This is a genomic window from Micromonospora sp. CNB394 (assembly GCF_000374985.1).
Classification (GTDB): Bacteria; Actinomycetota; Actinomycetes; order Mycobacteriales; family Micromonosporaceae; genus Micromonospora; species Micromonospora marina.
On the sequence record NZ_KB895825.1, the window covers coordinates 459,455 to 515,650 of the forward strand.

General features: G+C 74.1%; 53 protein-coding genes, 1 tRNA gene, 1 pseudogene and 1 riboswitch (2 of these 56 only partly in view). Of the genes and pseudogenes, 31 read left to right on the plus strand and 24 right to left on the minus strand.

All coding sequences use genetic code 11. The annotated features are described in order from the left end of the window. A protein-coding gene (locus C569_RS0101955; RefSeq protein ID WP_018784143.1) for a DUF305 domain-containing protein crosses the window boundary here: on the plus strand, nt 1-642 show its 3' portion. 81 nt of this gene lie to the left of the window's left edge; the window shows 642 of its 723 coding nt (coding positions 82-723); its start codon lies off the left edge, out of view; its stop codon occupies nt 640-642. 75 nt (nt 643-717) lie between these two features. On the opposite strand, the gene C569_RS0101960 is transcribed toward C569_RS0101955, so the two are convergent. Next, nucleotides 718-2,109 carry a serine/threonine-protein kinase gene (locus C569_RS0101960; RefSeq protein ID WP_231394688.1) on the minus strand — a complete coding sequence of 464 codons (1,392 nt, stop codon included), beginning with the start codon at nt 2,107-2,109 and terminating at the stop codon, nt 718-720. Nucleotides 2,110-2,617: 508 nt separating this feature from the next. Between C569_RS0101960 and C569_RS0101965 the strand changes: the two genes are divergently transcribed. From C569_RS0101965 to C569_RS0101995, 7 genes are all read left to right on the plus strand, one after another. Then, the gene (locus C569_RS0101965) at nt 2,618-3,244 is read left to right on the plus strand and encodes an RNA polymerase sigma factor (RefSeq protein WP_026267592.1); all 627 of its coding nucleotides are present in this window, start codon (nt 2,618-2,620) and stop codon (nt 3,242-3,244) included. 1 nt (nt 3,245) lies between these two features. Further along, entirely contained in the window at nt 3,246-4,037 is a 792-nt protein-coding gene (locus C569_RS29650; RefSeq protein WP_231394689.1) for a hypothetical protein, read from the plus strand. 153 nt (nt 4,038-4,190) lie between these two features. Then, nucleotides 4,191-5,426, plus strand: coding sequence for an ergothioneine biosynthesis glutamate--cysteine ligase EgtA (egtA, locus tag C569_RS0101975; protein ID WP_018784147.1), 1,236 nt, complete (start codon nt 4,191-4,193; stop codon nt 5,424-5,426). Continuing rightward, entirely contained in the window at nt 5,423-6,733 is a 1,311-nt protein-coding gene (gene egtB, locus C569_RS0101980) for an ergothioneine biosynthesis protein EgtB (protein ID WP_018784148.1), read from the plus strand. The genes egtA and egtB overlap by 4 nt, the downstream gene beginning before the upstream one ends. Nucleotides 6,734-6,742: 9 nt before the next feature. Continuing rightward, the gene (egtC, locus tag C569_RS0101985) at nt 6,743-7,525 is read left to right on the plus strand and encodes an ergothioneine biosynthesis protein EgtC (protein WP_018784149.1); all 783 of its coding nucleotides are present in this window, start codon (nt 6,743-6,745) and stop codon (nt 7,523-7,525) included. Beyond that, entirely contained in the window at nt 7,522-8,487 is a 966-nt protein-coding gene (gene egtD, locus C569_RS0101990) for an L-histidine N(alpha)-methyltransferase (protein WP_018784150.1), read from the plus strand. The genes egtC and egtD overlap by 4 nt, the downstream gene beginning before the upstream one ends. A 227-nt stretch (nt 8,488-8,714) precedes the next feature. Beyond that, nucleotides 8,715-9,302, plus strand: coding sequence for a TMEM165/GDT1 family protein (locus tag C569_RS0101995; RefSeq protein ID WP_018784151.1), 588 nt, complete (start codon nt 8,715-8,717; stop codon nt 9,300-9,302). Nucleotides 9,303-9,375: 73 nt separating this feature from the next. On the opposite strand, the gene nhaA is transcribed toward C569_RS0101995, so the two are convergent. Both nhaA and C569_RS0102005 read right to left on the minus strand, forming a co-directional pair. Next, nucleotides 9,376-10,677 carry a Na+/H+ antiporter NhaA gene (gene nhaA, locus C569_RS0102000; RefSeq protein ID WP_018784152.1) on the minus strand — a complete coding sequence of 434 codons (1,302 nt, stop codon included), beginning with the start codon at nt 10,675-10,677 and terminating at the stop codon, nt 9,376-9,378. Nucleotides 10,678-10,837: 160 nt separating this feature from the next. Further along, complete coding sequence (locus C569_RS0102005) at nt 10,838-12,685, minus strand: nucleoside-diphosphate sugar epimerase/dehydratase (protein ID WP_018784153.1); 1,848 nt, start codon at nt 12,683-12,685, stop codon at nt 10,838-10,840. Between the two features lie 185 nt (nt 12,686-12,870). Here C569_RS0102005 and C569_RS0102010 point away from each other — a divergent pair, with 185 nt between their 5' ends. Then, on the plus strand, nt 12,871-14,319 hold the full coding sequence (locus C569_RS0102010) for a polysaccharide biosynthesis tyrosine autokinase (RefSeq protein WP_018784154.1): 1,449 nt from the start codon (nt 12,871-12,873) through the stop codon (nt 14,317-14,319). Here the strand turns inward: C569_RS0102010 and C569_RS0102015 are convergent. After that, complete coding sequence (locus C569_RS0102015) at nt 14,300-14,860, minus strand: protein-tyrosine-phosphatase (RefSeq protein ID WP_026267593.1); 561 nt, start codon at nt 14,858-14,860, stop codon at nt 14,300-14,302. The genes C569_RS0102010 and C569_RS0102015 overlap by 20 nt on opposite strands. 144 nt (nt 14,861-15,004) lie before the next feature. Between C569_RS0102015 and C569_RS0102020 the strand changes: the two genes are divergently transcribed. The 5 genes from C569_RS0102020 to C569_RS0102040 all read left to right on the plus strand — a co-directional run bounded on the left by C569_RS0102020 (nt 15,005) and on the right by C569_RS0102040 (nt 21,859). Then, on the plus strand, nt 15,005-16,246 hold the full coding sequence (locus C569_RS0102020; protein ID WP_018784156.1) for a glycosyltransferase family 4 protein: 1,242 nt from the start codon (nt 15,005-15,007) through the stop codon (nt 16,244-16,246). Nucleotides 16,247-16,346: 100 nt separating this feature from the next. After that, a complete protein-coding gene (locus C569_RS0102025; RefSeq protein ID WP_018784157.1) occupies nt 16,347-18,125 on the plus strand; it encodes a DUF4012 domain-containing protein in 1,779 nt (592 codons plus the stop codon). A 13-nt stretch (nt 18,126-18,138) separates the two neighbouring features. After that, the gene (locus C569_RS0102030) at nt 18,139-18,759 is read left to right on the plus strand and encodes a hypothetical protein (protein WP_026267594.1); all 621 of its coding nucleotides are present in this window, start codon (nt 18,139-18,141) and stop codon (nt 18,757-18,759) included. 453 nt (nt 18,760-19,212) lie between these two features. After that, nucleotides 19,213-20,490 carry a D-alanyl-D-alanine carboxypeptidase family protein gene (locus C569_RS0102035; RefSeq protein ID WP_018784159.1) on the plus strand — a complete coding sequence of 426 codons (1,278 nt, stop codon included), beginning with the start codon at nt 19,213-19,215 and terminating at the stop codon, nt 20,488-20,490. Nucleotides 20,491-20,578: 88 nt separating this feature from the next. After that, on the plus strand, nt 20,579-21,859 hold the full coding sequence (locus tag C569_RS0102040) for a D-alanyl-D-alanine carboxypeptidase family protein (RefSeq protein ID WP_018784160.1): 1,281 nt from the start codon (nt 20,579-20,581) through the stop codon (nt 21,857-21,859). Between the two features lie 15 nt (nt 21,860-21,874). Here the strand turns inward: C569_RS0102040 and C569_RS0102045 are convergent, their stop codons facing one another. Next, nucleotides 21,875-22,900: a LacI family DNA-binding transcriptional regulator gene (locus tag C569_RS0102045; RefSeq protein ID WP_018784161.1), complete on the minus strand. Its 1,026-nt coding sequence runs from the start codon at nt 22,898-22,900 to the stop codon at nt 21,875-21,877. Nucleotides 22,901-23,144: 244 nt separating this feature from the next. On the opposite strand from C569_RS0102045, the gene C569_RS0102050 reads away from it, so the two are divergent. Further along, nucleotides 23,145-23,957 (plus strand): M15 family metallopeptidase, encoded by an 813-nt coding sequence (locus tag C569_RS0102050; RefSeq protein WP_018784162.1) that lies wholly within the window; start codon nt 23,145-23,147, stop codon nt 23,955-23,957. A 40-nt stretch (nt 23,958-23,997) separates the two neighbouring features. Further along, nucleotides 23,998-24,504, plus strand: coding sequence for a DinB family protein (locus C569_RS0102055; RefSeq protein ID WP_018784163.1), 507 nt, complete (start codon nt 23,998-24,000; stop codon nt 24,502-24,504). 28 nt (nt 24,505-24,532) lie between these two features. Here the strand turns inward: C569_RS0102055 and C569_RS0102060 are convergent, their stop codons facing one another. After that, complete coding sequence (locus C569_RS0102060) at nt 24,533-25,306, minus strand: alpha/beta hydrolase family protein (RefSeq protein WP_018784164.1); 774 nt, start codon at nt 25,304-25,306, stop codon at nt 24,533-24,535. Nucleotides 25,307-25,452: 146 nt separating this feature from the next. On the opposite strand from C569_RS0102060, the gene C569_RS0102065 reads away from it, so the two are divergent. Then, nucleotides 25,453-25,845 carry a hypothetical protein gene (locus C569_RS0102065; protein ID WP_018784165.1) on the plus strand — a complete coding sequence of 131 codons (393 nt, stop codon included), beginning with the start codon at nt 25,453-25,455 and terminating at the stop codon, nt 25,843-25,845. Nucleotides 25,846-26,016: 171 nt separating this feature from the next. Here C569_RS0102065 and C569_RS33565 read toward each other — a convergent pair whose 3' ends face one another. Continuing rightward, nucleotides 26,017-26,262, minus strand: a complete 246-nt coding sequence (locus C569_RS33565) for a hypothetical protein (protein WP_018784166.1) — start codon at nt 26,260-26,262, stop codon at nt 26,017-26,019. Between the two features lie 628 nt (nt 26,263-26,890). On the opposite strand from C569_RS33565, the gene C569_RS0102075 reads away from it, so the two are divergent. Next, nucleotides 26,891-26,963, plus strand: a tRNA-Glu gene (locus tag C569_RS0102075). Nucleotides 26,964-26,993: 30 nt separating this feature from the next. Beyond that, nucleotides 26,994-28,193: an RtcB family protein gene (locus C569_RS0102080; RefSeq protein WP_026267596.1), complete on the plus strand. Its 1,200-nt coding sequence runs from the start codon at nt 26,994-26,996 to the stop codon at nt 28,191-28,193. A gap of 32 nt (nt 28,194-28,225) precedes the next feature. On the opposite strand, the gene C569_RS33570 is transcribed toward C569_RS0102080, so the two are convergent. Genes C569_RS33570 through C569_RS0102105 form a run of 5 tightly spaced genes read right to left on the minus strand, consistent with a single transcriptional unit; the run spans nt 28,226 to nt 29,900 of the window. Beyond that, on the minus strand, nt 28,226-28,390 hold the full coding sequence (locus C569_RS33570; RefSeq protein ID WP_018784169.1) for a hypothetical protein: 165 nt from the start codon (nt 28,388-28,390) through the stop codon (nt 28,226-28,228). Continuing rightward, nucleotides 28,387-28,605, minus strand: a complete 219-nt coding sequence (locus C569_RS0102090; protein WP_013476639.1) for a helix-turn-helix transcriptional regulator — start codon at nt 28,603-28,605, stop codon at nt 28,387-28,389. Before C569_RS0102090 ends, C569_RS33570 begins: the two co-directional genes overlap by 4 nt. Beyond that, a complete protein-coding gene (locus C569_RS0102095; protein WP_018784170.1) occupies nt 28,605-29,084 on the minus strand; it encodes a DUF2975 domain-containing protein in 480 nt (159 codons plus the stop codon). Before C569_RS0102095 ends, C569_RS0102090 begins: the two co-directional genes overlap by 1 nt. A gap of 31 nt (nt 29,085-29,115) precedes the next feature. Beyond that, the gene (locus C569_RS32950) at nt 29,116-29,292 is read right to left on the minus strand and encodes a hypothetical protein (RefSeq protein WP_018784171.1); all 177 of its coding nucleotides are present in this window, start codon (nt 29,290-29,292) and stop codon (nt 29,116-29,118) included. Nucleotides 29,293-29,306: 14 nt separating this feature from the next. Continuing rightward, a complete protein-coding gene (locus C569_RS0102105) occupies nt 29,307-29,900 on the minus strand; it encodes an HD domain-containing protein (protein ID WP_026267597.1) in 594 nt (197 codons plus the stop codon). A gap of 147 nt (nt 29,901-30,047) precedes the next feature. Here C569_RS0102105 and C569_RS0102110 point away from each other — a divergent pair, with 147 nt between their 5' ends. The 6 genes and pseudogenes from C569_RS0102110 to C569_RS34935 all read left to right on the plus strand — a co-directional run. Further along, nucleotides 30,048-30,992, plus strand: a complete 945-nt coding sequence (locus tag C569_RS0102110; protein WP_018784173.1) for an LpqB family beta-propeller domain-containing protein — start codon at nt 30,048-30,050, stop codon at nt 30,990-30,992. A 138-nt stretch (nt 30,993-31,130) separates the two neighbouring features. Next, complete coding sequence (locus C569_RS0102115) at nt 31,131-31,907, plus strand: class I SAM-dependent methyltransferase (RefSeq protein WP_018784174.1); 777 nt, start codon at nt 31,131-31,133, stop codon at nt 31,905-31,907. Between the two features lie 55 nt (nt 31,908-31,962). Beyond that, nucleotides 31,963-32,964 (plus strand): hypothetical protein, encoded by a 1,002-nt coding sequence (locus C569_RS0102120; protein ID WP_018784175.1) that lies wholly within the window; start codon nt 31,963-31,965, stop codon nt 32,962-32,964. Beyond that, nucleotides 32,961-33,614, plus strand: coding sequence for a hypothetical protein (locus C569_RS0102125; protein ID WP_018784176.1), 654 nt, complete (start codon nt 32,961-32,963; stop codon nt 33,612-33,614). The genes C569_RS0102120 and C569_RS0102125 overlap by 4 nt, the downstream gene beginning before the upstream one ends. A gap of 15 nt (nt 33,615-33,629) precedes the next feature. Next, nucleotides 33,630-34,532, plus strand: a complete 903-nt coding sequence (locus C569_RS0102130; protein WP_018784177.1) for an inositol monophosphatase family protein — start codon at nt 33,630-33,632, stop codon at nt 34,530-34,532. Between the two features lie 22 nt (nt 34,533-34,554). Then, a pseudogene (locus C569_RS34935) lies at nt 34,555-34,711 on the plus strand (VOC family protein); the annotation flags it as partial. Nucleotides 34,712-34,905: 194 nt separating this feature from the next. Here C569_RS34935 and C569_RS0102140 read toward each other — a convergent pair. Together C569_RS0102140 and C569_RS0102145 are read right to left on the minus strand one after the other, a co-directional pair. Beyond that, entirely contained in the window at nt 34,906-35,229 is a 324-nt protein-coding gene (locus C569_RS0102140; protein ID WP_018784179.1) for a nuclear transport factor 2 family protein, read from the minus strand. A gap of 10 nt (nt 35,230-35,239) precedes the next feature. Next, complete coding sequence (locus C569_RS0102145; protein ID WP_018784180.1) at nt 35,240-36,472, minus strand: SLC13 family permease; 1,233 nt, start codon at nt 36,470-36,472, stop codon at nt 35,240-35,242. Between the two features lie 108 nt (nt 36,473-36,580). On the opposite strand from C569_RS0102145, the gene C569_RS0102150 reads away from it, so the two are divergent. Next, nucleotides 36,581-42,355 (plus strand): TIR domain-containing protein, encoded by a 5,775-nt coding sequence (locus tag C569_RS0102150; protein ID WP_026267600.1) that lies wholly within the window; start codon nt 36,581-36,583, stop codon nt 42,353-42,355. 75 nt (nt 42,356-42,430) lie between these two features. On the opposite strand, the gene C569_RS0102155 is transcribed toward C569_RS0102150, so the two are convergent. The 6 genes from C569_RS0102155 to C569_RS0102180 form a co-directional block, all read right to left on the minus strand. Beyond that, nucleotides 42,431-43,048: a GNAT family N-acetyltransferase gene (locus C569_RS0102155; protein WP_018784182.1), complete on the minus strand. Its 618-nt coding sequence runs from the start codon at nt 43,046-43,048 to the stop codon at nt 42,431-42,433. Nucleotides 43,049-43,067: 19 nt separating this feature from the next. Then, nucleotides 43,068-43,202 (minus strand): hypothetical protein, encoded by a 135-nt coding sequence (locus tag C569_RS34710; RefSeq protein WP_018784183.1) that lies wholly within the window; start codon nt 43,200-43,202, stop codon nt 43,068-43,070. Between the two features lie 71 nt (nt 43,203-43,273). Continuing rightward, nucleotides 43,274-43,765, minus strand: a complete 492-nt coding sequence (smpB, locus tag C569_RS0102165; RefSeq protein WP_018784184.1) for an SsrA-binding protein SmpB — start codon at nt 43,763-43,765, stop codon at nt 43,274-43,276. Continuing rightward, nucleotides 43,738-44,406: a lysoplasmalogenase gene (locus C569_RS0102170; protein ID WP_018784185.1), complete on the minus strand. Its 669-nt coding sequence runs from the start codon at nt 44,404-44,406 to the stop codon at nt 43,738-43,740. Before C569_RS0102170 ends, smpB begins: the two co-directional genes overlap by 28 nt. Beyond that, entirely contained in the window at nt 44,403-45,230 is an 828-nt protein-coding gene (locus C569_RS0102175) for a sterol desaturase family protein (RefSeq protein WP_018784186.1), read from the minus strand. Before C569_RS0102175 ends, C569_RS0102170 begins: the two co-directional genes overlap by 4 nt. Further along, nucleotides 45,227-45,955 (minus strand): FadR/GntR family transcriptional regulator, encoded by a 729-nt coding sequence (locus C569_RS0102180; protein ID WP_026267601.1) that lies wholly within the window; start codon nt 45,953-45,955, stop codon nt 45,227-45,229. The genes C569_RS0102175 and C569_RS0102180 overlap by 4 nt, the downstream gene beginning before the upstream one ends. A 138-nt stretch (nt 45,956-46,093) precedes the next feature. Here C569_RS0102180 and htpG point away from each other — a divergent pair, with 138 nt between their 5' ends. Beyond that, a complete protein-coding gene (gene htpG, locus C569_RS0102185; protein ID WP_018784188.1) occupies nt 46,094-47,986 on the plus strand; it encodes a molecular chaperone HtpG in 1,893 nt (630 codons plus the stop codon). Nucleotides 47,987-48,423: 437 nt separating this feature from the next. Here htpG and C569_RS29665 read toward each other — a convergent pair whose 3' ends face one another. Then, a complete protein-coding gene (locus tag C569_RS29665) occupies nt 48,424-49,383 on the minus strand; it encodes an LLM class flavin-dependent oxidoreductase (RefSeq protein WP_018784189.1) in 960 nt (319 codons plus the stop codon). Nucleotides 49,384-49,553: 170 nt separating this feature from the next. Next, a riboswitch (cyclic di-AMP (ydaO/yuaA leader) is annotated at nt 49,554-49,699 on the plus strand. Here C569_RS29665 and C569_RS0102195 point away from each other — a divergent pair. Next, nucleotides 49,698-50,345: a transglycosylase family protein gene (locus tag C569_RS0102195; RefSeq protein WP_018784190.1), complete on the plus strand. Its 648-nt coding sequence runs from the start codon at nt 49,698-49,700 to the stop codon at nt 50,343-50,345. It overlaps the preceding riboswitch by 2 nt. Before the next feature lie 186 nt (nt 50,346-50,531). Beyond that, nucleotides 50,532-51,017 (plus strand): YbaB/EbfC family nucleoid-associated protein, encoded by a 486-nt coding sequence (locus C569_RS0102200; protein ID WP_018784191.1) that lies wholly within the window; start codon nt 50,532-50,534, stop codon nt 51,015-51,017. Between the two features lie 196 nt (nt 51,018-51,213). On the opposite strand, the gene C569_RS0102210 is transcribed toward C569_RS0102200, so the two are convergent. Together C569_RS0102210 and C569_RS34005 are read right to left on the minus strand one after the other, a co-directional pair. Next, complete coding sequence (locus tag C569_RS0102210; protein ID WP_018784193.1) at nt 51,214-51,876, minus strand: hypothetical protein; 663 nt, start codon at nt 51,874-51,876, stop codon at nt 51,214-51,216. A gap of 135 nt (nt 51,877-52,011) precedes the next feature. Continuing rightward, nucleotides 52,012-52,425, minus strand: a complete 414-nt coding sequence (locus tag C569_RS34005) for a hypothetical protein (protein ID WP_018784194.1) — start codon at nt 52,423-52,425, stop codon at nt 52,012-52,014. A gap of 210 nt (nt 52,426-52,635) precedes the next feature. Between C569_RS34005 and C569_RS0102220 the strand changes: the two genes are divergently transcribed. Beyond that, the gene (locus C569_RS0102220; RefSeq protein WP_018784195.1) at nt 52,636-53,577 is read left to right on the plus strand and encodes a diacylglycerol kinase family protein; all 942 of its coding nucleotides are present in this window, start codon (nt 52,636-52,638) and stop codon (nt 53,575-53,577) included. A gap of 29 nt (nt 53,578-53,606) precedes the next feature. After that, nucleotides 53,607-53,861 (plus strand): hypothetical protein, encoded by a 255-nt coding sequence (locus C569_RS34010; protein WP_051090435.1) that lies wholly within the window; start codon nt 53,607-53,609, stop codon nt 53,859-53,861. A gap of 43 nt (nt 53,862-53,904) precedes the next feature. Here C569_RS34010 and C569_RS0102230 read toward each other — a convergent pair whose 3' ends face one another. Then, nucleotides 53,905-56,196, minus strand: the 3' portion of a protein-coding gene (locus tag C569_RS0102230; protein WP_018784197.1) for a glycosyl hydrolase. Its footprint extends 690 nt past the window's final position; 2,292 of the gene's 2,982 nt are visible here — the last part of the coding sequence; the start codon falls outside the window, past its right edge; the stop codon is at nt 53,905-53,907.

Consider the following 56,196-nt stretch of genomic DNA (forward strand, 5'->3'; position numbering starts at 1 on the left):
GGGCGCGAGGACGCCCGTACCCCGGAGGCGGCTGGAACCGTCGCGGCGGCCGGGCCGAGTACGAGTGCCGCCGAGCCGGCGCCGCCGGTGGTGGTCCCGGGACGACCGGGGGAGCCCGCCGCGACCCGCCCCGCCGAGCAGGTCCGGGGCGCCACCACGCCGCGATGGAACAGCCTCGACGTCTGGTATGTCCGGATGATGATCCCGCACCACGAGCAGGCCCTGGAGATGGCCGCCCTTGCGCCGGAGCGTGCCGCCGACGCGCGGGTCCGCGCCGTGGCCGAGCGGATCCACGCCGCGCAGGGTCCGGAGGTCGGCCTGTTGCGCGCCTGGCTCAGCACTCGCGACCTGCCTGCCGACGTGCCGGGGCACGACCACGCCACGATGCGCGGGATGCAGTCCGCCGAGGCGATGCGACGCCTGGCGGACGCGCGCGGAGCGGCCTTCGACAGGCTGTTCGTGCAGATGATGTCCGACCACCACCGGGGCGCGATCGTCATGTCCACCGACCTGCTGAAGGTCGGCGTCGACCAGCCGATGCAGGAGTTCGCCACCGCGGTGGCGGTCGAACAGGGCGCCGAGATCAACCGCATGCAGGCCCTGCTGCCCACCCCTGAACCGCCACCACCCGGTCGATCATGAGGGTGGCTGCGACAAACCGGGCAGCAGCCACCGTCACCGTCAACGTCATGATCGACGAGGGGTGGAGGTGTGCGGTCAGCGCTGGGTGGCCGGCTCCCCGCCGGTGTCGCCACCGCCGCCGCCGGTTCCGGGGTCGGGGTCGGCGGTGGTCGGATCCGGCGCCGGCGGCGTGGTCGGATCCGTCGTCGGTGGAGTGCTGGGCGGCGTGCTGGTCGGCTCGTCCGTCGGGGCCGGCTCGTCCGGCGGGCTCGGCTGGGCAGCCGACGGGGTCGGGGAGGAACTCGGCGTCACCGAGGGCGTGGCCGACGGCCGGCTGTCCGGACCGGCCGAGCGGAAGGTGTACTCGTCGTCCGCCGACGGCTCGTCGGCGACCGGCTCGGCGGCCTGGTCGCTCGGCACCACCGCGGGCGCCGTCTTGTCGATCTTGGTGGCCGGTTCGGCCGTGTCGCTCGCGGCGGCCACCAGCGCGCCCAGCGCGCCCATCGCCACCAGCACCGCGCCGAGCGCCCCGACGAGCGTGCCGCGCCGGCCCCGGCGCCGCGACGTCGCGACCGCGGCGCCCGGGCGGACCGCCGGCTGGTCGTCCCGGGACCGCGCCGGACCCGCCGCGCCGCGCAGCGCCACCGTCGCGGTCGGCGAGTCGGCACGCACGGCCCGGGCCGCGTCGGCCATCGCCGCCGCGCTGGGGTAGCGGTCGGCCGGGTCCTTGGCCAGCGCCCGGGACACCAGCTCGCGCACCGACGCCGGGATCTCCGCCGGCAGCTCCGGCGGCTCGTCGTCGAGATGGCGTACGGCCACCTGGAGCGGGTTGTCGCCGGTGAACGGCGGGCTGCCGGTGAGGCAGCAGTACGCGACGGCACCGAGCGCGTACACGTCGGTGGCGCCCGAGACGGGCCGGCCGGCGGCCTGCTCCGGCGCCATGTAGAGGGCGGTGCCGGGTACCGCGTTCGTGCTGGTGATGCTCGTGACGTTTGTCGATCGGGCGACCCCGAAGTCGACCAGGACCACGGTGCCGTCGTCCTGCACGAGCAGGTTGCTCGGCTTCACGTCCCGGTGGACGATGCCCCGGCCGTGTGCGGCGTGCAGCGCCTGCGCCACCTGGGCCACGATCGACATGGTCTCGGCTACCTCGAGGCTCCCGGCGTCCTCGATCCGCCGCGAGAGCGGCTCACCGGCGACGAACTCCATCACCAGGTAGTCGGCCCGGCCACCGCCGGGCAGGTCGTCCTCGCCGCAGTCGAAGACCTGGACCACGCCGGGGTGGCGCAGCGAGGCCATGATCCGCGCCTCGGCGCGGAACCGGGCGATGAAGTCGGGGTCGGACACCAGGGCGGGGAGGAGCACCTTCACCGCTACCGGACGACCGAGGACCAGGTCCGTGGCACGCCAGACGTCGCCCATGCCGCCGGTGGCGACACGGTCATCCAGGCGGTACCGACCGCTGAGTACGACGTCTGAGGACAGCACCCCCATACCGTACCCACAGCGGGCGCGAAGTATTTTCCCGCGTATCCGCGTCCGGCCCGGCCGGGCCGTTCGGACGGGTGCCGGCAGCCGGAACGCCGATCGGCTGATCGTGACCGGCCCGGTACGATCGGCCAGAAAGTGACGCGTCCGCGCGCTCCCGGTCCACCGTGGGGGCGTGTTCCGATCTCACCGGAGCGTCGCGCCCGTCCTCGGCGTTACCACGACACGCCGATGCCGGAGCCAGACATTTGTCTCTGTTTTTTTCGTCCTCGACGGCTTGCCGGCCCCTCCCGCCCGTCCCGGTGTCGGCCCGGCTCCCGGCCGCCCCCGGCCGCCGGTACGGTATGTCCCGCCGACGTCTGTTGCCGCGCGGCAAGTGTCAATGGCGCACCGCACCCCCGTGCGCGTGCCTGATCAGCTCACGAGGGGGCCGAGTGCGGATGGCGGTGTGGTCACCGGCTCCCGTCGACGCCCCGCGCCGGGCCGGCACGCGGGTGGGGCGGCGGGCGTGACGGCCGAGCTGAACGAGGCGGTCGCCGGGGCGCAGGCGGGCGACGAGGAGGCGTTCCGGTTCCTCTACCGCAGCCTGCAGCCCGCGCTGCTGCGTTACCTGACCGCCCTCGTCGGCGCCGACGCCGAGGACGTGGCCTCGGAGGCGTGGCTCCAGATCTCCCGCGACCTGCCGTCGTTCACCGGCGGCGAGTTCCGCGCCTGGGCGGTCACGATCGCCCGCAACCGGGCCATGGACCACCTGCGCCGGCAGCGGCGGCGTCCCTCGGTGCCGGTGCCTGTGCAGGCGCTCAACGACCTGGCCGCCGACGTCGACACCGCCGACCGCGCCGGTGAGGCCATCGCCACCGAGAGCGCGCTGGCGTTGATCCGTACGCTGCCGCCGGCCGAGGCCGAGGCGGTGATGCTGCGGGCCGTCATCGGCCTGGACGCGGAGACCGCCGGGCGGGTGCTGGGCCGGCGGGCCGGCGCGGTGCGCACCGCCGCGCACCGGGGCCTGCGCCGGCTCGCCGCGATCCTGGAGCGCCCGGCGGCGCAGGCCGACACCCGGGACGCCGTCGCGCCGCGTCCCCGTACCGATCGCCAGGTGCCGCACGCGCCCGAGGCCGAGCCGGCGGAGGGCTGACGTGAGGGGAGACGACGGCATGCACGCTCGCCGGTCCGGCGGGCCCGCCGACCGGGCGGAGTCCGACCGCCTGCTCGACGCCGCGCCCGTCGGCACGCCGCCGGAGACCGACGCCGACCCGCTGACCCGGCTGCTGTCCGCCGCCGCCGCACCGGCGGCGCCCGGCGAGGTCGCCGGGGAGGAACGGGCGCTCGCCGCCTTCCGGGCGGCCCGCGCGGCGGCCGGGACGGCCCCGGCGGCGGCAGCGGTGGCCGCGCCCCGCCCGCGCCGGCGCCTGCGGATCGCCGCCGCGTTGTCCGGGCTGGCCGCCACGGCAGTCGCCGGGGTGGCGTTCGCCGCCGTGCGCCTGGACCACCGGCCCGAGCCGGTGGGCCCGCCCGCGACGACGGCCGGCCCCACCGGACCGTCCGGCGCCGGACCCGCCGTCACCGGGCCCTCGCGGCCGGCGCCGAGCACCCCGGCCGGCGACGCGTCCGGCGCGGCGTCGCCACCGGCGCCGACGCCGTCCGGGACGTCGAGCGCCGCCGCCCCGCCACCCGCACCCCCAGGTGGCGACGGCCGGATGGCCGGCCACTGCCGCGCCTACCTGGCCAAGCCGGAGCGGCAGCGGGACAAGGCGCTCACCAAGCCGGGCTTCGCCGACCTGGTGGCCGCCGCGGGCGGCCCCGAGCAGGTGGAGGGCTACTGCCGGAACCTGGTGGGCACGCCCGCGGAGGACCCGGGCGACGACTCGGACGACGACTCGGACGACGACGACTCGCCCAACGGCACGAGCCCGCAGACGGACGACTGACCGGCCACGGCGCAATCAGATTCCGGACAAAAATTCATCTCCCCGGGCAAGCGGATCTCGTCTGCTAGACAGAGGATGGTGGGACGGCGTCCCGTGCCGTCCCGGCCGGACGCGTCGCGACGTCGCCGCCCATCGCCGAGGAGGAGCCGTCCCATGGTGATGTCACCGGATCTGGACCGGGCAGTCGTCCTGGGGGACGAGGAGGCGGCCCGGGGCCACCTCGCCCGGATCTGCTTCAAGACCGGCCCGCCCGCGCTCGTCGGCGTCGAACTGGAATGGACCGTGCACGACGCCGCGGACCCGGCCCGGCCGGTCGACCGCGAGCGACTACGCGAGGCGCTGGGGCGGCACAGCCCCGTGACGCTCGACCCCACCAGCCCGGCCGACGAGCTCCGGCGCGGCGGCGCCGTGACCGTGGAGCCCGGCGGGCAGGTGGAGATATCCGCGGCACCGCGATCGTCGGTCGCCGTGCTCATCCTGGCCACCGAGGCCGACGTCGCCGAGCTGCGGGCCCGGCTGGACGCCGCCGGCCTGGTGCTCGGCCGCAGCGGCATCGACCCCTGGCGCCGGCCCCGGCCCGTCGTGGAGACCCCGCGCTACCGGGCCATGCGGTGCGCCTTCGACCGCCGGGGCCCGGCGGGACGCGCCATGATGTATAGCACCGCCGGCCTCCAGGTCTGCCTGGACGCGGGCGAGCCGGACCAGGTGGCGCAGCGGTGGGCCGCCGCGCACGCCGTCGGCCCGCCGCTGCTGGCCGCCTTCGCCACCGCCGACCGGCATGCGGGGCACCGCACCGGATGGGCGTCCGCCCGGATGGCCACCTGGCTGGCCATCGACCCGGCCCGGACCCGTCCGGTCTGGTCGCCCGGACGCGCCGGTGCGGACCCGGTGGCGGCCTGGACCGGGTACGCGCTCGCCGCGCCGCTGCTCTGCGTACGCGGCGACGGCCCGGACTGGACCGCACCGCCCGGTGTCACGTTCGCCGACTGGCTGGCCGGGGCGCTTCCCCGCCCGCCCACCACCGACGACCTGGAATACCACCTCAGCACGCTGTTCCCGCCGGTGCGCCCGCGTGGCTACCTGGAGCTGCGCTACCTGGACACCCAGCCCGGGCCGGAGTGGACCGTGCCGCTGGCGGTGCTGACGGCGCTCTTCGCCGACCCGGCCACCACCCGGGACGCACTGGCGGCGGCAACCCCGGTCGCCGCCCGGTGGCGCGCTGCGGCCCGGTGCGGGCTGGCCGAGCGTCCGCTGGCCACCGCCGCGGCGGCGCTGTTCGACCTTGCCCTGACCGCCCTGCCCCGGCTCGACCTGCCGGCCGGCCTCCACGACGACACCCAGCGAGCGATCCGGCGGCGCCGCGCCGCCGCGGAGAGGGGACACCGGTGACCACCACCACCGAGCGACTACGCGACCGGATCGCCGCCGAACTGGGGCGGACCCGGGCCCGTACCGCGTCGCTGACCGACGCGGTGGACGACGACGACCTGGTCCGGCAGCACTCCACGCTGATGTCGCCGCTGGTCTGGGACCTGGCGCACGTCGGCAACCAGGAGGAGCTGTGGCTGGTCCGCGACGTCGGGGGCCGCGACCCGGTGCGCCACGACATCGACGACCTGTACGACGCGTTCAAACAACCCCGCAAGGACCGGCCGGCGCTGCCGCTGCTGCCGCCGGCCGAGGCCCGCGCCTACGTGCGCACGGTACGGGACAAGGTGTTCGACCTGCTCGACGGCATCCGCTTCACCGAGCGTCCCCTGGTCGCCGACGGGTTCGCGTTCGGCATGATCGTGCAGCACGAACAGCAGCACGACGAGACCATGCTCGCCACCCACCAGTTGCGCGCCGGCGCCCCGGTGCTGGACGCGCCGCCCCCGCCGGAGCCCCGGGCCCGGGTCGGCGGGGAGGTGCGGGTGCCGGCCGGGCCGTTCACCATGGGCACCTCCACCGACCCGTGGGCGCTGGACAACGAGCGCCCGGCCCACACCGTCGACCTGCCCGCGTTCTTCATCGACGCCGCGCCGGTGACGAACGGGCGGTACCGGGAGTTCATCGCCGACGGCGGGTACGACGAGCCGCGCTGGTGGAGCGAGGCCGGCTGGCGGCACCGGGTCGAGGCGGACCTGAGCGCGCCGATGCACTGGCGGCGGGACGGGGACGGCTGGGCGTACCGCAGGTTCGGCCGCTGGTCGCCGGTGCGCGACGACGAGCCGGTGGTGCACGTCTGCTGGTACGAGGCGCAGGCGTACGCGGCCTGGGCCGGCAGGCGGCTGCCGACGGAGGCGGAGTGGGAGAAGGCGGCCCGCTGGGATCCGGCGACCGGCCGGTCCCGGCGTTACCCGTGGGGTGACGAGGACCCGGCCGGCGGGCACGCGAACCTGGGCCAGCGGCACCTGTGGCCGGCACCGGTCGGCGCGTACCCGGCCGGCGCCTCCCCGCTGGGCGTGCACCAGCTCGTCGGTGACGTGTGGGAGTGGACCTCGTCGACGTTCCGGGGCCACCCGGGCTTCACCGCGTTCCCCTACCGGGAGTACTCGGAGGTCTTCTTCGGCGACGACCACCGGGTGCTGCGGGGCGGCTCGTTCGGCACCGACCGGTCCGCCTGCCGGGGTACGTTCCGCAACTGGGACTACCCGATCCGGCGGCAGATCTTCAGCGGGTTCCGCTGCGCCCGTGACGCCGGACCGGGGGAGTGAGCCGGCCCGATGTGCCGTCACCTCGCCTACCTCGGTCCACCCGTGCTCCTGTCCAGCCTGCTGACCGACCCGCCCTACGGGCTGCTGCGCCAGTCGTGGGCGCCGCGTGACATGCGCGGCGGCGGCACGATGAACGCCGACGGTTTCGGCGTCGCCTGGTACGCCGGCGACGGCGACCCGGTGCGTTACCGGCGGGCCCAGCCGATGTGGAGCGACACCACGCTGCCGGAGCTGGCCGCCGTGACGCGGGTGCGGGCGGTCCTGGCCGCGGTCCGCTCCGCCACCGTCGGGATGCCGCTGCACGAGACCGCGGCGGCGCCCTTCGCCGAGGGGCGGTGGCTGTTCAGCCACAACGGCGTGGTCCGGGGCTGGCCGGACACCCTGGTCCCGCTCGCCGCCGGCCTGCCCGTCCGCGACCTGATCACCCTCGACGTGCCCACCGACTCGGCGCTGCTGTGGGCGCTGGTCCGGCACCGGCTGCGGGCCGGCGCGCCACCCGGCGAGGCGGTGGCGGACACGGTCGCGGCGGTCGCCGCCGCCGCTCCCGGCTCGCGGCTGAACCTGCTGCTCACCGACGGTACGACTGTGGTGGCGAGCACGGCCGGGCACGCGCTGTCGGTGCGCCGCGGCCCGGACTCGGTGCTGCTGGCGTCCGAACCGTTCGACGACGACCCGGCCTGGCGGGCCGTGCCGGACGGCCGGCTCGTGGTGGCGACCACGGGCGGGCTCGACGTGCGGGACCCGTCCGCCGCCCGACGATCCGTACCCACCGCAAGAGAGGACACTCGATGAGCGCGGAGCCGCTGGAGATCCACCTGGAGCAGCAGGACCTCGACCGTGGGCTGCGGGAGGACGTGCGGGTCGGGCTGGCCGCGACGCCGAAGTGGCTGCCGCCGAAGTGGTTCTACGACGCCCGGGGCAGCGAGCTGTTCGAGGAGATCACCCGCCTGCCGGAGTATTACCCGACCCGGGCCGAACGGGCGGTGCTGGCCGGGCACGCCGACGACATCGTCTCGACGACCGGCGCGAAGACGCTGATCGAGCTGGGTTCGGGCTCGTCGGAGAAGACCCGGCTGCTGCTCGACGCGTTCACCCGCCACGGCGACCTGGGCACGTTCGTGCCGCTGGACGTCTCGGTGAGCGCGTTGCGGTCGTCGACCGAGCAGATCGCCGCCGCGTACCCGGGTCTGCGGGTGCGGGGGATCGTCGGCGACTTCACCCGGCACCTGGACCGGCTGCCCACCGGCGGCCGGCGTCTGGTGGCGTTCCTCGGCGGCACGATCGGCAACCTGCTACCGGTGGAGCGGGCCGAGTTCCTCACCTCGATGCGCGCGTCGCTGGAGACCGGCGACTGGCTGCTGGTCGGCACCGACCTGGTCAAGGACCCGGGCGTGATCGTGCCCGCGTACGACGACGCGGCGGGCGTGACCGCCGAGTTCAACCGCAACGTCCTGCGGGTGATCAACCGTGAGCTGGGCGCGGACTTCGACGTCGACGCGTTCCGGCACGTGGCGGTCTGGGATCCCGACCGGGAGTGGATCGAGATGCGGTTGCGCGCCGAGCACGCCACCCGGGTGCGGGTTCTGGGCACCGATGTGGCCTTCGCCGCCGGCGAGGAACTGCGGACCGAGGTGTCGGCGAAGTTCCGGCCGGCGGGGATCGCCGCCGAGTTGACCGCTGCCGGGTTCGACAGGCGCGCGTTCTGGACCGACCCGGACGGGCTTTTCGGGGTGAGCCTGGCGCGGGCCGACTGAGGGCCGCCGTGGCCCCACCCGCACCCGGTGACCGGGCCGGCCGGTGATCGGCTAGGCTGGCGACGCGAAGGGGAGTAGCCCCCAATGTCGTGGTCGACACACTGGTGCGTTCCGCATCCGGCCACGCGGCCCCGGTCTCCGGGGCGGGCGAGACCTTCGACTCAGGCTGTCGCAGCCGGGTCGAGGGCGCCCCCGTTCCTCCTCCCGGCTTGATCGGGAAGGTTCACATGGAGGGTTTCCTCGTCGCGCTGGTGGTCAGCTTCGGCGTCATCTTCGTCGCCGAGCTGGGCGACAAGTCCCAGCTCATGGCTCTGACGTTCGCCACGCGGTTCAAACCGGTGCCGGTGCTCATCGGCATCACGATCGCCACCGCCGTCGTCCACCTGGCCTCGGTGGCCATCGGGTACGGCCTGAACGCCGCCCTGCCCACCGAGTGGATCTCGTTGATCGCCGGTCTGGCGTTCCTCGGCTTCGGCGCGTGGACGCTGCGCGGCGACCGGCTGACCGAGGAGGAGAAGCGCAAGGCCGAGCGCGGCGGCCGGTCCGCCGTCATCGCCGTGGGTGTGGCGTTCTTCCTGGCCGAGCTGGGCGACAAGACCATGCTCGCCACGATCACGCTGGCCACCAGGTACGGCTGGTTCGGCACCTGGCTCGGGTCGACGCTCGGCATGGTGGCCGCGGACGCGCTGGCGATCCTGGTGGGCCGGATGCTCGGCCGCCACCTGCCGGAGCGGACCATCCGCTACGGCGCGGCGGTGCTGTTCGCCGTCTGCGGTCTCTGGCTGATCTTCGAGGCGGTCACCGAACTGAACTGACTGTGAGGCTGGCGGGGTCGGCCCGGCAGGCCGCCGCCGTCCCGCGACGGGGCGGCGGCCTGCGTCGTGTCGGTCAGACGGTGTCGCCCTGGTAGACGTCCGGGACGCCGTCGCCGTCGGCGTCCCGGCTCTCCCGCTCGCTGATCCGGCGGTAGACCCGGTTGCGGCGGATCAGCACCACCGAGGCGAGCAGGGCGGAGATCAGCGAGCCGAGCAGCACCGCCACCTTGACGCCGTCCTCCTCCGGGCTGCCGGGGCCGAACGCCAGTTCGCCGATGAGCAGCGACACGGTGAAGCCGATGCCGGCCAGCAGCGCCAGCCCGAGCAGGTCGGCCCAGGTGATCTCCTCGTCCAGTTCGGCGCGGGTGAACCGGGCGAGCAGGTACGACGACCCGAACACGCCGATCACCTTGCCGAGCACCAGTCCGGCGGCCACCGCGAGAACCACCGGGCTGGTCAGCACGCCGCCCACGTCCACGCCGACCAGGGTCACCCCGGCGGCGAAGAAGGCGAAGACCGGCACGGCCAGACCCGCGGAGACGGGCCGCCAGCGGTGCTCCAGCCGCTCGGCCAGGCCGGGCGCGCCGTCGCGGCCGCGCAGCACCGGAACGGTGAAGCCGAGCAGCACGCCCGCCACCGTGGCGTGCACGCCGGAGGCGTGCACCAGCGTCCAGGCGACCACCGCCAGCGGGATCAGCGCCCACCACCAGGTCCGCCGGCGCTGCACGAGAAGCCCGAACGCCGCGATCGGCAGCAGCGCGGCGAGCAGCGGCAGCGGCTGGAAGTCGGCGGTGTAGAAGACCGCGATGATGGTGATCGCGAAGAGGTCGTCGACCACCGCGAGGGTGAGCAGGAAGGCGCGCAGCCCCTGTGGCAGGTGGGAGCTGATGACGGCGAGCACGGCGAGTGCGAAGGCGATGTCGGTGGCGGTGGGGATGGCCCATCCGCGCAGACCCGCGCCGCCGGCGCTGAGCGTCACCGCCAGGTACACCAACGCCGGGACGATCATGCCGCCGAGCGCGGCCACCACCGGCAGCGCGGCCCGCCTGGGGTCGCGCAGGTCACCGGCGACGAACTCGCGCTTGAGCTCCAGGCCGACCACGAAGAAGAAGATCGCCAGCAGCCCGTCGGCGGCCCAGGTGCGCAGGTCGAGGTCCAGGTGCAGTCCGGCGCCGCCGGGCCACGGCACCCAGTGGCTCAGGTCGGCGTACGCCGCGCGCCACGGCGAGTTGGCCCAGATCAGGGCGAGCACCGCGCCGAGCAGCAGCAGGCCGCCGCCGACCGTCTCGGTGCGTAGCACGTCCGCCAGGAAGCGAGCCTCCGGCCAGGAGCGGCGGGACAGCAGGCGGGACCGTTGCGGAGTGTGCTGGGGCATGCGGGGTCCGTTCGGGAGCTGGGGTCGGCGAAACCATCGCCGACCAGGCTTCCCGGCACACCGGGATCAACCCTAACGGGTGCCGCCCCTGGCGGCGAGCGGAGCCGGCCGATGGGACGCCCGTCTCACCACCGGGGCGGGGCGTCCCGTCGGCCGGCGGTCAGCGTTGTCCGGGCAGGGCCGGCAGGGACACCCCGGCCGGGTCGCAGAACGCCGCCATCCGCTTGATCAGCTCGTCCGCGTCGGCGTACGGGTCGAGCCCGCGCACCTCGTCCGGATCCAGTTCCGGCACCGGGACGTGGGAGATCAGCGGGTGCAGCGGCCGGGTGTCGACCTCGTCGGCGCCGAACAGGTGCTCGTGCAGCTTCTCGCCCGGGCGCAGACCGGTGAAGACGATCTCCACCGGGTGGTCCGCCTCGGCGGCGAGCCGGCGTGCCACGTCGGCGATCCGGACCGGCTCGCCCATGTCGAGCACCAGCGCCTCGCCGCCCCGGCCGATCGTCGCCGCCTGGAGCACCAGGTGCACCGCCTCCTGCACGGTCATGAAGTACCGCGTCACGTCGGGGTGGGTGACGGTGATCGGCACCCCGGCCCGGATCTGTGCCTGGAACGCGGTGAGCACCGACCCGCGGCTGCTGAGCACGTTGCCGAACCGGACGCTCAGGTACCGGCCGCCGAGCCGCTGCGCGTGGTACGCCGTGAGCCGCTCGGTGATCCGCTTGGAGTAGCCGAGGACGCTCGCCGGGTTGGCCGCCTTGTCGGTGGAGATGTTCACGAACTCGGCGACGTCCCGGCACGCCTCCAGCACGTTCAGCGTACCCAGGATGTTGCTCTTGATCGCCTCCCCGGGGTGGCGCTGGAGCAGCGTGAGGTGCTTGAGAGCCGCGGCGTGGAACACCACGTCGGGCTGCCGGTCGGCGACCACCCGGGCGATGCCCTCGGCGTCGCGGATGTCGGCCAGGACCAGCTCCGGCCCGTCCAGCAGCGCGCGTCCGTGCAGCGACATCTGCAGGGCGTGCAGCGCGGACTCGTCCCGGTCGAGCATCATCAGCTCGTCCGGCTCGCAGCGGGCGATCTGCCGGCACAGTTCCGAGCCGATCGAGCCGCCGGCACCGGTGACGAGCACCCGGCGTCCGGCCAGCCCGCCGCGCTCGACGCTCAGCTCGGCCACCCGGTGCGCGCGGCCGAGCAGGTCGGTGAGCTGGAGGTCGCGTACGTCGGTGGCGGCCACCGGACGGTCGAGGACCTCGCGTACCGGCGGCAGGACCTTGAACGCCGCCCCGGCCTCCAGCGTGCGGGAGCGCACGTCGCGCAGCAGCTGCGGGTCGGAGCCGCTCATCGAGAAGATCACAGTGCTCGCCCGGGTGGCCCGGACGGCGACGCCGATCTGCTCCCGGCCGCCGAGCACGCGCAGCCGCTCCAGCCGCAGGCCGCGGCTGTCGGGTGCGTCGTCGAGCAGCCCCACCGGCCGGTAGCTGCTGTCCGGGTCGTGCAGCAGCGCCCGGACGAGCCGCTCGCTCGCCGCGTCCACCCCGTAGATCAGGCAGCGCTCGGCGTGTCGCGCGGCGGGTGGCCGGCGGTCGACGTGGGCCCGCCAGAGTCCCCGGGCGGTCGCCATCACCACGAGCGCCACCGCACCGCCGACCAGCGGTGTGCTGGCCGGTACCGGGTGCCGCGCCCACGGCAGCAGGGCGACGAAGCCGACAGCCGCGACGAGCGCGACGGTGGTGGCCAGGCCCTGCGCGTCGCCGGCGCTGCCGATCGGATACCGGCCGTAGAGCCGGGACCGCAGCAGCGTGAGCGCGGCGTACAGCGCGGCGCAGGCCAGCGCCATGCCGAGCGCACGGGCGCTGGCGGCGGCGGTGAGGGCGAACTCGTACCGCGTCCAGGCGGCGCCGAGAAAACCTCCGCACCACGCGGCGGTGTCCAGCGTTAACAGGGAAAGGGTGGCGGCGCGGTGGGTGATCCGGCCGGGAGGTCGAACGGCTGTGATCGCGTCACGATCCATGGGCTGCCCTCTGTGTCCTATCCGTATTGAAAGGATTAGACCGTCTGTGCCTGTTCGGTCGTTTACTGTCGTGCAATCACGTAACGTCATGAATAGGCGATTCGATCCTGGCATGGCAACTGGGGTTTTTAGGGGGCTTTCGTGCAGTTTCATCGGCAGACCGGCGTGTCGAGAGGGGGAGCGTGATGGACGTTCTCGGCTACCTGCGCCTGGTCCGACGCCACTGGTGGATCGTGCTGGTGACGGTGATGCTCGGCCTGGGCGCCGCCGCGCTGATGACGGTCCGGACGACGCCCCGGTACGAGGCCTCGGTGACCTTCTTCGTCACCACGCCCAGCCAGGGGGTCACCGACGCCTACCAGGGCAGCCTCTTCCTCCAGCAGCGGGTGAAGTCCTACGGTGACCTGCTCACCAGCGACCGGCTGGCGCAGAGCGTGGTCGCTGACGCGCCGCTCGGACTCACCGCCGACCAGGTGCGCAGCCGGATCCAGACCACCGCCACGACCGGCACGGTTCTGCTCCGGGCGACGATCACCGACACCGACCAGACCCGGGCGCTGAAGACCACCGAGACGCTCGCGACCAAGTTCACCGAGCTGGTACGCAAGGTCGAGACGCCGCCGGACGGCAACGCCCCACCGATCAAGATCGAGGTGGTCAGTGGTCCCCGGGTCACCTCCGCCCCGGTCTCCCCGCAGCCCACCCGCAACCTGGTCCTGGGCGGCCTGCTCGGCCTGCTGCTCGGCGTCGGCCTGGCCGTGCTGCGCGGGGTGGCCGACGTCCGGATGCGCGACGGCGCCGGTCTGCAACGGGTGACCGGCAGTCCGCTGCTCGGCGAGATCCCGTACGAGACCGGCGCCCGGTCGGCGCCGCTGATCGTCGGCGACGCGGCCACCTCCGCCCGGGCCGAGGCGGTCCGTAAACTGCGCACCAACCTGCGCTTCGTGGACGTGCACGAACCGGCCCGGGTCATCGCCGTCACCAGCGCGTTGCAGGGCGAGGGCAAGACCACGATGGCCTGCAACACCGCCATCGCGCTGGCCGAGGCGGGCTGGCGGACGCTGCTGATCGACGCCGACCTGCGCCGCCCGAAGGTCGCCGACTACCTCGGGATCGACGGCGGCATCGGTCTCACCGACGTGCTGGTCGGCGACGTCCAGGTCGGTGACGTGGTGCAGCGCTGGGGGGAGAAGTCCCTGCTGGTGCTGCCCAGCGGCGCCACCCCGCCCAACCCGAGCGAGCTGCTCGGCTCCAAGTCCATGGCGGACCTGCTGGTCGCGCTGCGGGACTCGGCGGACATCGTGGTCATCGACACCGCACCGCTGCTGGCGGTCACCGACGGCGTGGTGGTGGCGGTGCAGGCCGACGGCGCGCTCCTGGTCACGCAGCAGGGGCGTACCTCCCGCAGCCAGGTCGCGGCGGCGGCGAACGCGCTCAGCTCGGTCTCGGTGCGCCTGCTCGGCTGCGTGCTCAACATGGCCAAGGTGACCAAGTCGGACGCCTACCAGTACGAGGCGTACAAGGTGGTCGTACCGCCCGCGGTGCCGTCCGTGCCGGCCGACCGGGCCGGCACCCGGCGGGGCGCCAAGGCCGTGGGCGACCGGACGCAGGAACTCACCCGGCTGTCACGATGAGCGCGAGCACGGGCCGGATCGACCTCTCGATCTCCTCGGCGCAGCGCCGGAAGTCGGCCGGCGAGCCGCCGATCGGATCGCGCAGCTCCTCCGCGCCGGGGGCGGCGGGTTGCAGCCGCCCCCGGGCGCGGACCGCTGCCGACACCGCCGCCCGCAACGGCGTGGCCGCATCCGCCTCCGCCTCGGCGGGCCGGGCGGCGGCGGCCAGCCGGGCGAACTGCCGCAGCGTGAACGTCCGGGTCAGTGCGGCCGGCGCCAGCGCGGCGCAGGCCGAGCGTTGCCTGCGGGTCGCGGTCAGCACGAGCGCCGCCCGGGTCAGGTGCTCCGGGCGCAGCCGCCGGGTGCGGAAGGCCGCCGGGTCCGCGCCGGCGGCCGCGGTCACCTCGACCGCGTACGGGTGCATGGCCGCCCCGTCGATCGCGTCGGTACCCGCGCTGGCCACCGCCAGCGGCAGGCCGGCCAGCATCCGGCGGGCGATGAACTCCGCCATCGGTGACCGGCACATGTTCGCGTGGCAGACGAAGAGCACCTCGTCGACCATCTGCACCCCTCTCGTCGGCACGGTCGCGACGGAGGGTGCCGCGACGGCGTTCTTCCGGCGGTCGCGGCCGGACGCAGAGGGGATGCGGGAATCGTACGCGGTGCGGCGCCCGGCCGCCCGGAAAACCGCGCCGGGAGCGAGGTCATGAGGGTCGGCATCCTCACCTACCACTTCCCGCCGGAGCCGGCGTTCGTCCCGGGCAGCCTGGCCGAGGAGCTGGTGGCCCGGGGCCACGAGGTGCGGGTGCTCACCGGCTTCCCGGACTACCCGGGCGGCCACGTCTATCCCGGCTGGCGGCAGCGCTGGCGGCACCAGACGCACAGCGAGCGGCTGACCGTGCGCCGGGTGCCCCGGTACGCCGCGGGCGACGACTCCGCCCGTGCCCGCGCGGCGGGCTGGCTCTCCTTCGCCGGCAGCGCCGCGCTCGCCGGCCGGGGCCTGCTCCGCGACGTCGACGTGCTCTACGTCCACGGCCACCCGGCGGTCACCTTCGCGGCCACCGGGCTGCTGCGGCTGCTCGGCCGCACGCCGACCGTCCTGCACGTGCAGGACGTGTGGACGGAACGGGACGGGCGTGCGGCGCGGGACAGCGGTTGGCCGGCCCGGCGGGAGGCCGCCACCCGCCGCCTGTACCGGGAGGCGGCGGTGGTGGCGGTCGGCTCGCCGGCCATGGCGGATCTGGTCCGTGCCGGCGGGGCGGAGCCGGGCCGGGTGCGCACCGTGCCGAACTGGACCGACGAGCGCATCTTCCGCCCCACCCAGGCCGGCCCTGCGGTGCGCCGGCTGGTCCGCCGGGACGACCGCTGCGTGGTGATGCACGCCGGGACGATCGGCGCGCGCCAGGATCTGGACACGGCGGTCCGCGCGGCGGCGGCGCTCGGCGACCGGATGGACCTGGTGCTCGTGGGTTCGGGTCCGCAGGAGCGGCGGGTGCGGGGGCTCGCCGCCGACCTCGGCGCGGACAATGTCCGGTTCCTGGAGCGTCGGTCCGCCGTGGACATGCCGCAGCTCTACGCCGCCGCCGACTACCAGCTCGTGGCCCAGCGCGGACTGCCGGAGCTGCGCGGCCGGGTGCCCGGCAAGCTCCAGGCCGCGCTCTCCTGCGCCGCGCCGGTGGTCGCGTCCGCGGCGGGGGAGGCGGCGAAGGTGGTGGAGCGGGCCCGCGCCGGTCTGTCCTGCCCGCCGGAGGACTGGGCGGCGTTGGCCGACCGCTTCTGGCTGGCCGCCGCGATCCCGCCGGCGGCCCGGACCGACATGGGCAGGCGGGGTCGCGACGCGTACCTGCGGGACATGTCGATGCAGGCCGGTGTGGACCGGATCGAGGCGCTGCTGCACGAGGCGGCCGAGGCTACGGCTGGCCGAACGAAACTCGCACACAGCGGTTGAATCGTCAGAGTATCGGATAACGCGGCGAAAAGGCAGTTTCCCGTGCTAAAACGACTCGATCGCGAATTGTGCCGATGAGACCGACACGTAGGGGGAATCCGTGACCGGACCTGGTGCCACGCCCGTCCGGCGGCGCCGCTCGCGCCGGCGCGCCCGGGTCCGCCGGATCCTGCTGACCGGGCTGGTCGTCGTGTCGGTGCTGCTCAGCGCCGGCGGCTGGGTCGCGTTCCGGGGCTGGCAGGCCCGCGCCCACCTGGTCAACGCCGCCGGGCTGGCCCGGGAGCTCAGCGCCCAGGTGCTCGACGGTGATGTGGCCCGGGCCCAACGCACACTCGCCGCCCTGCAGGGGCAAGCCGTCGCCGCGCGCGGCGAGACCGGGGATCCGGTGTGGTGGGTCGGCCAGCAGGCCCCCTACGCGGGAGACAACCTCGCCGCGGTACGACAGATCGCGGTGGCGGTGGACGAGCTGGCCAGGCTGGCGTTCCCCACGCTGCTGCGCGTCGACCTCGCCTCGCTGGTGCCGAAGCAGGGCAAGCTGGATCTGGCCCGCCTGCGCGCCGTCTCGGCCGAGGTGTCCGCCGCCGACCAGGCGGTACGCCGGACCGCCGACCGGCTGCGGCAGGTGCCCACCGGCGACCTCGTGACGCAGGTACGCGACGCCGTCACCGCGCTGCGGGCGGAGCTGGACCGGCTCGGCGAGCTGACCTCGGCGGCTGAGCGCGGCGCCCGGCTGCTGCCGCCACTGCTCGGCGCGGACGGACCGCGCAGCTATCTGCTGGTCTCGCAGAACCCGGCCGAGCTGCGTGCCACCGGCGGCATGTTCGGCGCGTACGCCGTCCTGCGTGCCGAGGGTGGACGGATCCGCCTCGTGTCGCAGGGCAGCTCGTCCGACCTGCGGTTCTTCGACCCGCCGCTCACTGTCGACGTGGAGGCGAAGCGGCTCTGGGGTGACCTGCCGGGCATCTATCCGGCGGACGTGAACCTCAACCCGGACTTCCCGGCCGCCGCCGCGCTCTACCGGGACATGGTGCGCCGCCGGACCGGCACCACCGTGGACGGGGTGCTGGCGGTGGACCCGGTGGTCCTGTCGTACCTGCTCGGCGTCGTGGGCCCGGTGAACGTGCCGGACGGGCCGTCGCTGGGCGCCGCCACCGCCGTGCGGACGCTCCTCAGCGACTCGTACCGCGATCTGGGCACGAAGGACCAGGACGAGTACTTCACCAAGGCCGTCTCGGGCGTCTTCGACGCCCTGTTCACCAAGGCGGTCGACCCGCGTGCGCTTCTGACCGTTTTTACCCGTTCAATCAATGAACGTCGGATATTGTTCTGGAGTGTCCGATCCGAGGAGCAGCGCGCACTGGCCGGCAGCCGGCTGGCCGGTCAGCTCCCGGAGCAGGACTCCGTACCGACTGTCGGCGTGTTCCTCAACGACGGCAGCGGCGCGAAGCTCGGCTACTACCTCAGGTTCTCGGCCACCGTGACGGTCGGCGAATGCCACCCGGACGGGCGCCGCGAGCTGCGGCTGCGGATCACGGTGCACTCCACCGCCCCGAAGTCGGGCCTGAGCAAGTCCGTCACCGGGCTGGCCCTGGCCGGCGACAAGTACACCGCACGCACATTCGTCTCCGTCCACACGCCCACCGGCGGCGCCGTGCTCACCGGTCGGCTGGACGGGCGGGACACCGCGATGGGCAGCGGCACCCACGGCCGTCGCCAGGTGGCGGTGGCGAACGTGGAGACCCGCCCGGGGCAGACCCGGACGCTCGACGTCACGGTGCTCACCGGCAGGACCGGCGCCGGGACGGCCGAACTGGTGCACACACCCACCGTCACCCCATGGACCACTCACGTAGTCAACGCACCAAGCTGTGAACAGTAGGAGGGAATCCATCATGCGGCTATCCCGCATCATCATGGCGCTCACGGTGGGCCTGGCCGTAGCGGCCGTGCCGACCGCGGCCGGAGCGGCGCAGCCGCAGCCTCCGGTCTACCCGCCCGAGATCGCGTCGCTGACCGTCTCACCGCCCACCATCCGGCTCGGCGAGACGTTCAAGCTGCGGGGTTCGGGCTTCCTGGCGAACGAGTCGGTCCGGATCGACGTGGCGATCTCGGGCCTGCCCGCGGCCGCCCCGGTCGAGGGGACCGCGCGGCGCAGCGACGGCAGCACGGTGGCGATGGCGCCCGTGGCGTACACGCCCAACCGGGCCCAGCCGCAGCCCGCGCCGACCACGTTCACCGTGACGGCCGACGCCAGCGGCAACTTCACCGTCCCCTACCGCCCGACCCGGCCGGGTCGGCACACGTTCACCGCCACCGGTCTGACGTCGGGCCGTACCGCCAGCGCGACCGGCACCGTCCTGCCGCCGCGGCCGACCCAGCCGCCGCACAAGGGTGGGCTGCCGGTCACCGGTGACAGCATCGGTACGCCGCTGAAGCTCGGTGGTGGCCTCGCCGCCGCCGGTGCGGTGCTGCTGCTCGGCTCCATGGCCTGGCGCCGCCGTCGCGCCGGCTGATCCGGCACGCCGGAATCAACCGGCTCGATCGTGAGTGCCCGCCGGACCTCGTCCGGCGGGCACTCACGTGTCCGGGCGGCGGGACACAATGAGCCATGGACGCGACACCGTGGACCGACCAGGCCGGGCTGCTCACCCTGCCCGGAGGCGCCACCGTGCGCGGGCGCCGGGTCGCCGGGCCCGCGTCGCCCGCCGACTTCGCCCTGCTGCTGGCGCCCGGTCCCGAGCCGGCGTGGCCGGCCCGCCGGGTCCGCTGGCCCGACTTCTGGATCCCGGCCGACCGCGCCGACGCCCTCGACGCGCTGCGGGAGGCGTGGCGGCGCGCGTACGCGGGCGAGCGGGTCGAGGTGGCCTGTCTCGCCGGTCACCGGACGGGACCGCGCGATCGACACACCGTCACGACACCGGTGAGCCGGCCGGACCTGATCATCGGGCTCGGTAGGGTGCCTTCTCATGAGAGCCCGGGTCCTGGCCGCCGCCACCGCCGTCACCCTGCTCGCCGCCGGGACGCCCGCCCCGGCCGCCGCCGCCCCGGCGGCCGTACCCACCACACCCGCCCCCGCCGTCACGGCTGTCTGCCCGCGCCTGCCCGCACCGAAGGTCAGCCGGCCGCCCCGCCCGACGCCGCCGGCCACGACGCCCGAGCAGGCGGCGGTGGGCGGCGAGGCGCTGGCCGGCGCCGGGCTGGTCACGCCGTCGGGCAGCCCCGCGCCCCCGGCGGTCACCGCCACCACCTGGCTGGTGGCCGACCTGGACACCGGCGCGGTCCTCGGCGCGTGCGGCGCGCACGTCCCCGGCACCCCGGCCAGCACCCAGAAGCTGCTGCTGGCCGCCACCATGCTGAGCCGGCTGGACCCCGCGCAGGTGGCCGTCGCGACCCGCGCCGACCTGGACATCGAACCGGGCAGCTCGGCTGTCGGCCTGCTCGTCGGCGGCCGCTACAGCGTGCAGACGTTGTGGCTGGGCCTGCTGCTCCAGTCCGGCAACGACGCCGCGAACATGCTGGCCCGACTCGGCGCCGGCAGTGCGCAGGCCGGCGTCGCCGAGATGAACGAGCAGGCCCGCCGGCTCGGCGCCGGGCAGACGCACGCGGTCACCCCGTCCGGCCTGGACGGGCCCGGCCAGTTCACCAGCGCGTACGACCTCGCGCTCATCGCGCGGGCCTGCTTCGCCGACGCCGCGTTCCGCCGGTACGCGCTCACCGAGCGCACGCAGATCCCGGCCCAGCCCGCGCTGAAGAAGGGCGGGTTCCAGATCCAGAACGAGAACCAGCTCGTCTACCGCTATCCCGGCGCGCTCGGCGGCAAGACCGGCTTCACCGAGCTGGCCCGGCACAGCTACGTCGGTGCCGCGCAGCGGGGCGGACGCCGCCTCGTGGTGACGCTCCTCGGCGCCGAGGCCCGCCCGGTACGCGGCTGGCAGCAGGGCGCCCAGCTGCTCGACTGGGGATTCCGGCTGCCCCGCGACGCCTCGGTCGGCCGGCTGGTCGAGCCGGGCGAGCGGGAGGCCGAGGCGGCGCAACCCCGGCCGGCGGCAGCCGCCGAGCCCACCCGTACCGTCTCCCCGCCGTGGCGGGGGCCGGCCGGAACGGCGCTGCACCGCGTCGGCGACGGGGACTGGCGGGTGATCGTGCCGGTCGCCGGTCTGCTGGCGCTCACCGTCGGCGGGGTGGCGGCGCTGCTCGCCGCCCGCCGGGGCCGCGCCCGCAGGCGGCAACGCCGCCGCGCCTGACCGGGCACCTTACCGCGCGGTCTCGACGCCGGAACGCGAATCCCGGAGCCGGTGACCCGTTCGGGTCGGCGTGGCTAGCGTCCGGGTCATGAGGACCTGGGGACCCTTCGCGGCGCTGGCCGCCGCCCTCCTGCTGCCGGTGCCGGCGACACCTGCGGCGGCCGCCGTCCGCGCGCCGGTACGCCGGCTGCCGGCCGCGCCGCCCTGCCCGAACGTGCCGGCCCCGTCGACGGTTTCCCCGCAGCCGCCGCCGGCGCCCGACCCGGCCGCGCGGGCCGTCGGCGGCGCCGCGCTCGACACCGCGGGCCTGGTCGTCCCGCCCGCGTCGACCGCGCCGCCGGCCGTGACCGCCACCTCCTGGGTGGTCGCCGACCTGGACAGCGGCGCGGTGCTCGGCGGCTGCGGCCCGCACGAGTACGGCGTACCCGCGAGCGTGCAGAAGCTGCTGCTGGCCGCCACCATGCTGCCCCGGCTGGACCCGGACCGGGAGGTGACGGTGACCGCCGGGGACCTGGCTGTCGAACCGGGCAGCTCGGCGGCCGGGCTGGTGGAGGGCGGGCGCTACCGGATCGAGACGATCTGGCTGGCACTGCTGCTGCGCTCCGGCAACGAGGCGGCCAACGCGCTCGCCCGGCTCGGCGGCGGACCGGACGGGCCGGCCGGCGGGGTACGGGCGATGAACGAGGAGGCGCACCGGCTCGGCGCCCGGCAGACGCACGCGGTCACCCCGTCCGGGCTGGACGGGCCGGGGCAGTTCACCAGCGCGTACGACCTGGCGCTCATCGCGCGGGCGTGCTTCGCCGACCCGGCGTTCCGCAGGTACGCCGCCACCCGGTCCGCGCGGATCCCGGCCCAGCCGGCGCGGCGGGCGAAGGCGTTCGCCATCTCCAACGACAACATGCTGCTGGACCACTATCCGGGCGCGCTCGGCGGCAAGATCGGCTTCACCGACCTGGCCCGGCACACGTACGTCGGTGCGGCCGAGCGCGGCGGGCGGCGCCTCGTGGTCACGCTGCTCGGCGCCGAGGTGACCACGCAGCGGAGCTGGCAGCAGGGCGCGGCGCTGCTGGACTGGGGCTTCGCGCAGCCCCGCGACGCCGCGGTCGGGCGGCTGGTCGAGCCGGGGGAGCTGGACCGGTCCGCGCCACCGGCGGGCGGGGCGGCCTCGGCCCTGGCCGGGCACGCCGGTCTGGCCGGCGGCGCGGCGGCGCCCGTCCCGCGGCCGGGCACGGGTGTCACGGTCGCGGTGGGCGCGGTGCTGACGGCCGGGGGAGCGCTGCTGCTGGCCCGGCGGCGCCGCCACGCCGCCGCCGTAGCCATGTCGACCGGCCCGGTCCTCCGGGAGCCGGAAATTCCGGAACAGGACTGAAAGAGGCGGCCCGGATCAGCGGAGGGCGGGCCCGGCGGTGCTGTCCCGCACCACGAGTTCGGTGGCCAGCTCGACCCGGGGCGAGTCGATCTCCTCGCCCTGGGCCAGCCGCAGCACGGTACGCGCGGCGAGCCGGCCCATTTCCACGAGCGGCTGGCGCACGGTGGTCAGCGGCGGTGAGGCCCACCGCGCCTCGGGCAGGTCGTCGAAGCCGACCACGCTCACGTCGTCGCAGACCCGCAGCCCGCGGCGGCGTACGGCCTCGTACACCCCGAACGCCATCTGGTCGCTGGCGGCGAAGATGGCGGTCGGCGGGTCGTCGAGGTCGAGCAGCGCGCCACCGGCGGTGAAGCCGGAGGCATGGTAGAAGTCGCCGGGCTGCACCAGCCGGTCGTCGGCGGCGACCCCGGCGCCGGCCAGCGCGGCCCGGTAGCCGTCCAGCCGGGCCCGGCTGCAGAGCAGGTGCGGCGGGCCGGCCACGAAGCCGATCCGGCGGTGGCCGAGCTTGAGCAGGTGCTCGGTGGCGGCCAGGCCGCCGGTCCAGTTGGTGGCGCCGATCGCCGGCACGTCCGTGGCGGCCACGCCGGCCGCCGGATCGACCACCACCACCGGCACGTTGAGGCGCCGCAACTGGGCCTGCACCGGCGGGCTCAGGTGCGAGGTCACCACGATCACGCCGTCGGACGCGCGGGCGCGCAGGTTGTGCAGCCACTGCCGGGTGGAGCTGGACTCGCGGTGGATCGCCGAGACGACGGTGCCCACCCCGGCGGCGTGGCTGACGTCCTCGACGCCGCGGATGATCTCCACCGCCCACGGGCTGTCCAGGTCGTTGAAGACCAGGTCGACCAGGTCCGCCCGGCGCACGGTACGGCTGCCCCGGCGCCGGTAGCCGTGGTGGCGCAGCAGCTCCTCGACCCGTTCCCGGGTGTCCGGCGCGACGTCGGACCGCCCGTTGAGCACGCGCGACACGGTCGGCACCGAGACGCCGGCCTCCCGTGCGATAGCGGTGATGGTCACCCTGCGCTCGTCGTCCGCGCTCACCCGTGTTCCCTTCGCCGGCTGCCGGAACCGACCGGTGGACCGTCCCGCCCCACGCACATCTTGCCGTACGCCGACGGCTTGACGACAGGCCGGACCGGCCCTCTCGTTCGCGCGAGTTGCGGAAACCTTCCGGAAATGCGCCAGCCATCTCACGCGCGGCGCGCTCGACTTCCTCCGTACCGTGCTGGGCGGCTGACCACCGGTTCCGCCGATGCCGGGCCGCCGGGGCTGGTAGACACGGCGGGTGGGTACCGGCAGACGCGCGACGGCGGTCCTGGCCGTCGCGGCCGCACTGCTCGCCGCCGCCTGCCAGCGGCCGGCACCGTCCCCGCCGCCGTCACCCACTCCGACCGGACCCCGCGCCCCGGCGGACTTCGTGGACCTCGCCACCGTCGACCCCACGATCCGCACCGACATCCGGTACGCGGGCCCGCACAACTTCGTCGGCCGGCCCGTCGACGGGTACGCCGAGCCGCGCTGCCTGCTCACCCGCCCGGCGGCGCAGGCGCTGCACCGGGTGCAGACCGCCGCGCTCGCCGGCGGGCACAGCCTCAAGGTGTACGACTGCTACCGCCCGCAGCGCGCCGCCGACGACTTCGTCGCCTGGGCGAAACTCCCCGGGGAGCAGCGGATGAAGCGCGAGTTCTATCCCGGCGTGCCGAAGGACCGGCTGTTCGCCGACGGCTACATCGGCGCGCCCACCGCGCACAGCCGGGGCAGCACCGTCGACTTGACCCTGGTTCCGGTCTCCGGGCCCCCGCAGGCCGCGTACACGCCCGGTCAGGCGCTCGTGCCCTGCACCGAGCCCGCCGGCCGTCGCTTCGCCGACGACTCGATCGACATGGGCACCGGGTTCGACTGCTTCGACCCGCGCGCCCACACCGCCGACGCGCGGATCAGCGACACCGCCCGCAGCAACCGGGACCTGCTGCGACGGCTGATGTCCGCCCAGGGCTTCGAGAACTATCCGCTGGAGTGGTGGCACTACCGGTACGTCGACGAGCCCTATCCGGACACCTGGTTCGACTTCCCGGTGGCCGGTTCGTCGCTGCGGTGACGCGGCCGTTCCACCATCGATCGCAGCTAGGCTGGCGCTCGTGGAGACCGAACGGATCGGCCCGCCGCTGCAGGCCGGCGAGCGGGAGTCGTTGCGCGCCTTCCTCGACTTCCACCGGGCCACGCTGGCCCTCAAGTGCGAGGGACTGACCGACGAGCAGTTGCGCCGGGCGGCGTCGCCGCCGTCCACGCTGTCCCTGCTCGGGCTGGTGAGGCACATGGCGGAGGGGGAGCGCACCTGGTTCCGCCGGGTCATCGCCGCCGAGGACGTACCGCTGGTGTGGTCGGACAGCGGCGACTTCCAGCAGGCGTACGACGCCCGCGACGCCGACGTGGCGGAGGCGTTCGAGGCGTGGCGGCGCGAGATCGAGCACGCCCGGCGCATCGAGCGGGAGGCCGGGTCGCTCGACGTGACAGGTCACCAGGCACGCTGGGGCGAGGACGTCTCGCTGCGCCTGGTCATGCTGCACATGCTGCACGAGTACGCTCGCCACAACGGGCACGCCGACCTGATCCGCGAGGCGATCGACGGCACCGTCGGCGTCTGAGCCGGCGCGGTCGCCGCCCGCGCACCGGTCAGCGCGTGCGCAACGGCAGCCAGGCCAGCACGTCGCAGATCCGCGCGTCCCAGTACGCCCAGTCGTGGTCACCCGGACCGAAGTCGACGGTGACCGGCACGTCGCGTTCCCGGGCCACGTCGAGGAACCGCAGGCTGTCCTCGTACAGGAAGTCTTCGGTGCCGCAGGCGACGTAGAGCGCCGGACGGTCGTCGCCGGAGCGCTCCAGCAGCCCCACCGTGTCGTCGTCGGCGGGCACCGGGCCGCCACCCCAGACGGTGTGCCACACCGCCGGGTCGACCGGACGGGTCGGATGGTGACGGCGACGCGTCACGTCCAGCGCGCCGGACAGGCTCGCCGCCGCCGCGAACCGGTCCGGCTGGCGCAGCGCCCACTTCACCACCCCGTACCCGCCCATCGACAGGCCCGCGACGAACGTGTCCTCCCGGCGGGTGGACAGCCGGAAGAACGACCGGCACACCTCGGGCAGTTCCTCGCTGAGGAACGTCCAGTACCGGTTGCCGTGCGCCTCGTCGCAGTAGAAACTCCGCTGCACCTGCGGCATTACCACGGCGAGCCCCAGCGGCGCCACGTACCGCTCGATCGCGGTGCGCCGGGTCCACGCCGTGTCGTCGTCGGTCAGGCCGTGCAACAGGTAGAGCACCGGCGGGTCACCGGCGGCGGCCGCGCCCGGCACGCCGATCCCGGCCGCGCCGCGATCGGGCAGCAGCACGGTCATCGACGTGCCCATGCCGAGCGCCTCGGAGAAGAAGTCACACCGGATCAGGGCCATGAGGCGGCAGCCTACCCCGGAGGGGTTCGATGAGGGCGTTCCTCTTGCCCCGGACGGTCACACGGGAAAGGATGGCCGGGCGTGCCGGAAACACACCCGTAACCTGCGCGCTGCTGGTCTCTGTCACAAGGAAGTGGGAGTCAGTCATGAGCGACGTGTCGGCCGCACTGGGTGTGCGCCTCTACCCGGACCTGGTCGAGCCCGGTGGTCTCGCCCCCGCGCTCGTGGCCACAGCCGCCGCGAACCAGCTCGACATCGGCGAGGTGACCGCGCCCGAGCAGGGGCGCAGCCGGTTCACCTGCGCCGAGATGACCTCGCCCCGGGGCGTCGTCTGCGTCAGCCTCGGCTCCCAGGCCCGTTACTTCATGATCGATCTGCGGGTGGACGGCGACGTCCAGGCCCGGGGCGACGCCACCGACCTGCTCCAGGTCGCGCAGGTCGCCGCCGCGTGGCGGGCCGGCATCACGCTCGCCGAGCTGACCGCGCGCTACCCGTTCATGGAGGAGATGCGGCGCCACCCGGTGGCGCACGCCGGCTAGGTCAGCCCGTGGCAGCGTGTGCGGTCGGCCGAGTGCGGGCGCCGGAACGCGCACGACTCCTGAAGCGGGATCCCCGTCGAGGCGGCTGGGGATCGCGCTCAGGAGCCGTGCTCGCTGCCCGAACTCCTCGAAGCCGGGCTCTACCTCAGCTCGGACGGTCGAGGAGGTTGGTCAGACGTCCCAGGCCACGCCGAGGTAGGCGTTGTTCGCCCACCCCTCCACGTCCACCTTCCCGCTCTGGGAGAGGGTCCGCCCGAAGCACACGGACCACGAGTTGGCCGCGACCCCTGACGACCGGCATTCCCAGGTGCCCTGGCTGGTGCCGGAGAGGCCCATGCTCATCGTCGCGCTGACCGAGTAAAGGGACGACCGGTTGTTGCGCACGATCACCGCTGCCTGCACCGCCGTGCGATCCACCGACCTGATCCCACAGATCTGTGCGGCCACGTTGGTGGCGATCGTGCCGCTCGGCGCGCAGTACCACGTGCTCGGACTGGAGGTGACCGGATTGGTGTTCCCGTACGCCCTCCAGCTTCCCGCCTCCGCGGCTGCGGCCGGGCCCGGGGACGCCAGGCTCACTCCCAGCGCCGCGGTGACTGCGGCTGTCAGCCCTGCGACCACCCGTGAAATTCGCATGCTCATTCCTCTCTATTTCAGTCCTTTATGGACTGTCCGAGACAACCGAAGCCTAGCGGAAGTTGGCACACAGGTCACCCTCCACTACTCTCCGTAGTCAAGGGCCGGGTGCGCGACGGAATATCGTGTTGCCGCCCGGGTGCGGCGGCCGTACCGTGAGCGGCAACGTTCTGATCCACCAGGGGAGTCCACCGTGTCGCAGCAGAATCGCACCCGCGCCGAGCGGCTCGCGCCGCGCGCCGGTGCCCTGCTGCCCGAATCGGGCACGGGCCGGCGACGGCAGTGGCAACCAGGGTGGTGGCGCGTCTAGCGCCTGCGCGACGATCCGCGCGAACCGCCCGCCCCCAGACCGGAGCCGGGCGGTTCTCCGTGTCCGGGGTGGATCCGCCGACGGCGTCACGCCGCCGGAGGGCCGTTGGAGCAACTGGCAGCTCACCCGGCTCTCAACCGGGAGGCTACGGGTTCGAGTCCCGTACGGCCTACGTCAGACGGACATGAGCAAGGAGACGACGATGGGTTTCACCCCGCTGGCCGGTACCCGGGCGCCGGTCCGGGTCTGGACCGACCCGTACGCGATCGAGGCGCAGGCGGCCCGGCAGCTGCGCAACATCGGCGCGCTGCCGTGGGTGCAGGGCGTCGCGGTGATGCCGGACGTGCACTTCGGTAAGGGCGCCACCGTCGGCTCGGTGATCGCGATGCGGCAGGCCGTGTCGCCGGCCGCGGTCGGCGTGGACATCGGCTGCGGCATGTCCGCGGTGCGGACCTCGCTGACCGCGTCCGACCTGCCCGACGACCTCGCGCCGCTGCGTACGGCGATCGAGGCGGCGATCCCGGTCGGTTTCGCGATGCGTGACGACGCTGTCGACCCGCGCCGGATCCGCGGGCTGGAGCAGGCCGGCTGGGACGACTTCTGGCAGCGGTTCGGCACGCTGGACCGGAAGGTCGCGCAGCTCCAGACGCGGGCGCAGCGGCAGCTCGGCACGCTCGGCGGCGGCAACCACTTCATCGAGGTCTGCCTGGAGCAGGGCGGCGCGGACGACGGCCGGGTCTGGCTGATGCTGCACTCCGGTTCCCGCAACATCGGCAAGGAGCTGGCCGAGCGGCACATGGCGGTGGCGCGCGGACTGCCGCACAACACCGACCTGCCGGACCGGGACCTCGCGGTGTTCCTCGCCGGCACGCCGGAGATGGAGGCGTACCGGCGGGACCTGTGGTGGGCGCAGGAGTACGCCCGCCGTAACCGGGCGGTCATGCTCGCGCTGCTGAGCCAGGTGGTCCGGGACGCGTTCCCGCACGTCGGCTTCGACGAGCCGATCTCCTGCCACCACAACTACGTGGCGGAGGAGAGCTACGACGGGGTGGACGTGCTGGTGACCCGCAAGGGCGCGATCCGGGCCGGCAAGGGGGACCTGGGCATCATCCCCGGCTCGATGGGCACCGGCTCGTACATCGTGCGCGGCAAGGGCAACCTGGACGCGTACTGCTCGGCGTCGCACGGCGCCGGGCGGCGGATGTCGCGGGGGCAGGCGAAGCGGACGTACAGCACCGCGGATCTGGCCGCGCAGACCGCCGGGGTGGAGTGCCGCAAGGACGCCGGTGTGGTCGACGAGATCCCCGGCGCGTACAAGGACATCACCGAGGTGATGGCCCAGCAGGACGACCTGGTCGAGGTGGTCGCCCACCTCAAGCAGGTCGTCTGCGTGAAGGGCTGAGCGGCGGGGCCGGCGTCGAGGGGGCGCCGGCCCTACCGGGTACGCCGGACGACGCGCACGCCGATGGCTACCGCGCCGATGACGAGCAGCGCGGACAGGAGCTGGAGGCCGGGGGAGTCGTCGGCCTCCCCGTACACGAAGCCGGAGACGCCGACCGCGACGGCGAGCAGGGCGACGGCGGCGGCCAGGTATCTCATCGCTCCTCCTCGTCGGCGACCCATTCGAGCAGGTCGCCGGGCTGGCAGTCGAGCACCCGGCACATCGCCTCCAGAGTGCTGAACCGGACGGCCTTGGCGCGGCCGTTCTTGAGTACGGCGACGTTCGCCGGGGTGAGTCCCACGCGCTCGGCGAACTCGCCGACGCTCATCTTGCGCTTGGCCAGTTCGACGTCGATGCGCACGACGATCGGCATCAGATCACCGCTTCCATGTCGGTGCGCAGCGTGGTGGCCTGGCGCAGCAGCGCCCGCAGGACGACCATCAGCAGCCCCAGCACGCTGACGCCGGTGACCAGCAGGAACAGCAGCAGCGGCAGTCCGGGGTCGTCGGCGTTGAAGCCGACGTAGAGGAACACGCCGACCAGCACAACCCAGGCGGCGGCGACCGCCCAGACGATCCCGTCGACCCAGCCCAGGGACGCCTCGGTGAAGATGCGGTCGCGTTTGACCAGGGTGAGCAGGTGCCAGGTGCAGACGATCACCACCTGGACGCAGAGCACCCAGAAGATCGTGACCGCGGTGGCGGGCCACCGCAGGTACGCCATGTCCGGGTCTTCCCGGGCCATGTGGGCGAACTGCCCGGGCAGCGACATGGTCTGGAACAGCACCAGGATCGCGAACAGCAGGACCAGGAAGGCGCGGAGTGGTGTCACCGCGCGTTGCGCCGCAAGCATGCATCGACTATCGCGCGGAACCTATCGAAAGTCAATCGGTATCGTATGCGCGGTGGCCGACGGCGTAGCGGACGTGCACGGCGTGCCGCGAGCGGTGGACGGCGCGGATCTCCAGGTCGACGTCCCGGTCGACCATGAGGACACCGGCGTCCGGATCGGGCTGGTCGGCGGTGCGGTAGGGGAGCACGACCAGCGGCGCCGGACTCATCGCCGCCTCCGGCGTCAGCCGTACACCGGATGCTCGGCCTGGAACGCCAGCCGGCGGTCCGCGTCGGCGGCCAGCTCGGCGAGCACGTCGTCGAGGTCCAGGAACGTCTGCCAGCGCTCCTGGCCGGTGATGCCGGCGAGCCGGTCGACCACGAGCTGTTCCAGGTCGGTGACCCGGCGGCCCTTCCACACCTTGTCGGCCAGGCTGACCATCAGGTCCTCCAGCTGCACGCCGGGGGAGTGCCAGGCGGCGTGGGTGACGGCGAAGCGGGCCCGTTCCTCCGGTACGCCGAAGCGCAGCAGCAACTGGTAGCCCGCCTCCTCGTGGGCGGACCCGGGGCCGGTCAGCTCGGCCGGGTGCTCGACCTTGCCGAGGTCGTGCACGGCCGCCCCGAACAGCACCGCCTGCCTGTCGAACGGCACCGCACCGAACCGGTCGGCGAACGCGGCGGTCAGGTGCCAGGCGACGTCGTGCACCAGTCGCAGGTGCGCGCCGAGGCGCGGCGGGGCGGCGAGTGCGTCCAACAGTTCGACCGCCACGCCGGGCAGCGGGAGCAGCGGCGGGTCGCCCGGTTCGGTGAGAGCGCGGCTCAGCGCGTCGGAGGTCATCGGGGCGAGCGTACCGGTCTGCGGCGCACTCACCAGCGGTGAAGGACGAGCAGCCGAGCGTGAAGCGGCCACTCGTCCGATTCCCGTGCGTCGATCCACTCGGGAGGGTGAGGCCACGTCTCACACGGGGGTTGCCGAATGACAGCAATGAATCGTCGTGCCCTGCTGCGCACCGCCGCACTCACCGGGCTGGCCACCGCGACCGGGCTGGCCGCCGCATCCACCGCCGCGCCCGCGGCCGCCGCCGACGTGGTGAACGGGTCGTGGCTGGTCAGCGTCGGCTGGGGTGTGCTCCAGGTCGACCCGGGCCGCACCACGCCGCGGGAACTGCTGCCGAACGGGGACCACGCCAAGACCTCGCCGGACGGCCGGTACGTGGCATGGGTCAACACGGCCCGCTCGGGCGACGGCACGCTGGAGCCGTTCGTCGCCGTGTTCGACCGGATCACCGGCCAGAAGCGCACACTGCTCGCCGACCCGTTCGGCGTCCACTACGGCGCTCCGACCTGGTCGCCGGACGGCAGGGAGATCGCGCTGGTCACCGGCGGGAACCGGGACCGGCTGATCGCCGTCGACGTGGCGACCGGCGGCACCCGCTTGCTGGTCGAGGGGCACACGATGACCGACCCGGACTGGTCCCGGGACGGCTCGATGATCGTGGTCAGGTGGCGCAGCCGTTCGCAGGGCTGGCAACTGCGGGTGCTCGAACTCGCGACCGCCGCGGTGCGGCCGATCTACACGCCGGTGCCGGGCGAGATGTTCCACTCGCCGGTCTTCACGCCGCACTCCGGGCGCGTGGTGTTCTGCACCGACCGCTGGTATCCGGACCTGGAGACGCGCAACCAGTCCCTCGCCTCGGTGCGGATCAACGGGACCGGGCTGAAGAAGCTCACCGACGAGCCCCGGTTCTACCTGTCGCCGGTGTTCTCCCCGGACGGCCGCTACTGCGCCGCACTGTCGATCCCACCGGAGAACGAGTACCCCGACGGCGGCAACATCATCGTGTCCACCAGTGGCTTCGGCGAACAGTGGTGGATCCCCGGCGACGAGTACGACGACAGCACCCGGCTGGACTGGGCCCGGGCCGTCTGACTCACCCGATCGGCGCGGCGGCCGGACGACCGGCCGCCGCGTCGTACCCCGGGTGGATGTGCGACCCGGACGGCGGAAGCGGTGCGAGGCTTGGGGGCGGACGCCGCCGTCGGGGCCGGCGTCCGCTGTGGAGGTGTGATGGCCGAGCCGCCGACCGGGACGTCCGCGCAACGCGCGCAGGCGCACGGCAGGCACGCCAACCTCTGCCGCTACCACGACGGCGCCGAGGTCGACGGGTACGTCGACGACCCGTACCACCGGGTGCGCCGCGCGGTCGCGGCCGGGCTGATGGCCGAGGGGGTGACCCGGCGCGGGCCGGTGCTGGAACTGGGCTGCGGGCCGCGCGGCATGCTCGACCCGGCCGCGTTGCCCGGCCCGGTGGTGCTCGCGGACATGGCCGAGACGGCGCTGCGCACCGCCCGCGCGGCGGCCGGCGGGCGGGCGCTGCCGGTCCGGCTGGACGCCACCCGCGGGCTGCCGTTCCGGGCCGGCAGCTTCGCCGGGTTGCTCGCCGGGGAGCTGATCGAGCACGTGTACGACCCGCTGGCGCTGCTGCGGGAGTGTCACCGGGTGCTGGTGCCCGACGGCCTGCTGGTGCTCACCACCCCGAACCTGGCGCCGGTGCAGGACCGGCTGGCGTTCCTCGCCGGCCGGGCGCCACGGCAGGTCGACCCGCTGCACCCGTACCTGTGGCTGCACATCCGCCCGTTCACCGCCTCGCTGCTGCGCCGGACGCTGCGCCGGGCCGGGTTCACGCCGGTGGCGCTGCGCTCCAACGAGGTCGGCTGGCGGCTGCCGGGCGGCCGGTGGGTGGCCTCGCGCCGGCTGGCCCGCGCCGCACCGGGGCTCGGCGGCTCGCTGATCTGCGCGGCCCGCCGGCACGGCGTACCGCCACCACCGCATAACAGGGCGTGATGAAGGCATTGACAACGGGCTATCATGGGGGTTCCGTCGTCGACCGGGGGATGTCATGACGCGCCTGCTCGCCTGGGTCGTGACCAATCTCGACGCGTTCATCGGCCTGGTCCTGGCCCTCACGGTGTCCGTGCTCGGCCTTACCAACGCGGTCGACCAGGAGGTCGTCAACAGCGCGATCCTGCTGGTGCTGGGCCTGCTCGCGCAGGCGATGCTGCGGGACCGGCTGCGCCGCCGCACCACTGAGCGGGAGGTCCGACAGGTCATCTCGGACACCCGCGACCGGCTGACCGACCTGGTGCCGCAGATGCAGGAGATCACCGGCCCGGAGGGCGCGCTGAACCGGGCCCGCGAGGCCATCGACAGCGTCTCCATGGTGCGCGTGCTGCACGGCAGCGAGGTCGGGCAGGCGCTCGCCGAGGCGCGGCGGCACACCGACCAGTGGAGCTTCAAGGGCGGCACCGGCACCTTCCTGCGCGCGGTCACGCTGCCCGACTGCCTGGACCACGCCCGGCGGCGCAACGCCACCCTCACCGTCGCGATCGAGATCATCGACCCGACCGACGAGGAGGTCTGCGAGCGGTACGCGCGGTTCCGGCGCAGCCTCGACCCGGACGCGCCGGGCGAGCCGTGGACCGTCGACCGCACCCGCAAGGAGTCGTACGCGACGGTGCTGGCCGCCTGCTGGCACCTGCAACGCTCCGGCCTGCTCACCGTCGACGTCCGGCTCTCCGCGCAGATGACCACCTTCCGCTACGACCTGTCCTCCTCCTGCGTCGTCATCACCCAGGAGAACCCGCAGACCCCCGCGCTGCGCGTCGACCGCGGCGAGGTCTACTACAACCGTTTCAACATCGAGCTGGACTACAGCCGCCGGCAGAGCCGGCGCGTGCCGATCGAGGCGGCGGCCCAGGTCAAGCTCGACGACGAGCCGTCGGTCGAGCAGGTACGGCGGTTGTTCACCGCCCTCGGCCTGACGCTGCCCCGGTCCTTCGGCGACCGCGAGGTCGCCGACATCATCGGCAAGGCCGTCCAGGCGAGGAACCCCTACTCATGACCAGTTACGCCGACCTCGCACGGGAGATCGACCGGGGCACCCGGCCGGAGATGCTGCGCGGCTGGGTGCTGGACGTGCTCGGCGACGTCGCCGACGGGCGGCGGCCGCTGAGCGCGGTCCGGCACCCGCTCGGCTTCACCTGCCTGCCCGTGGAACGCGACGGCCCGGACGGCATCTGCGTGCACGCCTGGCCGGCCGATCCGCCTCCGGTACGCCCGACCACCTCCACCATGCACTCGCACAGCTGGGACCTGCTGAGTCACGTGCTGCACGGCACCGTCCGCAACGAGCTGATCGAGGTCGACGACGCGCCGGCCGACCCGGCCTGGCGGATCTACGAGGTGCACAGCCTCGGCGAGGTGGACGAGATGGCCGCCACCGACCGGCTGGTCACCGCGATGACCGCGACGGTGGAGACGCACTCGGCCGGCGACTCGTACGCGCTGCGCGCCGGCGGCTTCCACACCTCGGAGGTCGACGCCGGTGAGCCGGCGGTGACAGTGGCGCTCGGCCGGACCACTCCCGGCGCCTGCGACCTGAGCCTCGGCGCGGTGGACGGGCGCAGCCACCGGGTACGCCGGGACCGTTGCGACGCGGCGGAGACCGCGCGGATGGCGCGGGAGATCGCGCGACTGGTGGCACGGGGCTGACTGGCTGGAGGAGCCATGGACGTGGAGCCGAGCAGAGGCGGGCCCGACCTGCGCGACGCGCACCGGTTCGCGGTGCGGGCCGCGCAGGCGGCGGGCCGCCTGCTGCGCCGGGGTACCCGGGGGGAGGTGCACGCCCGAGCCAAGAACGACACCGGTGACCTGGTGACCGACCTCGACCTGGCCGCCGAGCGGCTGATCGTCGACCGGATCCGGGCCCGCTGGCCGGAGCACGGCGTGATCGCCGAGGAGGGCGGCGAGTACACCCCGGACACCACCTGGACGTGGCTCGTCGACCCGCTCGACGGCACGAACAACGTGGCGATCGGCCTGCCCGCGTACGTGGTCGGGATCGCCCTGTGCGACAACGGTTCGCCGGTGCTCGGCGTGGTGCACGACCCGGTCGCGGGCCGTACCTGGTCGGCGGTGCGCGGCCGGGGCGCGTTCGTGCACGAGTCCGGCCCGGCCGCGCGGTCGCTGCGCGCCGCGCGGCGTCCGGTGCCGTCCGCGCCGGTGCTGGCCTGGACCCAGGGGCACGAGGTACGCCGCGACGACAGCACCGCCCGGGCGCTGAAGGTGGTGCTGGACACCAGCGCCCGCCGGGTGCTGCAACTGTGGGCGCCGTTGCTGTCCTGGGTGATGCTGGCCCGCGGCGACATCGACGGCATCGTCGGCTACCGCCCCGAGGCGGTCGACCTGCCGGCCGGGATGCTGCTCGCCGTCGAGGCCGGCATGGCGGTCCGGGCGCTCGACGGCGGCACGTTCGACGACAGGTACGGCTGCCCGGCGGACCGGCGCAGCTTCGTGGCCGGGCCGCCGGAGACCATCGACCGGCTGGTCAAACTGGTCACCGCGGCACAGTGGATCGAACCGCAGGTGCGCCGCCTCACCCCGGTCGGCCTCGGCTCGGTCGGCTGGTGAGCCGGGTCGGCTGATCCTGTCCGACCTGGACGCCACGTCCGCGCTGTGGTGCGACGAAGGGCTGCCGGTGAGGCTGGAGCCGGGACGTGGGATGGGCGCGGATCTTCTACGGGCTCGAACCGGACGGCTACGAGGTCATGTTCGAGCAGTTCCACCCGCCGGCGCGCGTCGGCGCCTGACCGGCGGCGAGGGTCGCCGCAGCGGGTCAGGCGACCGGACGCGACGGCACCCGGTCGGCCAGGAAGCCGGCCCAGGTCCGTACGCCTCTCGCGGCGCCGGCCGGGGCCAGGTTCGCGCCGTCCCGGTACGCCTGCTTCAGTCGACCAGCCAGCCGCCGGGCCGGACCCCAGCGGTTTTCCCGCCCGCCCCGGGTTCAGGGGGCGATGCGCAGCCGGCGGATGTGGGTGTCGTCGTACTCCTCGAAGCGGAACCGCAGCCCGCCGAACGGGCTGCCGGGGAAGTCGCCGCTGATCGTGGCCGTCACGACCGTCCCGGCCGGGGTCTGCTCGACGTCGGTGATCTCGTACGTCACGAGCGGCGTGCCGCTGCGCCAGGCGCGGATCTCGTCGATCCCGCGGTGGGTGCGTCCCTCGTCCTCGACCACCGCGTCGTCGGCGAACAGCGCGAGGTAGGGCTCCTTGTCGGCCTGGCCGGCGAGCGTGAAGTAGCGGCGGACGATCTCGGGCGTGCTGCTCATGGTCGTGATGCTAGGCGCCGGGACCGACAAGAAGCGCCGTGACGGTGGCGGCGGTGGCGAGCACTGCCAGCGCGGCGCTGGTGGCCACGAACCGGCCCAGCGGCACGGCCACCCCGGCGGCCCGGCAGCGTTCGTACCAGATCAGTGTCGCCAGCGACGCCCACGGCGTGGCCAGCGGTCCGACGTTCGTGCCGATCAGCAGCGCCAGCAGCTGGGTGTGTCGGTCGGCCGCGATCACCGCCTCGCCGGCCAGGTACGCGGGCAGGTTGTTCACCACGTTGCTGAACAGCGCGCCGACCGCGCCCGCCCGCAGCGCCCCCTCCGCGCCCGGGTCGGTGCCGATGAGCGTGCCCATCACCGTGTCCAGGCCGTACCGGCCGATGGTCTGCACCACCAGGAACAACCCGGTCACGAACACCAGCAGCCGCCACGGCACCAGCGCGAGCCGCAGCCGGTGCCGGGCGCGAAACGCGAAGCCCGCGACCAGGATCGCGGCGGCCGCCCCGGAGGCGACGCCGATCTCGGTGCCGGCGAGGATCCCGGCGACGAACAGCAGGCAGGCGGCGAGCGCGGTGCGGTAGAGCACCCGGTCCGGCGGCACGTACGGCGGCGGCGGGACGAACGGGTCGGCGCCGGTGCGCGCCGGACGCCAGTACCACCACCACAGCAGCAGCGCGGTCACCGCCACGGCGACCAGCTGCGGCCACCACATCCGGGCCGCCCACGGCACCGGGTCCAGGCCGACCCGGTCGCTGGCCAGGATGTTCGTCAGGTTGGACACCGGCAGCAGCAGACTGGCCGTGTTCGCCAGCCACACGGTGGTCATCGCCAGCGGCGTCGGCGGCACGTTCAGCGCCCGGGCCAGCGCGATCATCACCGGTGTGAGCAGCACCGCCGTGGTGTCCAGGTTGAACGCGATCGTGGTCACCGAGGCGAAGCCGACGCAGAGCCAGAACAGGGCCCGGAAACTGCCCCGCGCGGTCACCGCCACCCGGGTCGCGAGCGCGTCGAACACCCCGGCCACGGCGGTCAGCTCGGCCAGCACCACCACCGTGCCGAGGAAGATCAGGATGGGGACGATGCGCCGCATCGTCGCCTCGGCGTCGGCGCGGGGGAGCAGCCCGGTGAGCACACACACCACACCGAGCACGGCCAGCCCGATCGCGATCCGGTCCAGCACGTGCAGGCGGCCCCAGCGGGAGCGGTCGGGCACGGCGTTCGGCGGATCGCCGGGGGTCTCCACGAGGGATGATCCTCGCACGTGCCCGTGCGGGCGGAGGAGCCCGGCGCGATCGCGATCCGGGCTGCCGAGGGTGTCGATCTGTTGACCGTCGGTGGCCATAATGACCACGTGGTTGTAGGCGCGCACCCCACCCGGTCCGACCGCCCCATCGATTTCTTCATCAGCTACTCGCCCGCGGACGAACGCTGGGCGACGTGGCTGGCGTGGGAGTTCGAGGCCGCCGGCTACCGCACGTTGTTGCAGGCGTGGGACTTCGTGGCGGGCACCAACTTCATCGACTTCATGGACCGCGGCGTCCGTGAGGCCGAGGTGGTGGTGGCGGTGCTGTCCGAGCGCTACCTGCACTCGACGTACGGCAAGCTGGAGTGGCAGGCCGCGCTGCGCGCCGACCCGGACGGCGCCGGCAACAAGCTCGTCACGGTACGCGTCGAGGACTGCCCGATCGACGGCCTGCTCGCCACCATCACCTATGTGGACCTGGTCGGCGTGGACGACCCGGCGCAGGCCCGCAACCGGGTGCTCGACCGCATCTGGGAGGCGCTCGACGGCCGGGCCAAGCCGATGCGGCAGCCGGCGTTCCCGCACCACCCGGCCGACCCGCACGGGGTGCTCGCCGCGCCCGCCGCCGGTGCGCCCGCGCCCCGCCGCGCCCGGCGTACCCCGATCAACCCGCCGCCGTTCCCGCCCGCCGCCGCGGCGCCACCGGCCGCCCGGGACACCGTCACCGTGCTCCAGGTCGCCGGGCCGCGCTTCGGCCGGGGCGTGATCACCCCCGGCGCGCCGGTCACCCCGGGCGAGGTGCAGGAGCACCTGATGGGCGACCTCACGCTGCTGATGAACGACGGTGTGCCCCGGCCGGACCTGCTCGTCGTCGCCGGCAACCTCACCGAGTCGGGCAGCCCGCGCGAGTTCTCCGACGCGCTGAGCTTCCTCACCGGCCTGCGGGTGCTGCTGGGGCTGGAGCCGCACCGGCTCGTCGTGGTGCCCGGCCCGCGCGACGTGACGATGGCGGCGTGCCGTGCCTACTTCGCCACCTGCGAGGCCGACGACGTCGACCCGCAGCCGCCGTACTGGCCGAAGTGGCGGCACTACGCGCGCCTGTTCGACGACCTCTACCAGGGACTCGACGACCGGATCTTCGACAGCGAGCAGCCGTGGACCCTGTTCGGCGTGCCGGACCTGCGGGTGGTGGTGGCCGGGCTGAACTCCACCATCGCCATCACCCACCGCGAGGAGGACCGGTACGGCTTCCTCGGCGAGGCGCAGTCCAGCTGGTTCGCCCAGCGGCTGCGCCACTACCAGCAGTCCGGCTGGCTGCGGCTGGGCGCGATGGCGCACGCCCCGGGGCCGCGCAGCCCGTACGCCGACGAGGTGCCGCCGGACCCGGTGTCGCTGCGCGACCGGGGCTCGGTCAACCGGCTGGTCGGCCCGATGCTCAACCTGCTGCTCGCCGACGCCGCGCCGTCGGCGCGGGTGGACCCGGTGGTGCCGCTGGCGGCCGCGCCCCGCGACGGCCGCGCGCAGGTCCTGCGGCTCGGCGCGGACGGGATGACCCGCTGGGTGCTCGGCCGCGACGACCGGCGTGACGGCGGCGCGGTCACCGCGGTGTCCTGGCCGCACGCCGAGGCCACCTTCGGCGCGTCCGGCCCGGCGCAGGTGCCCGACCCGCGCCGCCCGGCCGCCGTCGAGGGGGCCACCCAGGGCGCGGCGGCGGCCGCTGCTCCGGTCGCCCCGGTGCAGCGGCTGCTGGACCGGCTCGCCGAGGTCTGCGAGGCCCGCTACGACCGGGTGGTGGTGCGCCACGTCGGCACCGACCCGCCGCACCTGTACATCAGCTACCGCTCCGACGGGGTGGTCCGCCAGCAGCGCGTCGGCGCGCACGTGGGCACCCCCACCGCGGCCGACGTGGACGTCTTCGCCCGCCGGGTGCACGCCACCGACCCGGACATCGCCTCCGAGCTGGTCTACGACGGCGACCGGGTGCCGCGCGGGCTGGCCGAGGAGGCGCAGCGGCGCGGCGTCCGCGTGCTGCACCTGACCGAGTTCCAGGGCCTGCTCGACCTGCGCGAGTACGTCGCCGCGCAGACCGCCCGGCTCCAGGCCGACCGGCTCTACCCGCCCGGGCAGTACGTGCCGCAGCGCTTCCGCCACCTCGTCGGCGCCGACCAGCGCGTCCGCGACGACGTGGTGGACGAGCTGCTGGAGACCGTCTCCGCGCCGGACGGCCGGTTCGTGCTGGTGCTCGGCGACTTCGGCCGGGGCAAGACGTTCGCGTTGCGGGAGGTGGCCCGCCGGCTGCCCACCGCCGCGCCCGACCTGATCCCGATCCTGGTCGAGCTGCGCGCGCTGGACAAGGCGCACTCGGTGGACGGCCTGGTCGCCGCGCACCTGGCGAACCACGGCGAGCAGGTGATCGACCTCAAGGCGTTCCGCTACATGCTGCGCCAGGGCCGGATCGTGCTGCTGTTCGACGGCTTCGACGAGCTGGTCGCCCGGGTGACCTACGACCGGGCGGCCGACCACCTGGAGACGTTGCTGCAGGCCGCCGAGGGCAACGCGAAGATCGTGGTGAGCAGCCGTACCCAGCACTTCAAGACCAACTCGCAGGTGCTGACCGCGCTCGGCGAGCGGGTCGGCCTGCTGCCGCACCGGCGCGTGCTGGCGGTGGAGGACTTCAACCCCGGGCAGATCGAGGCGTTCCTGCGCAACCGGTACGGCGGCGACGAGCAGGCCGCCCGCGAGCGGATGGACCTGCTCGCCGGCGTGAAGGACCTGCTCGGGCTGTCCCGCAACCCGCGGATGCTCGGCTTCATCGCCAACCTCGACGAGGGGCGGCTCGCCGCGGTGGCCGGTGCGGGCGGCACGTTCAGCGCCGCCGTGCTGTATCGGGAGATCCTGGAGTCCTGGCTGGACTTCGAGGAGCGCCGCACCCAGGGCATCCCGGGCGCGCCGGTGAGCCTGCGCCGGCCCGAGCTGTGGCAGGCGGTGAGCCGGCTGGCGTTCCAGCTGTGGGAGAGCGGCGAGGCGTACCTTCGCCTGGCCGAGCTGGCCGAGTCCACCGGCCAGCTCGCCGGGCGGGCCGACTCGCGGCTGTCCGGCCCGCAGGCGGCGCACGCGGTCGGCGCGGGCAGCCTGCTGGTCCGTACCGACGACGGGCTGTTCGGGTTCATCCACACCTCGGTCATGGAGTGGCTGGTCGCCGAGAGGGTGGCCGAGCAGATCAACCGGGGCGAGGAGCCGGCCGCGCTGGCGGTACGGTCGCTGTCCGCGCTCGCCGTGGAGTTCCTCGGCGACCTGGCCGACCCGGCCCGCTGCACCGCCTGGACCGCCCGGGTGCTCGGTGACGAGTCGGCGGGCGAGACGCTGCGCGCCAACGCGCTGCGGCTGTCCGCTCGGCTGCGCCTGCCCGACCGGGCCGACCTGCGCGGCGCGGTGCTGCGCGGCGAGGACCTGTCCCACCGCGAACTCGCCGGCGCCGACCTGACCGGTGCCGACCTGACCGACGCGCGGCTGGTCGCCACCAACCTGACCGAGGCGCGGCTGGAACACGCCCGGCTGCGCGGCGCCCGCCTGGACCAGGCCCGCCTCGCCGGGGCGGACCTGCGCGACGCGGAGATGGCCGGGGCCCGTCTGTTCCGTACCGACCTGCGCGGCGCGCGCGTGGCCGGCAGCAGCTGGCACCGCACCGCGCTGATCGACGTCAGCGCCGACGCGGCCCTGCTGCGCGCCCCGGAACTGCGCGGCGCCGTCGTCGCGCCGGGTCGGCCGGTCGCGCCGGGCCTGGCCCCGCCCGCCGTGGGCGTCGGCTACGGCTTCGAGGTGGGCCGGCTGCCGGTGCCGGTGGCGTACAGCCCGGACGGCGCGGTGCTCGCGGTGGGCAGCGACGACGGTGGTGTGCTGCTCTGCGACACCGCCACCGGGCTGCCGGTGCGGACGCTCGCGGGCCACCGGTCCCGGGTCTACGCGGTCCGCTACGACGCCGCGTCCCACCAGCTCGTCACCGGCTCGGCCGACCTCACCGTACGGCTGTGGGACGCCGACCACGGCGACGTGCGGCACGTCATCGAGGACGTCTTCACCGGCTGGGTGTGGCCGCTGCTCACCGACGGCCGCCGCAGCCGCCTGGTGGTCGGCGACGCCGCGGGCGTGGTGCGGCTGTACGACGTGCGCGGCGCCCGGCTGCGGCACGAGTGGCCCGGCCACGTCGCGCCGATCTGGGGCACCTCGTTCAGCCCGGACGGGCGGCGGGTGGTGGTGGCCGACAGCGCCGGCACGGTCCGCGGCTGGGACATCCCCACCGGCAGGCTGGCGTTCGAGGTACGCGAGCCGGAGGTGGTCTACCGGGTGGTGCACTCGCCGGACGGCCGGCTGCTCGCCGCCGTCGGTCAGCACGGCCGGATCTGGATCCGCCGGGCCACCGACGGCGAACTGCTGCGCGCGCCGCGCGGCCACGAGGCCGACGTGTACGCCCTCGACATCCACCCCGACGGCACGCTGATGGCCACCGGCGACACGCACGGCGCGCTGCGGCTGTGGGAGATTGAGACGGGCCGTCCGGTGCGGGTGCTCGGCCGGCAACGCGGCGCGATCTACAGCGTCCGGTTCAACGGCGACGGCAGCCTGCTCGCCACCGCCGCCAGCGACGGCGCGATCCAGCTCTGGGACACCGACGACGGGCAGGTGCGGCACGAGCTGACCCGGCACCGCGGCTCGGTCTGGCCGGTGGCCTGGCGACCGGATCAGAACCAGGTGGCGACGAGCAGCAACGACGGCACCACCCGGCTGTGGGACGTCCGCACCGGGCAGCTCCAGCACACGCTGCGCGGGCACGGCCGGCGCGTCACCGCGCTGTCCTTCCGCGACGACGGCGAGGTGCTCGCCGCCTGTGGCAACGACGGCGTGATCCGGCTCTGGGAGCCGCGTACCGGCCGCCTGCTGCGGCAGCTCGCCAGCCCGGCCGACCGGCTGCTGTCGGTGGTGTTCTGTCCCGAGGAGCCGCTCGTGGCCACGCCCAGCGGCGACGGCGGCGTGCACCTGTGGAACACCGACACCGGCGCCGACGAGCGCGAACTCAACGTGGACACCGATCATGTCTGGGCGGTCGCGTTCAGCCCGGACGGGGACGCCCTGGCCACCGCGAACGACGACGACACGGTTCGCCTGTGGTACCGCCGTACCGGCCGGCACTTCGCCACGCTCACCCCGCACCGGGGACGTGTGCGCACCGTCGCGTTCAGCCCCGACGGCGAGACCATCGCCACCGGGTGCGACGACCAGACGGTACGCCTCTGGGACGCCGCCACCGCCACCTGCCGGCTCACCCTCGAACACCACACCGACCGGGTCTACTCGGTCGGCTTCAACAGCGAGGGCACGCTGCTCGCCAGCGCCGGCAACGACGGCACGGCGGTGGTCTGGGACGCGGTCACCGGCGAGCGGCGGCTGGTGCTCACCGAACACGACGGCCGGCTCTGGTCCTGCGCGTTCAGCCCGGACGGCAACCTGCTCGCCACCGCCGGGGACGACCTGGTGATCCGGCTCTGGGATCCGGTCACCGGCCGGCTGCACGGCACCCTGGCCGCGCACACCCGCCGCGTCTGGTCGGTGCACTTCAGTCCGGACAGCAGCCTGCTCGCGAGCGCCGGTGACGACGGCACGGTACGGCTGTGGGACGTGGCCGACCCGGAGCACGCCCAGATGCGCACCACGCTGATCGGACTGCCGGACGGGTGGGCGGCGGTCAGCCCGGACGGCCGGTACAAGCTGGACGGCGACCCGGGCGGCCAGTTCTGGCACGTCATCGGCACGTGCCGCTTCGAGGTGGGCGAGCTGGACCCCTACCTCACCCAGGTCCGCCGCCTGCCGGTGGACGCCCCCTTCTGACCCCCCCGGCGCCGCTCCCGGTGATCAAGGAGTTCGTGTCCGGGTTCGACGTCGTCTCCGACGCGAACTCCTTGGTCAACTCCGGGCAGGCGGGGGTGGCGGGGCGGCTGCACCGGTCCAGCGGACCTCGCCGTCCTGCCACAGATCGGTGGGGGTCAGGCCGCAGGCCGTGGCCACCGCCGCCGACGCGCGGTGGTCGGGATGGATGTGGGCCATCAGGGTACGCACACCGCGCCGCCGCAGCCAGGCGGCCATCCCACGGGCGGCCTCGGTGGCGATCCCGCGCCCCTGCCACCGTGTGCCCACCACCCAGGCGATCTCCGCGACCGGTCCCGCGGTGACCGGCGTCGACTCGTCGAGGTGCCGGTGGCCGACCGCGCTCGCACCCGCCGTGGCGGCGTGCCGGGACGGACCGACCGGCGCGGTGACGGTGGCCTGGACGAAGCCGGCCAGCCGGCCGTCGTCCCGGAGCTGGATGATCCAGTTGCACCACGACTCGGCCGCGTCGGGCGAGCCGGCGACGAGCCGCTCGTAGCGGGCCCGCAACGCCGCCGGGGTGGCGGGCTCACCGCCGATGAAGGTGTGCAGCGCCGGGGCGGCGAGGACGGCGGCCATCTCCTGGGCGTGTTCGACGGCCAGCGGCAGCAGGCTCAGCCGTGCGGTCGGGATGGGCTCCGCCGTGAACCCGCTCATCGGCGCGGGCACGCCGGTGTCAAGGGAGCGTCTCCCGCTGGCGCTCCGACGTGGGCTCCGGCTCGTGCTGCCGCACCACAGCGGGCCGGCGCATGTCCCGCCACGGGCCGCCCAGCAGCGGAGTGAGCACCACCAGCAGGTAGCAGGCACCCATCACGACGAGCGTTGACGTGGGGCCGAACCGGTCCGCGGCGAACCCCGCGTGCCACCGGCCTCGGGACGGACTCAGCCTCGCCGCGCCGCCGTCCGGCCCTTGAGGCGGCGGCCCATCTCCCGGGCGATCTCCTTCTTCGCGTCCCGCTCGGCGAGCGCCTGGCGCTTGTCGTACGACCGGCGGCCCCGGGCCAGGCCCAGCTCCACCTTGGCCCAGCCGTCCGCGAAGTACATCGACAGCGGCACCAGCGTGATGCCGCCGTCGCGCAGCTTCTCCAGGATCCGGGCGATCTCCACCCGGTGCAGCAGCAGCTTGCGGGTGCGCCGGGGCGCGTGGTTGGTCCAGGTGCCGAAGCCGTACTCGGCGATGTGCAGGCCGTACAGCATGATCTCGCCGTCGCGCTCCTGGGCGAACGCGTCGACGAGCGACACGCGTCCCTCGCGCAGCGACTTCACCTCGGTGCCGGCCAGCACGATGCCCGCCTCGTAGGTCTTGAGGATGTCGTAGTCGTGCCGCGCCTTCTTGTTCGAGGCGATCAGCTTGCGCCCGTTCTCCCTGGCCACGCGAGCAGGGTACCCGCCATCGGCGGCTGCGGGCCGGTCGCCGGGCGCGTCGCGGCCACCCAGCCGGTGGTGATCAGCAGCAGCGCGGCGCAGTAGGTGGTCATCACCAACAGACCCCCGCCGGGCAGATCGACCCCGGCCGCTCCCACGCCGATGAGCAGGTCGGAGACGAGGAAGAACGCCCCGCCCACGGCGACCCGCGCGGACACCCCGGTCGCCGCGGCGGCCATCAGGCACAGCGCCAGGCTGTAGCCGAGCACCGGCAGCCGCAGCGGTCCCAGCATGCCCCAGAGCAGCGCGTTCACCCCGGCCCAGGCGAGCAGGTAGCCCGCCCGTGCCGCGACCGGCGCGCGCCGGTGCCGCGCGAAGGCGGTGCTGAACGCGACCTGGGTGACCAGGAAGAAGCCCATGCCGGCCAGGAACGCGGTGTCGCCCTCCAGGAGCAGGGCGACGTCGCCCGCGGTGGCGGCGACCAGGCCGACCGCCACCGCGTCGACGCGGCGCCGGTGCGCCCAGAGGTACGCCAGCAGCACCGGCGCGAGCAGCGGCTTGGCCAGCCACTGGAGCACCGTCGAGTCGAGCGCGACCCCGACGAGTTCGACGGCGGCGACCAGCCCGAACAGGGGCAGCAGCCGCCTCATCGGGCCGGCTGCCAACCGGGACGGCCGAACAGGTAGCCGAGGCGGTGCCGCCAGCAGTCGGCCCGGCGTACGTCGGACCAGATCGCGGCGAACTCGTGGGTGGCCACCCGCAGCGGGTTGTAGGTGCCGATGTTCTTGGTGAGGCCGTAGCGCGCGGTGGCCCGCTCCGGCTCGAACGTGCCGAACAGCCGGTCCCAGATGATCAGGATGCCGCCGTAGTTGCGGTCCAGGTACTCGGTGTTCGAGCCGTGGTGGACCCGGTGGTGCGACGGCGTGTTGAAGATCCACTCGATCGGCCGGGGCAGCACCTTGACCCGCTCGGTGTGCAGGAAGAACTGGTAGAGCAGGCTGACCGACTGCTGGAGGAAGATCATCCACGGCGGGATGCCGAGCAGCGCCAGCGCCAGCCAGAACGGCAGCGAGGTCATCGGCGTCCAGCTCTGCCGCAACGCGGTCGAGAAGTTGTAGTAGACGCTGCTGTGGTGCACGACGTGGCTGGCCCAGAGCACGCGTACCTCGTGGTGCGAGCGGTGGAACCAGTAGTAGGCCAGGTCGTCGGCGAAGAACAGGATCACCCAGGTCCACCAGTCACCGGGGGACAGGTGCACCGGCGCGACGGTCCACAGCGCCGCGAAGACACCGACTGTGAGCAGCTTCCAGGGGAAGCCGATGATCTGGCTGCCCAGCCCCATCGACAGGCTGGTGGTGGTGTCGCGCAGCTCGTAGCCGCGTTCGTCGTCGTCGGGCAGGAAGCGGTAGGAGACCGCCTCGACGACGATCAGGAGCAGGAACGCCGGGATGGCGTACAGCACGGCGGGGATCATGCGTGCGCTTCCCTTCCGGTGGTGGGGGTGGTGGGGGTGATGACCGGCGCGGTCAGCAGCGCCCGGGCGTGCCGGGCGGCCGCCGCGCCCTGACCGGACGCGAGCGACGCGGCGAGACGGCGGTGACCGGCCACGTCGAGCAGTTCGGCCGCGCGCGCGTCCGGGGGGACGTCGCCGACCGCGAACGTGCCGGCCACGAGGCTGTTGAACGCGAGCTGGTAGGCGGTGTTGCCGCTGCCGCGTACGACCAGCCGCCAGATGGCGATGTTTGCCTCACTCATCCGGTCCAGGTCGGGGGCCAGGTCGCCGTACTCCTCGGTGGCCCGGACCAGGGCGGCGACGACCGCCGCGTCCGCGCGCTCGGCGCAGAGCCGGGCCGCGTCGATCCCGATGCAGGCCCGCATCTCCAGCATGTCGCGCACCAGCGTCTCGACCGGGAGTACGTCACCGGAGCGGGCCAGGGACAGCGCCAGGTCCAGCCCGGCGTGGACCCGCCAGTCCAGCACCCGGGTCGCGCCGCCCTGGCTGACCCGGACCAGGCCGAGCTGTTGCAGGCGGCGCAGCGCCTCCCGGACCGCGTGCCGGTTGACGGCGAACGCCCCGGCCAGCTCCCGCTCGCCGGGCAGCGTCTCGCCCGGCGCGTAGCGGCCGGACACGATCGCGTCGCGCAGCCGGCCGAAGACGTGGTCGGAGACCGAGACACGAGGCGCGGGATCGAAGGTCATGCGCTGCAGTGTGGCCCCGAGCACGTCAACTCGTCAACTGGTTGTACCAGTCGTTTTCGGGGGTGGCCGGTGCGTCCCGCGGTGGTCACCCCTCGTATCCTTTCCGCCGTAGCGCCCGCCAGAGGGAAGGGAGTCGGTGTGAGCGACCGGGTCGAGACGTTGGAGTTCCAGGCCGAGGCCCGTCAGCTGCTGCAGCTGATGGTGCACTCGATCTACTCGAACAAGGACGTCTTCCTGCGCGAACTGATCTCGAACGCGTCCGACGCGCTGGACAAGCTGCGGCTGGAATCGCTCGTCGACAAGGACCTGCCGGCCGACACCTCCGACCTGCACATCGGGATCGAGGTCGACAAGGACGCCCGCACGCTCACCGTGCGGGACAACGGTATCGGCATGACCCGCGACGAGGTGGTCGGCCTGATCGGCACCATCGCCAAGTCCGGCACCGCCGAGGTGTTGCGCAAGCTGCGCGAGTCGTCCGACGCCGCCGCCTCGCAGGAGCTGATCGGCCAGTTCGGCGTCGGCTTCTACGCCACGTTCATGGTCGCCGACAGGGTGACGCTGCTGACCCGCCGCGCCGGGCAGTCCGGCGGCACCCGCTGGGAGTCCGCCGGCGAGGGCACGTACTCGATCGAGGAAGTCGGGGACGCACCCCAGGGCACCGCGGTCACGCTGCACCTCAAGCCGGCCGACACCGACGACAACCTGCACGACTACACCGCCGAGTGGACGATCCGCGAGATCGTCAAGCGCTACTCCGACTTCATCTCGTGGCCGATCCGGATGACCGTCGACAAGCCCGGCGAGGACGGCGCCACCACCCGCGAGGAGCAGACGCTCAACTCGATGAAGGCGCTCTGGGCGCGCTCGCGGGACGAGGTCGACGAGGCCGAGTACAAGGAGTTCTACCGGCACGTCGCGCACGACTGGGCCGACCCGCTCGAGACGATCCACATGCGCGGCGAGGGCACCTTCGAGTACGAGGCGCTGCTGTTCCTGCCCTCGCACGCCCCGCTCGACCTGTTCTCCCCGCAGGGCCGCCGCGGCGTTCAGCTCTACGTCAAGCGCGTGTTCATCATGGACGACTGCGACGCGCTGATGCCCAACTACCTGCGCTTCGTCAAGGGCGTGGTGGACGCGCACGACCTGTCGCTGAACATCTCCCGGGAGATCCTTCAGCAGGACCGGCAGATCCACGCGGTGCGCCGCCGGCTGGTCAAGAAGGTGCTCGCCACGCTGAAGGACATGTCCGCCGAGTCGTACCGCACGTTCTGGACCGAGTTCGGCGCGGTGGTCAAGGAGGGTCTGCTGGAGGACCCGGACAACACCGAGACGCTGCTTGAACTGGTCCGCGCCGCCAGCACCCACGACCCGGCCGAGCCGACCACGCTGCGCGCGTACGTGGAGCGGATGCGCGACGGCCAGACCGAGATCTACTACGCGACCGGCGAGAACCGGGCCACCATCGAGAACTCGCCGCACCTGGAGGCGTTCCGCGCCAAGGGCTACGAGGTGCTGATTCTCACCGACCCGGTGGACGAGGTGTGGGTCGAGCGCGTCGGCGCGTACGACGGCAGGACGCTGCGCTCGGTCGCCAAGGGGCAGGTGGACCTGGAGACCGAGGAGGAGAAGGAGAAGGCCGAGGCGGAGCGCCAGGAGTACGCCGACCTGCTCACGTTCCTCGGCGGCGCGCTCGCCGACAGCGTCAAGGAGGTGCGGCTGTCCACCCGGCTGACCACCTCGCCGGCCTGCGTGGTCGGCGACGCGCACGACATGACGCCGACGCTGGAGAAGATGTACCGGGCCATGGGACAGGAGGTGCCCCGGGTCAAGCGGATCCTGGAGCTGAACCCGGCCCACCCGTTGGTCACCGGGCTGCGCAAGGCGCACGGGGAGGGTGGCGACACGGCCGCGCTGACCGATACCGCCGAGCTGCTGTACGGCATGGCGTTGCTGGCCGAGGGCGGTGAGCTGGCCGACCCGGCCCGGTTCACCCGCATCCTCGCCGACCGCCTCGCCCGCGGCCTGTAGCCCGACCCGGCTCGCCCGGCTCGCCCCGACCGGCTGGCGTGATCGACTCCAGCTCGCCGAAGTGGCGGTATCGGACGGGCTCTGACCCGGCAACCCCGGCGAGCCGGTGTGGATCAAGCGGTCGTGTCCCGGAGTGGGGAATGCCGGGGCAGCGCGTGGATGGGTCGGGCGGATCTGGTGCGGGTTGGGTGCGGCGAGCGCCCGGTGGTACGGGGTTGGGCCGGGGTCGCTGATCTGATGTCCGGGGCGGTTGTCGTGACGGCCACTCGATGGGCACCGTCTCGCCGAAGTGACTCGTCACCTCGGCGAGACGGGTCCGCTGAGGGGGCGCGGGGTAGAGCGCGGCCACTCCGCCGGGCAGGCCGGCCTGTCCCCGGGCGGGTAGGCGGGCGGCGGCGCGGTCGGGCGGGTGGACTCGTCCCACGGGCGGCGCGCGCTCAGGCGTACCCCGGGTCGGGGGTGGGGGTGACGCCGAGCGTGCTCGGGCCGCCGGCGGCGGGCGCGGCGCGCTCGGCGGCGACCAGCTCCCGCACCGCGGGCGCGACCTCCTGGCCGAAGATCTGGATCGCGCGCGGCTCGTCGCTGCCGAGGATGAACGTGGTGATGCCGTGCTCCAGCGTCAGCCCGGCCAGTTCCTCCACCCACTGGTCCGGCGGCCCGACCAGGAAACCGGCCGACGAGCGGGCGAACGTGCCGGTCACGTTGAGCATCCGGCGGATCGCGGCCGGGTCGCGCCCGGCGGCCGCCGCGCCCTCGTCGACGAGCGCGTTCAGGGCGGGCAGGTCGTCGGGGCCCTCGGGCAGGTAGGACAGGGACGGCAGCCAGCCGTCCGCGGCGCGGCCCACCAGGCGCAGCATGCGCGGCTTGTACGCGCCGACCCAGATGCCCACCGGGTGCGCGGGCGCCGGACCGCGCTTGGCGCCGACCACCCGGTAGTGCTCGCCGTCGACGCGGATCATGCCGCGACGGTCGGTGTCCCAGACCGCGCGGATCACCCGGATCGCCTCGTCGAGGGCCTCGACGGCGGCGCCGGGGGACAGTCGCCGCCCGCCCGCCGCCTCGATCGCGTCCCAGAACGCGCCCGCGCCGAGTCCCAGCTCGACCCGGCCGCCGGTGAGCAGGTCCAGGCTGGCGACGCTGCGGGCCAGCACCACCGGCTGGCGTAACGGCAGGTTGAGGACGTTTCCGGCCATGCGGACGCGTGCGGTGGCGGCGGCCACGTAGGACATCAGCGTCCAGGTGTCCAGGAAGCCCGGCTGGTAAGGGTGGTCCTGGAACGTGACCAGGTCCAGCCCGACCTGCTCGCAGAGCCGGGCCAGCGCCACCACCCGGTCGGGCTGCCCGGCGGCGGGCGTCAGGAAGCCGCCGAAGGTCAGCTCGTGTCCGTGATCGGTCATCCGTTCCGCCCTTCCGTGATCTTGTCGGGCCCTGTCACCGTAGCGCCGCCGCCGGTCGCCCGGCCGGGTGAAGAGCGTCACAGAAGAGGACGATCGTTGCAAATCGCTCCTAGCGTCGGTTTCGTTCGCAGAAGCGAACACCGAGGGTCGGAAACGCCAAATCCCGCCGCCGGCCCCGGTAACCGAACCTCGCGCGGGAGCGGGGGAACCACACGTTCCACGGTGCATCGTCACCTCGGGGTGAAGCCGCCACCGGCGGCCGGGCTCCTCGGCCCGAACCCGACAGCTCACCTCGTCGGCGTGGAGGAATCCACATGGCAACTGAATACTCAGCCCGAAGCCGCCGCACCGCGCTCGGCGCGGTTCTGGCCGGTGCCGCCGTCGGCGCCGCGACCCTGTTCGGCCCGGCCGCTCCGGCCAGCGCCGGTGTCAACTGGGACGCGGTCGCGCGCTGCGAGTCCGGCGGCAACTGGAAGATCAACACCGGCAACGGCTACTACGGCGGGCTCCAGTTCTCCCGCGCCACCTGGAACGGGTACGGCGGCAGGAAGTACGCCGCCCGCGCCGACCTGGCCAGCCGGTCCGAGCAGATCGCCGTCGCGGAGAAGGTGCTGCGCGGGCAGGGCATCGGCGCGTGGCCGGTCTGCGGCAGGAAGGGTGGCTCGGCGAGCGCCGCGGCGACCCGGTCCGAGCGGGCCACCACGAAGGCGGCCCCGAAGAAGGCGGCCCCGAAGCGGGCCGCCGCGCGCACGGCCACGCCGCAACGGGCAGCGACGAGGGCGGCGCCGCGGCCGTCGTCCGGCGCCGGGACGTACGTGGTCCGGCGCGGGGACACGCTGTCGGAGATCGCCGTGGCGCAGCGCGTCGACGGCGGCTGGCGTGCCCTGTACGAGCGCAACCGCGCAGTGGTCGGCGACGACCCGGGCCTGATCTTCCCCGGTCAGCGGCTGCGCCTGCGCTGAGCGGCCCTCGGACGCCCGGCCGGTTCGCCCCGGCCGGGCGTCCGGCCGTGCGCGACACGCCGCGTCGCCCGGTGTCCGCCCTGTTCGCGGCGCCGGGACGCGGCCCGCGGCGGCCGGTGACCGCGATTCGTCGGAGCCGGTTGCTAGGGTCACGATGCTCGGCTAAGACGTGAAGAAAGCGCGGAAATGACCAACGACCCGTTCTCGGCGGCCGCGAGCCTCGACGAGCTGCTGACCCGCACGCAGCAGGCGCTCGCCGCGATGCGTTCCCGGGCCTCGGCGCACACCGACGGCGAGCCGGGCAACCTGCTCCGGGCCGAGGGCACTGCGGCCGGCGGGCGGGTCCGCGCGGTCGCCGTCCAGGGTGGCCGGCTGGATTCCGTGGCGATCGACCCGGAGCTGGCGGGCGAGCCCTTCGATGTCCTCTGCGGACACCTCGTCACCGCCGCCAACGCCGCGTTGTCCGAGCTGGACGCCCAGGCGAGCGCGTCGGCGCGGGCCGACGCCGACGCGCTCGCCGCCCGGCTCGGCGGCGTGGGTGACCAGGCGGAGCTGTTCAGCCGCGCGATGCACGAGGTGGCCGCCCGGATCCACCGCGACCGCGGCGCCGTGTCCCGGGCCGGGCGCCCCGCCGGCGCGGGCACCCACCCAGGCAACCGTGACCTTCGTTAGGCACTGATCAGGGCGAACGCCGCCGCAGCCGACCGGCGGCCCGGACGGACGAAGTGGGCGTCGGCGCGCTTGCCGCCGGCCGCGAACGTCGCCATCCCGTTCGGGTGGTCCTGCACGGTGATGCCGTACTGCCCGATCCCGACGTCGCGGATCGGTCCCGCCGCGCTGCCCCTGGTCCGGCCCGAGGCTCAGCCGGTCACCGCGCCGCCGGGCCGACCGCCCGGTCGTCGTGTTCCCGGCGGCCGGCCCGGCGGTTCCGCCACCTGTCGTTGCCGCCCGCGGGCAACGGCGCCGACCGCCACAACGACCGCACCGGCGTGCCGTCCGGCGCGGCGAACGTCTCGCGTTCGGCGTATCCGAGCCGCCGCCGCAGCAGCTCCTCCTGCTCACCGGCGCACGGATGCGCGTACGTGGGCAGACTCAACGTGTCCATCCGGCGCTGCGAAGCGGACAGCGCCTGGACCGCGCCGCCCCGGGGCGCGGCCAGCAGCGCCAGGTGGTTGTGCGGTTCGACGGGGCGGCGTGCCGCCAGTTCCTCGCCGAGGCGGCGGAACCGGTTCTCGTCCGGCCCGGCGGCGCTCGCGAGCCGGTCGGCGTACCGGTGGGGGGACGGGATCGGGCGGTAGCGGTGGAACCACACGGTGGCGGCGCTGCCGTCGCGCAGCAGGAACGCGTCGCCGAACAGCAACGCGTGCTCGGTCCAGATCCGCGCCACGGCGGCGAGGACCGGCAGGCGGCGGGACGGGTCGGGGACGAGCCAGGCGGCCGACGCGGTGGGCGCGAGGGCCTCGGCGACGAGATCGGCGATCCGGCCGATGTCGCACCAGCGGGCGCGGACGACGGGCAGGGCAGTGCTCATTGACGAACTCCTGTTTTCGCAGGCTTGATCGGGTCGGTTACGGGCGCCGGACGACAGTCGGCGGCGCCGCCGCGGGATGCGGCAGTCCGGCGGGACACGCCCGTGCCCCGGGTCGGAGGTGCCTGTGGAGTCCGCTCAGGCAGGTCTGATGCCGGGGCGTGACGTGCGCGACGGCGGTAGCGGGTTGGCCGCCGGCCGTGCGTACCCGTGCGGCGGTGTCGGCAGCCGACAGCGGTTCGCGTCCGCGGTGGCGGCCTCGCTGTGCGGCGCGGAGACGCCGTGGGTGAGGCCGTCGAGCGGCGGGAGGGCGGGCGTGGTCGTGATGTTCTCGGGCGGACCGGCCGCCGACGGCGTCCGGTCGCAGGCGTCGCCGGACCCGGCGGGGGCCGTGCCGCCGTTGCCGGTTCCGGACGCGGGCAGGCCGAACACCGTCCCGAGCGTGTGGGTGAGCACCCCGACGGTGGCGGTGAGCGGGCCGGACGGCTCGCGGTCGGCGGCGTGGGCGGCCGGACCGGAGGCGACCTCGTGGGCGCCCCGGACGACTGCCATGCCCGAGCAGCAGACCGAGGCGCAGCAGGTAGCGCGCCGTCCAACCGGTCCGTCCCGACATCCCGCACCCTCCGGACTCGCGCCCGGTGGCACGGATCGACGCCCCGCACTGTACCCAAGGTGGCGGGCCGGGCACAGTACGCCGTCGATCCGTGTCGCGCGCGTCGCGCGCAGGCGTGGGATCCGTGCGGTCCGGGTACCAGCCGGACCATGGACACGCGCACGGCCGAACGCCCGGACACCGCCCCCACCCCCGCCGCGCCCACGGCCGGTACGGTCGCTGTCGTCGCCCACCGGAAGAAGACGTTCGGGGGCGGGCTCGACGAGCTGCGCTCCCGGCTCGTCGGCGCCGGGGTCGGGCGGCTGCTCTGGTACGAGGTGCCCAAGAGCCGCAAGGCGCCCAAGCGGGTCCGCGCGGCGCTGGACTCCGGCGCCGAGCTGGTGCTGGTGTGGGGCGGCGACGGCATGGTGCAGCGGTGCGCCGACACGCTGGCCGGCAGCGGCGTGCCGATGGGCATCCTGCCCGCCGGCACCGCCAACCTGTTCGCGGTGAACCTGGGCATCCCGGTCGACCTGCCCGAGGCGGTACGCATCGCGCTGCACGGCCGCCGCCGCGAGCTGGACCTGGGCCGGATCAACGGGGAGCACTTCGCGGTCATGGCGGGCGCCGGCTTCGACGGCGACCTCATCCGTGACGCCGACCGGCAGCTCAAGGGCCGCTTCGGCCGGATCGCGTACGTCTGGACCGGGCTGCGGCACGTGCGCGGCGAGTGCGTACGGACCCGGATCCGGGTCGACGGTGCCGACTGGTTCGACGACGAGGCGAGCTGCGTGCTGTTCGGCAACGTCGGCACCATCACCGGCGGCATCCCGGCGTTCGACGACGCCCGCCCCGACGACGGGGCGCTGGAGGTCGGCGTGTCGACCGCCAGCGGCGCCGTCGACTGGGCGCGGACGCTGGGCCGGATGGCCGCCGGGCACTCCGAGGACTCGCCGTTCGTCCGGATCACCCGGGGCCGCAGGATCAAGGTGCGGTTCGACGTGCCGAAGACGTACGAGCTGGACGGTGGCGCCCGGGGCACGGCGAAACGGCTCAAGGTCAGGGTGGTCCCCGGCGCGCTGACGGTGTGCTGTCCCGACCCGGCGCACTGACCGCGCCCGGGCCGGCGCAGGATGCCGGGATGCGCGACGACATCAGCGACTACCTGGCCGACCTGATCCGCCGCTCCCGGGACGTGCTCGGTGACGATCTCGTCGGCGCGTACGCGGCCGGGTCGGTCGGGCTGGGCGCGTACCAGCCGGGGCGCAGCGACGCGGACGTGGCGCTGGTGCGCAGCTGTCACGTGCTGCGTGCGCCCGGCGGGCACCTGCTGTGCGTCATCCCGGTGGCGAGCGACGGCGCGCTGGTCGAGTCCACCGCCACCCGCTGGCCGTGATCCGGCGCCCCGGCCGTGGGGCCAGGGCGCCGGAGACCGCGGGTCAGGAGCCGTACGGCAGCGTGACGGTCGAGCCGTTGCCGACGCCGAGGATCGTGGGCGCGCCGCCGATGGCGTTCCACACCTCGACGCGTACCGTGCCGCCGGACAGGTTGCCCAGCGTGCCGGTGGCCGAGAGCAGGCCCTGGGTCTGCCGGTAGCGCTCCGCACCCGGGACCGGGTCGGTGGCGAAGTACCGGTAGGTCTCCACCCGTTCGAAGCCGCCGTTGCCGGTCAGGTCGTAGGAGACCCGGATCTGGACGCCGTTGCCGACCGCGGTGCCCGCGTCGACGGCCAGGTCGAAGGCGGTCGCCCCGCCGTTGTACGCGCCGGTCAGCCCGGTGGCGGTGAACACCTGCGGGTTGGTCGGCGTGCCGTCGGAGTTGCCGTTCGCCGCCGCCACGGTCACCGTGCCGGCGGTGCCGGCGGTGCCGTCCAGCCCGCCGCCGGAGCGCAGGTACCGGACCGGCTTCAGCGACCCGGGGACGCTCGGGCTCGGGCTCGCGGAGGTCGGCGTCGGGCTGGCGCTGGTCGGCGTCGGGCTGGGCGTCGTGGTCGGAGGCGGGCCGGTCGGCACGGTCCCGCCACCGGTGGCGTTGCCGCCGCTCCACGTGTACGCCCCGGACGTGGCCGTCCTCCCGGCCGGCACGGCGAGCGTGACGCCGGTGGAGAACGTCACCGTCAGCGGCCGGGCGGTGATGTTCGACGCCACGTAGGTGCGGACGCCGTTCTTGACGAACACCTTCGCCAGCGGGTGGTTCGCGGTGACTGTGGTGTCCACCGTGCCGAGCGCGGCCAGGTTGCGGATCCAGTGGAACGTGTGTGCCTTGCTCTCGCCCTCCTCGCTGGTGAACCCGCTGTTGGCGCGGAAGTTGCGCAGCGCCTGCTCGCCGTCGCCGAGGGCCAGGAACTCCCAGATGATGTCCTGCCACACCGTCGGCAGCCCGCCCTTGTTGGTGACCAGCTCGGCGTAGTTGGCCTTGACGTACTCGGGGAAGTCGCCCAGGTAGAGGTGACCACCGGTGATCGGCAGCATGTTGATGCCCTGGATCATCTCCGGCGCCGCCGAGAACCAGGTGGAGTACGACCCGCCGTCGCCCCACACCATGCCGACGGTCTTGTGCCCGAACGCGGCGGGGAAGTTCTGGTCGTACACGTCGAACCAGTACTCGGAGATGGCCGCGGACTGGGTGGTCCACAGGTAGACCCCGGCGTCCCGGACGGCGGTGTCGCCGGTGGCCTGGCCCCACTGGATCAGCGCGTTGGCGAAGTTCATCCCCTCGGATGAGGACTCCTGGTTGTTGCCGGCGAAGAACGGCGCCAGCCCGGAGGCCCAGTCGTGCCCGGCGTAGATGTCGAAGTCCCGCAGGTAGGGGAAGCGGCTGTCGGCGCGGTCGTAGTTGTTGGCGTCGCGGATGAGCAGGTCGACCATGCCGCCGTAGCGGCTGTCGTCGGCCCAGCCCGGGTCGAACTTGGCGAGCGTGGCGGCGGCCGCGATGAAGTAGCCGTAGTGGAAGTGGTGGTCGTTGAGATCCTCGTCCGAGCCGTACGAGGCGGGGTAGCCGATCAGCGTGCCCCAGTTGCGGTCGTAGTAGAACAGCTGGCCGGTCTCGCCGGAGCCGGCGGTGAGCCAGTTGGTCAGCCGGTTCCGCATCGCGGTCAGCGCCGCGTCGCGGACCGAGGTCTGCCCGAGCTGGTCGGCGATCTCGGCGATCCGGGCGGCCCGGCCGAGCCCCTTTCCGGCCCAGTAGGTGTCAGTGCCGCTGACGCCCTCCGGGTTGCCCTTCTCGGCGTTGAGGTAGCCGGTGACGGTGGCGAGGTCGGCGCCGCTGGAGTCGCCCACGGCGGGCACCTCGGGCAGCACGCCGGTGAAGCGCATGGAGGTGGTGAACGACGGCACGCCGGTGAGTACGCGCATGGCGCCGCGCGCCGAGACGTACGTCTGCCCGATCGGGGTGGCGCCGGTGAGGCTGCGCCACTGGTGCGGGTAGAGCGCCACCACCGTCTTCGTCTCGCTGCCCTCGCGGGGCGTGGTGGTGAACGCGTAGGTGGTGCGCACCGTTCCCGCCGACGGGTTGTACGTGTAGCTCATCCGGGTGCCGGTGACGTGGGCGTGGGCGTACCGGCCGTAGGTGTCGGCCAGGGCGGCCCGGTCGCCGCCGCCGGGCAGCACCGCGACCGAGAAGTACCCCTTGCCGGCGAGCGTCGAGCTGATGCCGGTGCCGTTGACCGTCCAGGTCGCGCCGGACGGCGCGTACGCGACGTAGTCGTGGCCGCGGACGGTGAAGCCGATGGT

Bases quoted from the DNA above. Each gene is read 5' to 3' on its own strand.
- C569_RS0102115 (WP_018784174.1), top strand. From the start codon at position 31,131: ATGGCCGAGCCGCCGACCGGGACGTCCGCGCAACGCGCGCAGGCGCAC.
- egtD (WP_018784150.1), top strand. From the start codon at position 7,522: ATGAGCGCGGAGCCGCTGGAGATCCACCTGGAGCAGCAGGACCTCGAC.
- nhaA (WP_018784152.1), bottom strand. From the start codon at position 10,677: ATGCCCCAGCACACTCCGCAACGGTCCCGCCTGCTGTCCCGCCGCTCC.
- C569_RS0102010 (WP_018784154.1), top strand. From the start codon at position 12,871: ATGGACGTTCTCGGCTACCTGCGCCTGGTCCGACGCCACTGGTGGATC.
- C569_RS0102180 (WP_026267601.1), bottom strand. From the start codon at position 45,955: ATGACCTTCGATCCCGCGCCTCGTGTCTCGGTCTCCGACCACGTCTTC.
- C569_RS0102040 (WP_018784160.1), top strand. From the start codon at position 20,579: ATGAGGACCTGGGGACCCTTCGCGGCGCTGGCCGCCGCCCTCCTGCTG.
- C569_RS0102105 (WP_026267597.1), bottom strand. From the start codon at position 29,900: ATGACCTCCGACGCGCTGAGCCGCGCTCTCACCGAACCGGGCGACCCG.
- C569_RS0102155 (WP_018784182.1), bottom strand. From the start codon at position 43,048: ATGAGCGGGTTCACGGCGGAGCCCATCCCGACCGCACGGCTGAGCCTG.
- C569_RS0102110 (WP_018784173.1), top strand. From the start codon at position 30,048: ATGAATCGTCGTGCCCTGCTGCGCACCGCCGCACTCACCGGGCTGGCC.
- C569_RS33570 (WP_018784169.1), bottom strand. From the start codon at position 28,390: ATGAGATACCTGGCCGCCGCCGTCGCCCTGCTCGCCGTCGCGGTCGGC.
- C569_RS0102200 (WP_018784191.1), top strand. From the start codon at position 50,532: ATGACCAACGACCCGTTCTCGGCGGCCGCGAGCCTCGACGAGCTGCTG.
- C569_RS0102030 (WP_026267594.1), top strand. From the start codon at position 18,139: ATGCGGCTATCCCGCATCATCATGGCGCTCACGGTGGGCCTGGCCGTA.
- C569_RS0102060 (WP_018784164.1), bottom strand. From the start codon at position 25,306: ATGGCCCTGATCCGGTGTGACTTCTTCTCCGAGGCGCTCGGCATGGGC.
- C569_RS0102095 (WP_018784170.1), bottom strand. From the start codon at position 29,084: ATGCTTGCGGCGCAACGCGCGGTGACACCACTCCGCGCCTTCCTGGTC.
- C569_RS0102125 (WP_018784176.1), top strand. From the start codon at position 32,961: ATGACCAGTTACGCCGACCTCGCACGGGAGATCGACCGGGGCACCCGG.
- C569_RS0102220 (WP_018784195.1), top strand. From the start codon at position 52,636: ATGGACACGCGCACGGCCGAACGCCCGGACACCGCCCCCACCCCCGCC.
- C569_RS0102080 (WP_026267596.1), top strand. From the start codon at position 26,994: ATGGGTTTCACCCCGCTGGCCGGTACCCGGGCGCCGGTCCGGGTCTGG.
- C569_RS0102210 (WP_018784193.1), bottom strand. From the start codon at position 51,876: ATGAGCACTGCCCTGCCCGTCGTCCGCGCCCGCTGGTGCGACATCGGC.
- C569_RS0102090 (WP_013476639.1), bottom strand. From the start codon at position 28,605: ATGCCGATCGTCGTGCGCATCGACGTCGAACTGGCCAAGCGCAAGATG.
- egtA (WP_018784147.1), top strand. From the start codon at position 4,191: ATGGTGATGTCACCGGATCTGGACCGGGCAGTCGTCCTGGGGGACGAG.
- C569_RS0102120 (WP_018784175.1), top strand. From the start codon at position 31,963: ATGACGCGCCTGCTCGCCTGGGTCGTGACCAATCTCGACGCGTTCATC.
- C569_RS34005 (WP_018784194.1), bottom strand. From the start codon at position 52,425: ATGGCAGTCGTCCGGGGCGCCCACGAGGTCGCCTCCGGTCCGGCCGCC.
- C569_RS0102170 (WP_018784185.1), bottom strand. From the start codon at position 44,406: ATGAGGCGGCTGCTGCCCCTGTTCGGGCTGGTCGCCGCCGTCGAACTC.
- C569_RS0102195 (WP_018784190.1), top strand. From the start codon at position 49,698: ATGGCAACTGAATACTCAGCCCGAAGCCGCCGCACCGCGCTCGGCGCG.
- C569_RS0102130 (WP_018784177.1), top strand. From the start codon at position 33,630: ATGGACGTGGAGCCGAGCAGAGGCGGGCCCGACCTGCGCGACGCGCAC.
- C569_RS29665 (WP_018784189.1), bottom strand. From the start codon at position 49,383: ATGACCGATCACGGACACGAGCTGACCTTCGGCGGCTTCCTGACGCCC.
- C569_RS0102175 (WP_018784186.1), bottom strand. From the start codon at position 45,230: ATGATCCCCGCCGTGCTGTACGCCATCCCGGCGTTCCTGCTCCTGATC.
- C569_RS34710 (WP_018784183.1), bottom strand. From the start codon at position 43,202: ATGGGTGCCTGCTACCTGCTGGTGGTGCTCACTCCGCTGCTGGGCGGC.
- C569_RS32950 (WP_018784171.1), bottom strand. From the start codon at position 29,292: ATGAGTCCGGCGCCGCTGGTCGTGCTCCCCTACCGCACCGCCGACCAG.
- egtC (WP_018784149.1), top strand. From the start codon at position 6,743: ATGTGCCGTCACCTCGCCTACCTCGGTCCACCCGTGCTCCTGTCCAGC.
- C569_RS0102020 (WP_018784156.1), top strand. From the start codon at position 15,005: ATGAGGGTCGGCATCCTCACCTACCACTTCCCGCCGGAGCCGGCGTTC.
- C569_RS0102140 (WP_018784179.1), bottom strand. From the start codon at position 35,229: ATGAGCAGCACGCCCGAGATCGTCCGCCGCTACTTCACGCTCGCCGGC.
- C569_RS0102015 (WP_026267593.1), bottom strand. From the start codon at position 14,860: ATGGTCGACGAGGTGCTCTTCGTCTGCCACGCGAACATGTGCCGGTCA.
- C569_RS0102065 (WP_018784165.1), top strand. From the start codon at position 25,453: ATGAGCGACGTGTCGGCCGCACTGGGTGTGCGCCTCTACCCGGACCTG.
- C569_RS34010 (WP_051090435.1), top strand. From the start codon at position 53,607: ATGCGCGACGACATCAGCGACTACCTGGCCGACCTGATCCGCCGCTCC.
- C569_RS0101995 (WP_018784151.1), top strand. From the start codon at position 8,715: ATGGAGGGTTTCCTCGTCGCGCTGGTGGTCAGCTTCGGCGTCATCTTC.
- C569_RS0102035 (WP_018784159.1), top strand. From the start codon at position 19,213: ATGAGAGCCCGGGTCCTGGCCGCCGCCACCGCCGTCACCCTGCTCGCC.
- C569_RS0102005 (WP_018784153.1), bottom strand. From the start codon at position 12,685: ATGGATCGTGACGCGATCACAGCCGTTCGACCTCCCGGCCGGATCACC.